This is a genomic window from Azospirillum doebereinerae (assembly GCF_003989665.1).
Classification (GTDB): domain Bacteria; phylum Pseudomonadota; class Alphaproteobacteria; order Azospirillales; family Azospirillaceae; genus Azospirillum; species Azospirillum doebereinerae.
In genome coordinates this window covers 1-57,671 of the sequence record NZ_RZIJ01000015.1, presented here as the reverse complement: position 1 = coordinate 57,671, position 57,671 = coordinate 1, and the positions used below count along the sequence as shown (strand labels likewise).

At 69.4% G+C, this 57,671-nt stretch carries 40 protein-coding genes and 1 tRNA gene; 20 read left to right on the top strand and 21 right to left on the bottom strand.

What is annotated here, in order from left to right:
- Positions 1–489: 489 nt before the first annotated feature.
- From EJ913_RS18405 to EJ913_RS31725, 5 genes are all read left to right on the top strand, one after another.
- The gene (locus tag EJ913_RS18405; protein ID WP_127000526.1) at positions 490–915 is read left to right on the top strand and encodes a hypothetical protein; all 426 of its coding nucleotides are present in this window, start codon (positions 490–492) and stop codon (positions 913–915) included.
- 433 nt (positions 916–1,348) lie between these two features.
- The gene (locus EJ913_RS18400; protein ID WP_127000524.1) at positions 1,349–2,767 is read left to right on the top strand and encodes a Wadjet anti-phage system protein JetA family protein; all 1,419 of its coding nucleotides are present in this window, start codon (positions 1,349–1,351) and stop codon (positions 2,765–2,767) included.
- A 3-nt stretch (positions 2,768–2,770) separates the two neighbouring features.
- Positions 2,771–3,475 (top strand): DUF4194 domain-containing protein, encoded by a 705-nt coding sequence (locus tag EJ913_RS18395; protein WP_127000522.1) that lies wholly within the window; start codon positions 2,771–2,773, stop codon positions 3,473–3,475.
- A 10-nt stretch (positions 3,476–3,485) separates the two neighbouring features.
- Positions 3,486–7,172, top strand: coding sequence for an SbcC/MukB-like Walker B domain-containing protein (locus EJ913_RS18390; protein ID WP_127000520.1), 3,687 nt, complete (start codon positions 3,486–3,488; stop codon positions 7,170–7,172).
- A complete protein-coding gene (locus EJ913_RS31725; protein ID WP_185909838.1) occupies positions 7,169–8,476 on the top strand; it encodes a Wadjet anti-phage system protein JetD domain-containing protein in 1,308 nt (435 codons plus the stop codon). Before EJ913_RS18390 ends, EJ913_RS31725 begins: the two co-directional genes overlap by 4 nt.
- A 41-nt stretch (positions 8,477–8,517) precedes the next feature.
- On the opposite strand, the gene EJ913_RS18380 is transcribed toward EJ913_RS31725, so the two are convergent.
- The 9 genes from EJ913_RS18380 to treS all read right to left on the bottom strand — a co-directional run bounded on the left by EJ913_RS18380 (position 8,518) and on the right by treS (position 23,825).
- Positions 8,518–8,886: a hypothetical protein gene (locus EJ913_RS18380; protein ID WP_127000518.1), complete on the bottom strand. Its 369-nt coding sequence runs from the start codon at positions 8,884–8,886 to the stop codon at positions 8,518–8,520.
- Positions 8,887–8,990: 104 nt separating this feature from the next.
- Positions 8,991–11,339 carry a site-specific integrase gene (locus EJ913_RS18375; protein WP_244939408.1) on the bottom strand — a complete coding sequence of 783 codons (2,349 nt, stop codon included), beginning with the start codon at positions 11,337–11,339 and terminating at the stop codon, positions 8,991–8,993.
- Positions 11,340–11,459: 120 nt separating this feature from the next.
- A tRNA-Gln gene (locus EJ913_RS18370) sits at positions 11,460–11,533 on the bottom strand.
- Positions 11,534–11,709: 176 nt separating this feature from the next.
- Positions 11,710–12,186, bottom strand: coding sequence for a bacterioferritin (bfr, locus tag EJ913_RS18365; RefSeq protein ID WP_127000516.1), 477 nt, complete (start codon positions 12,184–12,186; stop codon positions 11,710–11,712).
- A 104-nt stretch (positions 12,187–12,290) separates the two neighbouring features.
- The gene (gene malQ, locus EJ913_RS18360) at positions 12,291–14,507 is read right to left on the bottom strand and encodes a 4-alpha-glucanotransferase (protein WP_127000515.1); all 2,217 of its coding nucleotides are present in this window, start codon (positions 14,505–14,507) and stop codon (positions 12,291–12,293) included.
- 88 nt (positions 14,508–14,595) lie between these two features.
- On the bottom strand, positions 14,596–15,636 hold the full coding sequence (locus EJ913_RS18355) for a response regulator (RefSeq protein WP_127000514.1): 1,041 nt from the start codon (positions 15,634–15,636) through the stop codon (positions 14,596–14,598).
- A gap of 135 nt (positions 15,637–15,771) precedes the next feature.
- The gene (glgX, locus tag EJ913_RS18350) at positions 15,772–17,910 is read right to left on the bottom strand and encodes a glycogen debranching protein GlgX (protein ID WP_127000512.1); all 2,139 of its coding nucleotides are present in this window, start codon (positions 17,908–17,910) and stop codon (positions 15,772–15,774) included.
- Between the two features lie 103 nt (positions 17,911–18,013).
- Positions 18,014–20,269 carry a 1,4-alpha-glucan branching protein GlgB gene (gene glgB / locus EJ913_RS18345; protein WP_127000510.1) on the bottom strand — a complete coding sequence of 752 codons (2,256 nt, stop codon included), beginning with the start codon at positions 20,267–20,269 and terminating at the stop codon, positions 18,014–18,016.
- A gap of 235 nt (positions 20,270–20,504) precedes the next feature.
- Positions 20,505–23,825 carry a maltose alpha-D-glucosyltransferase gene (treS, locus tag EJ913_RS18340; protein ID WP_127000508.1) on the bottom strand — a complete coding sequence of 1,107 codons (3,321 nt, stop codon included), beginning with the start codon at positions 23,823–23,825 and terminating at the stop codon, positions 20,505–20,507.
- Between the two features lie 306 nt (positions 23,826–24,131).
- On the opposite strand from treS, the gene EJ913_RS18335 reads away from it, so the two are divergent.
- Positions 24,132–25,085 (top strand): glycosyltransferase, encoded by a 954-nt coding sequence (locus tag EJ913_RS18335; RefSeq protein ID WP_127000506.1) that lies wholly within the window; start codon positions 24,132–24,134, stop codon positions 25,083–25,085.
- Here EJ913_RS18335 and pdxR read toward each other — a convergent pair.
- The gene (gene pdxR / locus EJ913_RS18330; RefSeq protein WP_127000504.1) at positions 25,063–26,547 is read right to left on the bottom strand and encodes a MocR-like pyridoxine biosynthesis transcription factor PdxR; all 1,485 of its coding nucleotides are present in this window, start codon (positions 26,545–26,547) and stop codon (positions 25,063–25,065) included. The genes EJ913_RS18335 and pdxR overlap by 23 nt on opposite strands.
- Positions 26,548–26,657: 110 nt before the next feature.
- Between pdxR and EJ913_RS18325 the strand changes: the two genes are divergently transcribed.
- Positions 26,658–27,308: a pyridoxamine 5'-phosphate oxidase family protein gene (locus EJ913_RS18325; RefSeq protein WP_127000502.1), complete on the top strand. Its 651-nt coding sequence runs from the start codon at positions 26,658–26,660 to the stop codon at positions 27,306–27,308.
- 127 nt (positions 27,309–27,435) lie between these two features.
- On the opposite strand, the gene EJ913_RS18320 is transcribed toward EJ913_RS18325, so the two are convergent.
- The 7 genes from EJ913_RS18320 to EJ913_RS33060 all read right to left on the bottom strand — a co-directional run bounded on the left by EJ913_RS18320 (position 27,436) and on the right by EJ913_RS33060 (position 32,528).
- Positions 27,436–28,032, bottom strand: coding sequence for an OmpA family protein (locus tag EJ913_RS18320; protein WP_127000500.1), 597 nt, complete (start codon positions 28,030–28,032; stop codon positions 27,436–27,438).
- Positions 28,033–28,220: 188 nt separating this feature from the next.
- Positions 28,221–28,739, bottom strand: a complete 519-nt coding sequence (locus EJ913_RS18315; RefSeq protein ID WP_127000728.1) for a gamma carbonic anhydrase family protein — start codon at positions 28,737–28,739, stop codon at positions 28,221–28,223.
- 172 nt (positions 28,740–28,911) lie between these two features.
- The gene (argC, locus tag EJ913_RS18310; RefSeq protein ID WP_127000498.1) at positions 28,912–29,988 is read right to left on the bottom strand and encodes an N-acetyl-gamma-glutamyl-phosphate reductase; all 1,077 of its coding nucleotides are present in this window, start codon (positions 29,986–29,988) and stop codon (positions 28,912–28,914) included.
- A 109-nt stretch (positions 29,989–30,097) separates the two neighbouring features.
- On the bottom strand, positions 30,098–30,586 hold the full coding sequence (gene rpsI / locus EJ913_RS18305) for a 30S ribosomal protein S9 (protein ID WP_127000496.1): 489 nt from the start codon (positions 30,584–30,586) through the stop codon (positions 30,098–30,100).
- Between the two features lie 5 nt (positions 30,587–30,591).
- Positions 30,592–31,056 carry a 50S ribosomal protein L13 gene (rplM, locus tag EJ913_RS18300; RefSeq protein ID WP_127000494.1) on the bottom strand — a complete coding sequence of 155 codons (465 nt, stop codon included), beginning with the start codon at positions 31,054–31,056 and terminating at the stop codon, positions 30,592–30,594.
- A gap of 181 nt (positions 31,057–31,237) precedes the next feature.
- Positions 31,238–31,717, bottom strand: coding sequence for a PaaI family thioesterase (locus EJ913_RS18295; protein WP_127000492.1), 480 nt, complete (start codon positions 31,715–31,717; stop codon positions 31,238–31,240).
- A gap of 106 nt (positions 31,718–31,823) precedes the next feature.
- On the bottom strand, positions 31,824–32,528 hold the full coding sequence (locus EJ913_RS33060) for an outer membrane lipoprotein (RefSeq protein ID WP_274389924.1): 705 nt from the start codon (positions 32,526–32,528) through the stop codon (positions 31,824–31,826).
- A gap of 391 nt (positions 32,529–32,919) precedes the next feature.
- Between EJ913_RS33060 and EJ913_RS18285 the strand changes: the two genes are divergently transcribed.
- The 12 genes from EJ913_RS18285 (at position 32,920) to EJ913_RS18230 (ending at position 46,421) form a co-directional block, all read left to right on the top strand.
- Positions 32,920–33,123: a hypothetical protein gene (locus EJ913_RS18285; RefSeq protein ID WP_127000490.1), complete on the top strand. Its 204-nt coding sequence runs from the start codon at positions 32,920–32,922 to the stop codon at positions 33,121–33,123.
- Positions 33,124–33,137: 14 nt separating this feature from the next.
- A complete protein-coding gene (locus tag EJ913_RS18280) occupies positions 33,138–33,365 on the top strand; it encodes a hypothetical protein (RefSeq protein ID WP_127000488.1) in 228 nt (75 codons plus the stop codon).
- 237 nt (positions 33,366–33,602) lie between these two features.
- The gene (locus EJ913_RS18275) at positions 33,603–33,857 is read left to right on the top strand and encodes an STAS domain-containing protein (RefSeq protein WP_127000486.1); all 255 of its coding nucleotides are present in this window, start codon (positions 33,603–33,605) and stop codon (positions 33,855–33,857) included.
- Between the two features lie 50 nt (positions 33,858–33,907).
- Positions 33,908–34,273 (top strand): response regulator, encoded by a 366-nt coding sequence (locus EJ913_RS18270; RefSeq protein ID WP_127000484.1) that lies wholly within the window; start codon positions 33,908–33,910, stop codon positions 34,271–34,273.
- 36 nt (positions 34,274–34,309) lie between these two features.
- Positions 34,310–36,517 carry a chemotaxis protein CheA gene (locus EJ913_RS18265; RefSeq protein WP_127000482.1) on the top strand — a complete coding sequence of 736 codons (2,208 nt, stop codon included), beginning with the start codon at positions 34,310–34,312 and terminating at the stop codon, positions 36,515–36,517.
- 20 nt (positions 36,518–36,537) lie between these two features.
- A complete protein-coding gene (locus EJ913_RS18260; protein ID WP_244939407.1) occupies positions 36,538–37,062 on the top strand; it encodes a chemotaxis protein CheW in 525 nt (174 codons plus the stop codon).
- Between the two features lie 52 nt (positions 37,063–37,114).
- A complete protein-coding gene (locus EJ913_RS18255; protein ID WP_127000480.1) occupies positions 37,115–39,445 on the top strand; it encodes a methyl-accepting chemotaxis protein in 2,331 nt (776 codons plus the stop codon).
- Positions 39,446–39,521: 76 nt separating this feature from the next.
- Complete coding sequence (locus tag EJ913_RS18250) at positions 39,522–40,352, top strand: CheR family methyltransferase (protein WP_211098993.1); 831 nt, start codon at positions 39,522–39,524, stop codon at positions 40,350–40,352.
- Complete coding sequence (locus EJ913_RS18245; protein ID WP_127000476.1) at positions 40,352–41,443, top strand: protein-glutamate methylesterase/protein-glutamine glutaminase; 1,092 nt, start codon at positions 40,352–40,354, stop codon at positions 41,441–41,443. Before EJ913_RS18250 ends, EJ913_RS18245 begins: the two co-directional genes overlap by 1 nt.
- Before the next feature lie 26 nt (positions 41,444–41,469).
- Positions 41,470–42,471, top strand: a complete 1,002-nt coding sequence (locus tag EJ913_RS18240) for a methyl-accepting chemotaxis protein (protein WP_211098992.1) — start codon at positions 41,470–41,472, stop codon at positions 42,469–42,471.
- Positions 42,472–42,827: 356 nt separating this feature from the next.
- Positions 42,828–43,508, top strand: a complete 681-nt coding sequence (locus EJ913_RS18235; RefSeq protein ID WP_127000472.1) for a LuxR C-terminal-related transcriptional regulator — start codon at positions 42,828–42,830, stop codon at positions 43,506–43,508.
- Between the two features lie 123 nt (positions 43,509–43,631).
- A complete protein-coding gene (locus EJ913_RS18230) occupies positions 43,632–46,421 on the top strand; it encodes a hybrid sensor histidine kinase/response regulator (protein ID WP_127000470.1) in 2,790 nt (929 codons plus the stop codon).
- 15 nt (positions 46,422–46,436) lie between these two features.
- Here the strand turns inward: EJ913_RS18230 and EJ913_RS18225 are convergent, their stop codons facing one another.
- Genes EJ913_RS18225 through EJ913_RS31720 form a run of 4 tightly spaced genes read right to left on the bottom strand, consistent with a single transcriptional unit; the run spans position 46,437 to position 57,458 of the window.
- Positions 46,437–46,889, bottom strand: a complete 453-nt coding sequence (locus EJ913_RS18225) for an ATP-binding protein (protein WP_127000468.1) — start codon at positions 46,887–46,889, stop codon at positions 46,437–46,439.
- Positions 46,879–47,214: an STAS domain-containing protein gene (locus tag EJ913_RS18220; RefSeq protein WP_127000466.1), complete on the bottom strand. Its 336-nt coding sequence runs from the start codon at positions 47,212–47,214 to the stop codon at positions 46,879–46,881. Before EJ913_RS18220 ends, EJ913_RS18225 begins: the two co-directional genes overlap by 11 nt.
- 13 nt (positions 47,215–47,227) lie before the next feature.
- Positions 47,228–48,448, bottom strand: coding sequence for a PP2C family protein-serine/threonine phosphatase (locus tag EJ913_RS18215; RefSeq protein WP_127000464.1), 1,221 nt, complete (start codon positions 48,446–48,448; stop codon positions 47,228–47,230).
- Positions 48,441–57,458, bottom strand: a complete 9,018-nt coding sequence (locus EJ913_RS31720; protein WP_211098991.1) for an Ig-like domain-containing protein — start codon at positions 57,456–57,458, stop codon at positions 48,441–48,443. The genes EJ913_RS18215 and EJ913_RS31720 overlap by 8 nt, the downstream gene beginning before the upstream one ends.
- Here EJ913_RS31720 and EJ913_RS32180 point away from each other — a divergent pair.
- Positions 57,448–57,671: hypothetical protein (locus tag EJ913_RS32180; protein ID WP_211098990.1), on the top strand; the 224-nt coding region annotated here is incomplete at its 3' end. The genes EJ913_RS31720 and EJ913_RS32180 overlap by 11 nt on opposite strands.

Sequence of the window (57,671 nt, the reverse complement as noted above, 5' to 3'; positions counted from 1 at the left end):
CGGCCCCGCTCAGGGATGCCCCCGAATGGATGCCGGGATGGCCCCGAACGAATGCCGGAACCCTCCCGAACAGATGCCGGGATCCCTCCGAACGAATGCCGGGAACCCCCCGAACAGACGCCGGAATGGTATTGGCAACCGATTGATCGGGCGTGGCTTTTCGCTCTCGGAATCAATGAATCCGTCGAATTGGAAGAACAAGGGAGGAAAGGCGACGCCCCTCGGCGAGGGGCATCGCGAGGCCCGCTGTGCGTTCTCCGGTCAGAAAATGGAGGGACGGCGAGGGATACCGGAAACGGGTCGCACCCATATCCCCGGCGCACCGATGAGCGGAGGGGAAAGGATGGCGATGATGGCGAGTGCGGCGAACTGGAGCGCGGCGGAGACGCTTTCCGGAAAAGGCGGACAATGCCGGTCCGCCGGCTGTCCAGCCCCGTCCGCCGGCGGACGGGAACCGCCCGCCTCACACCCGACGACCGGAGGACCGCGATGATCCGCGAGCGCAGGGGCAAGCGTGGAGCCGGCTGCCTTCAGGTGATCAGCGTCCGCTACGACCCCGCAATCGGTCGGAACCGGCAGCGGGTCGTTGCTACGCTACCCCTGGACGCCGACGGCCTGCCCTCCCGCGTCGCCGCCGAACTGACGGCGACCGAACGGCGCAACGCCGAGGCCTTCTTCGCCGCCCGCAGCCATGAGTTGCGCGAGAGACGCATTCTCGAGAGCGTCGCCGCCCTGGTGGTGCAGGGCGACAGGATCCGCGCGGCGCTGGCCGATCCTGGCGACTGCCCGGTGGTGATCAAGGCGGCGACGTTGTACGGCCTGGGTGCGATCCTGACCGAGTTGGTCAGTGCCGCTGCGACCGCCGGCCTGCGCGGGCGGATCAGGGTACCGGCGCGCCGTAGCCAGAACGCATGACCGGAAGGACGTTCGTCATCCAGCGGGCGCTGGACAACGGCGCGTCGGGATACCGGCTGGTACCGCCCGGCGTCCCGAAGCGAAAGGGTGCAGGAAAGCGACGGCGTGGCGATCGCTGCCCGGCACCCGTCTCCGATTGCGCCAGTCCGCGTCCCCGACACGCTCGCAGCACGCCACTGCAACCGAAAAGTACGGCCATGGCTGCGCGCCGCAGGTGCACGGCGGGCCGCTTTTCCGACGTGGGTGGGCGGGACAGATGTCCTTTCCGGGAACGGCCCTGCAATCCAACGAGAATGATTCATGCCAAAGGGCCTATTCATTGTGCTTTTAATGGGTCCAGAAGCACGCATACCGCGCAATTTCCCTTTCCCGCCGACGGAACGGTATCTATCGTCCCAGCCGCACCGTGGCGTGGGGAAGCGAGGAGGCGAGCGTGCTGTTTGGAGGGTTGCCGGATGACATCTTCCGGTTGCTTACCGGCAAGTACCGTCACGCGTACGCCGCCCTCCTGGCAAGGCTGCACGACGGTCTGTTCGGCCTCGACACAACGCGGCAGCCGACGCGGGACGACGTGTCGGCGGACATCGAGACGTTCCTCGAGTCATACGTGCCCGGTCTGGCGCCGGAAGAGCGCGACGAGTTCCGTCTGACGCCGCAGCTCGCCTACGCCGAGCTGGTCGAGACCGGATGGCTGCGCGAGCAGCGGGACGGATGGTCGATCCACGTGGACATGGACGTCGATGTCGCCCAGCTTTTGGGCGGGCTGTGCGCCCTGGCGCGGCCGCGGTCGGAAACTTTCGGCGGCACCGTGCTCAGCGTGGTCGGCACCCTCGACAAAGCGACCGAGGACGGCGCAGGCAATGCGCAGGGCGTCGCCGAGGCCGCCCAGCGCGCCCGCGAGTTCGCGCGGTACGCCCGCGGCGTCGTGGGGTCGCTCGCCGAGATCGAGCAGACACTCCTCGAGCAGGCGACCCTGAACGGCCTGGTCCGCACGTTCTTCGACGAGTTCGTCAAGCGCATCGTCATCAGCGACTACCGCAAGCTGACCTCGGTGCGGAACCATCCCTACCGCCACCGCTACCGCATCCTCGAGCTGGTCGACCGGATCGGCTCCGACGCCGAGCTGTGCGCGACCATCGCCGACAACCTCGTGGCCCAGGGAGTCGCGGACTCGGTGCAGGACGCGCAGGCCAAGCTCGACGAGGATCTCCGCGACATTCGGCTGTCGATGGAGGCGATCGAAACCTTCCGTGCGCGCATCGACCGGACCAAAGCCAACATCGAACGGCGTTTTGAGAACACGCTGAGGTACATGGACTCCCTCGAGACCGGCCGCGCCGAACGGTTCGCCACGGGGCTGGCGGCGCTGGCGCGATCCGTGCCGCACCTCGGCAACGACGAGCCGGTCGTCTTCGAGACCGCGCTGTTCGACACGCCCTCGCACATCGGCGGCGAACGCCTCGCGCGTCCCGAGCGACCGCGCCCGCCGGTGCACAAGCGGCGTTACGCGCAGCCGGCGCTCGACCCCCTCCAGCAGGCCTTCGAGCGCGCCAAGCTGACCTTCGACCGCCGGATGCAGCTGACGCGGACGCAGTTCGTGGCCTACGTCCGCCGCAAGATCGAGGAGGCGGAGGCCTGCGGGCAGGACGAGGTGAGCGCCCGCGACATCCCGCCGAAGGACATCGAGGAGTTCCTCGTCTTCTCGGCGCTGCGGGCCCTGCCCATCGCGCGGATTCCGTTGCCCGACGGCTTCGAGATCGAGCACCGCGACGGTCTGGTCGAGAACGACTGGTTGATCGCCCGCGACTTCGTGCTTCGCCGTTCCTTCCCTACTGTCCGCGCCGAGGACTGACCGATGCTGAGCGACCTGCAGACGATTCTCGACCGGGCGACTGGCAAGGAAGCCGAGACGCTGGAGGGCGACCTGCGCGCTGCCGTCCGCGCCCTGTGGGATCGCCAGTTCATCTACGCCGATGACCACGGCGGCGCGAAACCCTACGAACTGGCGCGACGGCACCGGCCCTACCTCGAATCGCTGTTCGACGCCATGGGCTTCAACCTCGTGATCGACGAGCGCGAGCGGCTGGTCGGCATCCTCGACCAGGACGGGGCCGCGCCGCGCACGCTGAAACTGGACGAAACGCTGTTTCTGCTGGCGCTGCGGGTCATCCACGCGGAGCGGATCGCGTCGTTCGACCTCAAGGAACGCGGCCGGTGCGACACCTCGCTCAGCGAGGTCTGGACGCTGATCGAGGAGCGGGCCCAACGCCGACGTCCACCCCTCACCCGTTGCGTCGAGATCGTCCGCCGTTTCCAGCGCCACGGTCTCGTACGCGCGCTGGACGACAACGGACAGGACTCGACGCTCGAGATTCGGCCCGCCATCTGTCTCGCGATGAGCGAGGCGAGCCTGGAGTCCCTGCTCCGCTACGCCCAATCCGTCGCGGAGGGCGCCGGATTGGACGCGGGCCGACCCACCATTCCCTCCGGTCTCACCGACGCCGAGGACGACCGTCCGGACGGCGACGACCGCGCCCCGTTCCGCCACCCCGAACCCTGAGAGGCCCGCGATGCCGGACAGCACGATCACGTCCCCGCTGGCGGCCGGCGCGCGGGACAGCGCCGCGGACACCCGATGGCCATCGTACTTCGAACTGCGCCACATGGGGTTCGTGAACTGGTACGCCTTCTTCAAGGAGGACATCCGGATCGACGGGCGGACCGCCATCCTCGGCCACAACGGCGCCGGCAAGTCGGCGATCCTCGACGCGCTGCAGACGGTCCTCACCGGCAACGACCGGTCCCGCCTGCGGCTCAACGCCTCGGTCCAGAACGACGAGATCGCCCGCATCACGAAGTCCCGGCGCAGCGTGCGCGACTACTGCCTCGGCGCGATCGACGACGTGGAGACCGACAGCGACGCGGAAGGCGCCACGTTCCTGCGCGAGCAGGCGATCACCTACCTCCTCATGGGGTTCCGCCGGACCGACACCGGCCGCGAGGTGACGCTCGGCGTCTGCCTCGAGGCGCATCGGGAGATGGCGCGCGAGACTGTCGCCGCGCTGTTCATCGTCGAAGGGCGCATCCTGACCACCGACGATGTCGCCGACACCGGCACCGCCCCCGACGGCACGCGATGGAGCGAGGCACTGCCGTGGGACGAGGTGCGCGCGCGCATCGCCGCGGACGACGCGCTGACGCTGCACACCCCCACCGGCCCCGAACTCTTCGTCTCCGAGATCTGCCTGATCGCCGGACCCGAATTCGGCCGGATGGATAAGAACAAGTTCCTGAAGAACCTCCGCAATGCGGTCACGTTCAAGTCGGTGACCTCGGCCACCGACTTCGTGCGCAACTTCATCCTCGACAGCCAGCCCGTGTCAGTCGCCGACATGCGCGCCTCGATCGCCCGGTATGCCGAGATCGAGAAGAAGATCGTCGAGCTGAAGGACCGGCTGGCCCAGGTGGAGGCGCTCGGGTCCCGCGTCGGCAACGTCCGCAGCCAGCGGGCCACCCTGGCCCGCCGCCGTCTGGCGTCCCTACAGGGCCACCTCCACCTCGCCGGCGTGAAGCTCGATCAGCTCATCGTCCGGAAGCGCGACATCGAGACCAGCGCCACCGGGAAGGCCGCCGCGCTGGGACGGCTCGAGGAGCGGAAGGCGGCCGGCGCGGACCGCCTCCGGACTCTCGAAGCCTCCCAGGCTGCGGATGCGGTCACTCTGGCGTTGAACAGCGTGGCGGTCGAAATCCGCGAGATCGACGTGCATCTCGGCGAATGGCGGAACCAGGAGTCCGTGGCGGCGGCCGGGCGGCTGGTCGCCCGGTTCGCGGTTGCCGCGCCCTTCGCCGAGGCGGTCACACCCGAGGCCATGGCCAGGGTCGATCCGACGCTGCGGAGTCAGGTCGCCGCTGGCAGCACGGCGCCGGCGGAGGACAAGGTGCGTCTCGCCGCCGCCCTCCTGTCGTCCGCCGCGCCAGCGGCCCTGAGTTCCGCTTTGGCCGCGGTGGACGCGAAGATCGGCGCGGTGCAGGCCCGCATCGCCGAACTCGGCAGACAACTCGAGCTGAACCGCGAGAACGCCGAACGCGTCCGTGCCGGCAAGCGCCTGCTGTCCGACCGGACGCTCGCCCTCATGCGCGCGCTGCGGGCGGACGGCATCGACGCGACCCCGCTTTGCGAGCGCGTGACGGATCTTGACGAGGGGTGGCGCGCCGCCGCCGAGGCCGCCCTCGGCGATCGCCGCGAAGCCCTCCTCGTCGAACCCGGGACCTACGAGCAAGCCCTCAAGACCTATCGCCACCAGCAGAGCCTCGACGGCGCGATGCTCGTCAACACCACCAAGACCGCGGAGACGCGGCCGGCCAAGCCCGGGTCGCTGGCGATGGCCATCGCCACCGAGGATCGCCACGCGCGGGCTTTCCTGGACTACACGTTGGGCGGCATCCTGATGGTCGATACGGAGGCCGAGCTTCGCCGCGAGGACGCCGCCATCACCCGGGACCTGATGTCCGCGGGCGGCCGCACGGTGCGCAAGTTGCGGGCGCCGATCCCGTTCCTGCTCGGCAAGGTCGACACCCAGGGCATGCTGGACTCGGTGGAGGAGAGCCGTCGGAGCGCCGAGGCGAACTTGACCGAACAGCAAACCGCGTTGACGCGCCTGCGCAGCGCCGAGCGCGCCCTGCGGGACGCGGTGGCGGAACTGGAACGCCTCACGGCGCGCGGTCTCGTAGCAAGCCTGGCCGACTTCGATCGGATCGCGCGGGACCGTGCCGACGCCGAAACGCGGCAGCAGCAGCTCGAGGCCGCACAGGACCGATCGCTGATCGAGGCGATCCGCGCCGCCAAGGCGGATCTTTCCGCGACCGAAGAGGCCATTCGCGAGGCCACGGCGGAGAAAGGACGCATCGAGGGCGCCCTGCAGGGTGTGCGCGAGACCATCGGCGCGGTTGAGCGGAGCATCGCGGAGCTGCGGGACAAGGCCGAAGGGGCGCTCGCCTACGCCGATCGCGTGATGGACGGGTCACAGGCGGCCGAGCGAAGGGCCGTGCTGACCGCGGACGGCGACCCCGGGCGTCCCGAGTTCGACCGCGTGCTGATGGAGGAGGAGTTCGCGCTGATCGAGCACCTGGTCGACGACCCGCGGTGGCTGCCGGCCGCCCTCGAGCGCTTGGACGGCTACGTCCTGTTCCGCAGCGACAAGCGCCTCGCCGGCACCGAGGACGCCTTCCTCGAATCCGTCCGGGAGTACCTCCGACGCTCTGACCTGCCGCGCCCGGCGTGCGTGCCGGCGGCCTCCCTGGCCGACGACGCGGCGGGCGACGCGTCCGACGATGACCGGATGGCAACGATCGACGCGGTCGCCGCGTGGGTCTCGGGGGAGGACGCCAACTTGCGCGACAACGAGCTCGTGCGCAAGGAGGCCGAGGCCACCCAGGCGCGGCTGGAGGCGATCCAGACCTTCAAGGAGGATTTCGTCGGCAAGATGCGCGGCGCGTTCGACGCGATGGGCGGGCTGCTCGAGGAACTGAACCGGCAGTTGCGCAAGCGCTCGTTCCATGGTCTGACGTACCGCTTCGCGCGCCAGGAGGCGCCGGGCTACCGGGACATGATCGCGCTCATCGAGCGGTCGTCCGACCCGACCTTCGACATGCCGCTGTTCAACACCGCCCCCAAGGACGCCGACGGTCTCGACGAGGAGAGCGCGCGGGCGCTCAAGCGCCTTCAGGAGATCGCCACCGACCCCGACGCCGACATCGGGGACATCGAGGATCCGCGCCGCTACTTCGAGTTCCGGCTCGAGATGCTGAACAGCAAGGGCGTGGTCAAGACGGACCTGGCGCGGCGCATCGGCACGGCGTCCGGCGGCCAGTTGCAGGTTCCCTTCTACGTCGCGATCGGCGCCGCCCTCGCGGCGACCGCCTATCCGGATCGCAAAGGGCTCGACGGCGGGATTTCCCTGGCCCTGTTCGACGAGGCGTTCAACAAGATGGACGCCGCGGTGATCGACGAGGTGCTCGCCTTCAACCGGAGCATCGGCCTGCAGACGGTGATCGCCGCGCCCGACAAGGAGCGGACGACCTTCGAGCAGTTCATGGAGACGATCGTGACGATCTCCCGCATCGGCACCTCGGTGATGATCGACACGCAGCACGTCAAGGAGCTGGCCCGGGAACGCTTCCGCTCGGAGAACCCACGGCTGATGGGCTTCGCGGCGTTCAAGGAGCACGCGGCCGGCACGTCGGGAGGCGTCGGGTGACGGCGTCCCGCCCACCGGCGGTCCTCGACGGCCCGGCGCGCGACCTGCTGGGGCGCCTGCTGCGACGGGGCGACCGGCGCCGGGACGGCGCGGCCGTGGCGGAGAAGCCGGACTATGCGCGGTTGCCGACCGGCCAGGACGAGGCGCGCTTCCTCAAGGCGCTTGCCGCGGCGGAAGCGGCCGGCGCCATTGAGGTCCGCATGGGCAAGCACGAGCGCGCCCACCTTGTGGACAAGATCCTGCTCGCCGATCTGGAGGCGCTCGCCGCGTTCCTCGGCGTGCGGCGGGCGACGGCGCAGGCCCAAGACCTGGGCGAGCGGATCCGCCGGCTCCTGCCGGCCGACGCCCGCTGGCTCGATGGGCTCGCCGAGCGCGCCTGTGGGCGCTGGGCGCGCGGCGACAGCGCGTTCGGACTGGCGCCGTCGGACGAGGCCGGCATCGACCAGCGCTTCCGGATCCTCGCGGCGCTGGCGCGCGGCGAGGCGGAGGGCGTCGATCCGCGGACCTTCTCCGTACGGGTGTTCCCGACGCATCCGAACGACGCCAGCAAGATCGTCGAACGGCACCGGACCGGGCTGGTGCGGATGCTGCGCTCGGTGGCACAGGTCGATGCCGAGGACGCGGAGGGCGCCCCGTCGTCGGGCCTCGCGCCAACGACGGACGAGGGGCTGTCCGACGACGAGATCCTCGCCCGCTTCGGCCTAACGCGTTTCCCGGCCCCGGTCTTCCTCAGCGGTCCGGTGACCGTACGCTTCGGGAACGCTCCGGAGGACGGCCTGCTGCCCGGCACGGCCCCGCCCTTCGTGGCTGTCCAGCGCGAATGGCTGGACGGGCTGTCCTGGGACGGCGAGGGACCTTTTTCGATTCTGACGGTCGAGAACCTCACGTCCTTCCACCGCCAAGTGCGAGAGGCGCGGCAGGCGGACGTGTGCGTGGTCTACACCGGGGGATTCCCGAGCCTCACCGTGATCCGGGCGTTGCGCCATCTGCTCCGCGCGGCCCCGACTCCACCCCGCCTGTTCCATTGGGGCGACGTCGACGCTGGCGGCGCGCGGATCGCCGGCCATCTGGAGGACAGCCTCGGGGCCGCGGTTGTTCCCCAGCTGATGGACGCGTCGACCGTCCGCCGCTTCGGGCGCGCCGGCCGCACCGCCGACCTGACAGCGCTCAGCCGCCGTCCCGGAGCGGCCGGGATCATCGCCCGGACGATTGTGGAAACCGGCCTCCTACTCGAGCAGGAGGCCGTGGATCCAGTGCCCGTTGGCAACGCTTTCGGGAGCGCCCCCCATCAGCGCGGCGGGTAGCGTCTGGCATCGTCCACGAAGGCAAAGGGTGACCGGACGCGCTATTCGCCCGGCGCCGGATCGCGCTCTGGCACCAACGGAGCGAAAGTCCAGGATGTGTAGCCCCGGCGATCGAGATAGTGTTTTCGGGCGAGGATTTCCGCCAGCTCGTGCCCGCTGATCTCATCCTTCTCCATGCGACGGGACAGGCTACGGAGCGCCTTGGTCAGCTCGAGCGATTTGTCCAGCGCCTGATTCAACCCCTCGAGCATTGCTTCGAGCGACTCTTCGTGTTTCGCCAGCGGCACGGCCGTCCGATAGACAGCCAGCATGGCATCAGCGGCTGCTTCACTCACCTTCTTCAGCGATTCCACATCACGCTTCAGCATGGCGACGAGGATCATGCACTCCGTGTCGATCGTGTTGGTCATGCGTTCCGTTCCTTACCGAGGGCACCACGTTCGTGCGGTGCCGGGAAGGGAAGATCGGTTCGCTCGTTGAGGACGGCCCCCAAAATCTGCGGAATCTTCCTCACTCACGCGCCCGGCGGCAGCACCAGGCACAGCTGGTCATCGACCACGGCCGTGTGGAGGCGGTAGTTGATCGACGCGATCGCCTCGGTCAGCTTCGCCAGCCGCGCGCCCTTGTAGTAGCGATTCCGGGTCTGCCCGTGCTGCGCGTGCCCCATCAGCTCGCTCACCCGGACATCCGGAACCTCGCGGTTGAACAGGTGCGTGTCGAAGGTGTGGCGAAACGAATGAAACGAAAGCCGTTCCCGCTTCATCCCGATGTATTCGAGGTAGCGGCTGAACCATTCCCCAAGGTTTTCGCCAGCGCGGGTCGCCTTTTCCGGCCGGAGGCCGGGGAACAGGTCCCGTTTGCCGGCGCGTTTCTGCGCGTCGACGTAGTCGAGGAAGCCGAGTTCGAGCAGCAGCGGGTGGATCGGAATGATCCGCTTCGAAGAGGGGGTCTTAACGCTCTTGCCGTCATCGGGGACGACGTCGATGCACCAGATGCCGACGGTCGGAACACCATCCTCATCCTTGGGCGAGAACCGCCGCAGGCGAGGCCACGGACCCGACGGATTGTCGAGATCCACATCCCAGTCGGTGAAGTCCTCCTGATCGAAGCAGCGCAGTTGGATGTCGGTGGTCAGCAACTGCGCCACTTCGCCGAGCCGCACCCCCTCGAGGGCAGCCAGCAGCGGAATCCAGAACTTGGCGTCCTTCACAAGATTGGCGCCTGGACGATGCCGGTAGTCGATCCCGGCGCAGCCGGTCCAGCACGGGCTGGCGAACAGCTTGCGGAGGTCCGCGCTCAAGAAGGCTTCCCGATCGGCGTTGGCCGCGCGTCCGATGTCCTTCTGATCGTAGCGGATCTTGAGGCCAAGCAGGTCCCGGTCGATCTCCACCTTCATTGTCGTCCGGAGCCACTTGAGCAGCCCCTTGATCTTGTCGAGATGCTTGTTGACGGTGTTCATCGACAGGCGCGGCACCTCCGCGTCGCGCATCTCGTGGGCCAGATTGTCGCGGTCGAGCTGTCCGTCCTCCGCACGCGCCATCACCGCAGCCTGCTGGGAGGCCGTCACCGCGTCGGCCCTGGCGACGGCCTCGGCGCCGGTCATGTTGCGATAGGCGCCACGGCCGAGCAGGTTCGGAACTCGATGCAGTTCGCCCCTGAACCGAAACAGGTCTTCTTCCGTCACCTCAACGGCTCGGCGGTCGCCGATGAGGCTGGTGAACAACTCCGCGGCAACGCGGTAATTCCGTTCCTCCTCCTTGCACAGAGCTGCGGTCTTGTGGGGGTTCGTATCCCGCTGACGGCGGCGGACCCATTCGGCCATGGCCTGCTGGACCGTCCAGTCCTTTGCCGGGCTGGACTTCTGCGGCTGGAGGCGTGCTTCCGCCGCCGTCGCTTCGGGCGTCCGGTCGACAACGCTGGCAGCGGGGCCGGTCGGGCCCGCTGAAGCCGCGGCAGAGGACGTCGTGACGAGCACGGACGCCGCCGCAGCGACGGCGGGCTGAGCGGCCTGGGAGTGCGGGTGGGCTTCCACCTCCGTCCGGATGGGTACCGGGCTGCCGTTGGGTTCAGCGGGGTCGATTGATGCCACAAGGGCAGCGGCCGAAGAGGACTGCGCCACCGCCTGCGCAGGCATGACGATCGGCACCGGCGCCTGCGGCGCCAGCACGATGACGGTCCGACCTTCGGCTCCGGGAACCGCAGTGCCCGACGGTGCGCCGGCCGGCATGCCGACCGCTATGCTGCTGGCCGGCAAGGGCGGCAGGACGTCCGCGAGGTCGTCGTCGTAGTGATTCTGCTCCCGTTCGGCGTTGATGCGGTGAATGCGGGGAAGCCCGCGCAGCACCAGCCGCGCGAGGTAGCTGTGCTCGGCCGTCTCCGCCGCCGGCACCGGCAGGCCGACGGTGACGGCGCGCTCGAGCACCGCGCGGGCGGCGTCGAGCCGGTTGTGCCGGACGGCGTCCTCGATGGTGGCGACGGCGTCGAGCTCGGCCTGGACCCGCCGGGCGATCTCCTCCGGCACCCGCTCCCCGCCCAGGGCACGCGCCACCTCCGCCCGTTCCAGCTCGCCGAGCAGGATCGGTTGGAGGAGGGCGCGGAGCGCGCTGGTGTCGATGGTGCCTGCCTGCATGACCTCGCCGAGGAGTGCGAGCACGGCATCGACCACGACGCTGAGACGCCGCCCTCGCTGCCGTGCGAGGCCGGGCATATTTGTCCGCAGGGAGAGGCGTATCTCCCGACCGACGATTTTTTTCGAAGAATTTTCCGGGGCGCCGTCATCCCCGAAAACAGCCCCACACGCCGGCAGGATCCGGCGCCACCAGTAGACGGATCCGCGGCGGTAGAGATGGACCCCAAGCGACATCCCCGGCACTCCCCGTGAAGGGCGCCGAACCGTCGATGGCACAGGCTGATGGCACAGTTGGGGGACAAGCCTGCTGGCTTCGCCCTAAGTGCCTGATGTACAAGAGCTTCTTGAAAAGGTTGGTTGGGGGACTAGGATTCGAACCTAGGCTGGCGGAGTCAGAGTCCGCTGTCCTACCGCTAGACGATCCCCCAGACCGTCACCGGGGCGGCGCGTCGCCGTGTCCCGTGGTGTGGACGGGCTTATAGCAGTGCTTGGCAAGCCTGCCTAGCCCTATTTGCACGATCTTTGCGATTTTCTGAAAAAACATCGGCCGGCCTCCGGGAGGAGGCCGGCCGATGGACTGGTCCGACAATGGTGCGAAGTCGGATCAGCTTTCGCCATGCAGGTGCTGCTGCTGGTAGCCGACCAAGCCGATGCGCTGGATCAGATCAAGCTGAGTCTCCAGCCAGTCGATGTGCTCCTCGGTGTCCGCCAGGATCTCCACGAAGATCTCACGGCTCTGGAAGTCCTTGACCGTCTCGCAATCGGTGATACCAGCCTGGAGGATCACGCGGTTGTGAAGCTCGACCCCCAGATCGGAGGTCAGCATCTCCGGCAGATCCTCGCCGATCTTCAGCTTGTGCAGGTCCTGGAGGTTGGGAAGCCCCTCCAGGAAGAGGATGCGCTCGACCAGCTTGTCGGCGTGGTGCATCTCCTCGATGGACTCCTGGTAGACCTTCTTGGCCAAACGCTGGAGACCCCAGTTCTTCAGAATGCGCGCGTGCAGAAAATACTGGTTGATGGCCGTCAATTCGTTTGTCAACACCGTATTCAGGTGCTTGATGATGTTGGGATCGCCCTTCATGTCTCCGTCTCCACTGTTTTCATGTCATCGACGCCAAGTTGCGAATGCGTCGCAAGTGCTTGAAACATCGAAGAGATTGTGTTGTTAACCCGCCCTTGCCGTCATTAAGCAACGCTCGTGCCGGGAAGGCCAGTGAGAGCGTCTCGCAAAGATGCGACAATTTGCCGCACTTCATTGTCTTCCAAAATTTCCTCGACTGGGCGGGACAGGCGGCGGCGCCAGTTGGGGTGCTGGTCGACCGTTCCCGGCAGGTTCGGCTGCTCGGTCTCCCCCAGCGCGTCCTCGATCTGCACCATGACGATGCGCGACGGCGTGCGCCCCATGTAGGCGTGGACGGCGGCGGTCAGTTCCGGCCTGTGGGATTGGTCGCCCTCGTCGCTGGGGTAGCTGGCCGGGCGCAGCCCCTCGCGCGACAGCGCTTGGAGAAGCCGCCAGCGGTCCACGCCGCGGTCCCAGCCATCCTTGTCACGGCTCGCCACGTCGGGGTAGAGGTCGAGGTTGCGGCGCCACTCCAGGTCGCGACCGGTCCAGAATCCCTTGAAGGTGGCGAGGTCGTGGGTGCTGACCGTCGCCATGGCGTCCACCGGATAGGCGCCGGGTGGAGTAAAGGATCCCTCGACACCGCGCTCGAAATACAGAACGCGGTAGCTGAGGATGCCGGCGCGCTCCAAGGCCGGGCGGAAGCCATCGGGCACGGTGCCCAGATCCTCACCGATCACGACGCAGCGGTTGCGCCGGCTTTCCAATGCCACGATGCGCAGCAGGTCGTGGAACGGGTATTCGACATAGGCGCCGTCGCTGCCGTCCTCCGGGATCCAGAACAGGTGCTGCAAGGCCATGACGTGGTCGATGCGCAGGGCGCCAGCGTGGCGCATGTTGGCCCGCAGCAGGGCGACGAAGGGGGCATAGGCAGCCTCGCGCAGCCCCAGCGGCGAGAGGGGCGCCAAGCCCCAGTTCTGACCATTCAGGTTGAACTGGTCGGGCGGCGCGCCGACGTTGGCCCCCTGGACCAGGATGGAGGAATCGGCCCAGGCCGCGCCGCCGCCGGGATGGGCGGCCACGGCGAGGTCGCGGTAGAAGCCCAGCGTCAGCCCGGCCGCGCGGCCCCGCGCGGCGGCCTCGCCCAACTGGCGGTCGGCCTCCCATTGCAGATAGGCGAAGAAGCCGACGCGGTCGGCATGGGCGACGGCGAAGGCTTGGACTTCCGGGCTGTCGGGGGCCTGGAAGGCAGCCGGCCAGCGGCGCCACATCCACAGCGACGGGTCCTGTCGGTAGAAATGCTCGTGCAGGGCCTCGAACAGGGCGTGGCGGTGCAGGCCGTCGCCCATGGCGTCTTGGAACGCCGCGAACGCTTGTCTGCGCGGGTGGTCCGGGTCGAGCGACCGGAAGGTGCCGTAAAGCGCCTCCAGCACCGGTAGCTTCAGGGCCGACACCGCCGGGTAATCGACCAGCTCGGCAGCGCGGGCCCGGGCCAGAGCCTCCTGGAACGGGGCCGAGGCGATGCGGGCCTGGGCGTCGGGGGTGCCGGCCAACTCGGGCACGGCCGGCACGTCGATGTAGAGGACGTTCAGGAAGCTGCGGCTGGACGGCGAATAGGGGCCGATGTGGTTCGGGTCGGCGGGGAACAGCGCGTGCAGCGGATTCAACCCCACCAGACCGGCGCCGAGCGCGGCGGCCGTCTCGGCGAAGCGCCCAAGGTCGCCGAAATCGCCCAGCCCCCAGTCCTGCCCGCTCTTCAGCGCATAGAGCTGCAACCCGATGCCCCAGCTGCGCCCGGCCGGAACCGCCTCCTGCACCGTCAGGCAGCGGTCGGGGGTGACGATCAGGGTCGTTGCGCCCTCCAGCGCCGCGCCGTCGGCGCCATGAGGGCGGACCGCGACCGCCAGCCGGTGGTAGCCGAGCGGCAAATCCATCGGCAAAAACTTCCCAAGCTCCCGCCGCTCGAAGCCCTGCCCGTCGATGAAGGCGCCATCGGACAGCGGCGCACCGGCGACCGTGAGCGTCCCGTCGCGGATCGTGCCGTCCTCCAGCGTCAGGGTCCAGGACAGGATGGCGTTGTCCAGGCTGGCCGGCAGGGTGATGGACAGGTCGGTCCCCTGCCCTTCCCCCAGCACCAGCACGGGCGGCAGCGGGCGACGCCACGCGCGGCCCTCCAGGGCGCGCAGGCTGGCTTCCGCCTCCCCATCGCTGGCGGCGGCGAGGCCCATGGCGCCGACCAGCGCCCGCTTGGTCGCCACGGAGGTCTCGCGCCGGTTGCCCCAGATGTCATGGTAGAAGCGTTCGAGTCCAACCAAGTCGGCCAGCCGGTCGAGAGCACTCATGCGGGGTCCTCACAGTCTGTTCGAAAAGACGGTCCAGCGGAAAAACCGACGCCGGGGATTCGGATCGCGCCACGGCACGGGCGCGGCGTCAGCCGGCCGACGCGGTGGCGGTGTGCAGCGGGGCTTCGGGCGGCACGGGCGTCGCCGCCGCAAGCGCGGCCGCCGCCTTGGCCTGGGCCATCTGCTCCAGCCGGCTGCGGTAGCCGTTGACGGCGGCGGTGACCTCGCGGGTCATCGCCTCCAAAGGGCGGTCTGGGTCGGTGGCCTGCATCAGCGCACGCACCATGGTCTGCAATTGCGCCACGTCGCCGGGCTCGACGGCGCCCCGTTCGGCCTGGGCGTGGATCGATTCGGCGAGCGACTTCACCGCGCGGGCGACCGCCTCGACATGGGCGTGGTCGCCTTCGTCGGACAGACGGCGCAGCAGGTCGTCGAGAAAGCCGCCGATGCGGCCGACATGCTCCGTGGCCAGACGGTCCGGCGTGGGCCGGGACAGACCGGGCATGGCGAACTCCGCCAGGAAGGCCACCTGGACGCTGGCGCGCACCCGCTTCTGCGTGGTGACGAAGCCGATCGCCTCGTTCAGCAGCATGCGCACGCCGGCCTGGTTCCATTGGCCGGTCGCCTTCAGGCGCAGCGTGTTCGGCGCGTCGAGGACCGGCACCTGGGCGCCCTCGCGCGGGGATTTGCGGCGGTCGGGGCCGGTGTAGTCGGCGGTCACGACGAAGCCCTTGCGCCCCTCGATCAGGCTGGCGATGCGGTCCTGCACCTGCTTGGGCGAGACCGGCTTCAGCAGCAGGTCGTCGGCCCCGGTGTTGGTGACGCGGGTCAGCAGGGCCGGGGTCGGCGCCCAGGTCGTCACGATCAGGCAGGCGAAGGGGTTGGGCACCTTCGGCTCGTTGCGCAGCGCGCGGATGAAGCGGAACGCGTCGGTGTCCTCGCCGTCGGCGTCCACCAGGATGACGTCCGGCGTCCCGGCGCTGAGCAGGCCGGAGGCGGCCTTGACCGAATCGAACAGCTCCATCCGGCGGAAGCTCATCCGCACCAGCACGTCGCGGAAGACGCGGGCGGTGTTCAGCTGGCTGTCGATGATCGCGGCGTCGACCTGGGAGAAATCGTAGTCCGGCATCGTCCTATCCGAATCGTCGCGGCGACGGCAAGGTTAACACGGCTTGGTCCCGTCCGTCGCGGTAGCATCGCGAGGCGGGGGCCGGCGGCGCCAGATGGCAAAGCGGCGCAGGGACCGGGCGCCGGCCCCGCACGTTTACTGTCCGGGCTGCTCGACCAGCGTGAAGACCAGCACCGTCCGCCCGTCCACCAGCATCGCGCGTCCGGGAAGCTGCATGCGCTCGTCCCCTGTCCCGTCCTCGACACGGGTGTCGAGGACGCAGCGCCAGCCGCGCCCGCCCGGGACGTCGGGCAGGGTGACCGCCAGCGTGTCGGCGTGGGCGTTCAGCACGATCAGCAGCACCCCATCGGTCAACGGCTGGCCGTCGGCCCCGATGTGGTGGCCGGCGTGGCCGTTCAGCAGCAAGGCGATGCAGCGCGCCTGGGTGTTCCGCCAATGCTCGGCGGTCTTCTCGATTCCTTGGGCGTTGTACCAGACGATGTCCTTCAGGCCGTTGGGCGCGGTTTCCCGGCCGTGCAGGAAGACCGGGCGGCGCAGCACCGGGTGCGCCCGGCGCAGCGCGATCAGGAGGCGCACGTAGGACAGCAGCGCCGGATCCTGGCGCGACCAGTCCAGCCACGTCAGGTCGTTGTCCTGGCAATAGGCGTTGTTGTTGCCCTTCTGGCTGTGGTTCAGCTCGTCGCCGGCCAGCATCATCGGGGTGCCCTGCGACAGCAGCAGCGTCGCCAGCAGGTTTCGCTTCTGCCGGGCGCGCAGCGCGTTGACCGCCGGGTCGGCGATCTCGCCCTCCGCCCCGTGGTTCCAGGAGCAGTTTGAGGAATGGCCGTCGCGGTTGTCCTCGCCGTTGGCCCAATTGTGCTTGTCGTTGTAGGAGACGAGGTCGTGCAGGGTGAAACCGTCATGGGCGGTGATGAAGTTCACGCTGGCCCAGCTCCGCCGCCCGCGCTTCTCGAACAGGTCCGAGGACCCGGCGATGCGCCCGGCCAGTTCCGGCAGCATGCCGTCGTCGCCGCGCCAGTAGCGCCGCACGGTGTCGCGGTAGCGATCGTTCCACTCGGCCCAGCCCGGCGGGAAGTTGCCGACCTGGTAGCCGCCGGGGCCGACGTCCCACGGCTCCGCGATCAGCTTCACGTCGGCCAGCACCGGGTCCTGCCGCACCGCGTCGAGGAAGCCCGAGCCGGGGTCGTAGCCGTAGGGCTCGCGCGCCAGCACGGTGGCGAGGTCGAAGCGGAAGCCGTCGACGTGCATCTCCGTCACCCAGTAGCGCAGGGAATCCATCACCATCTGCACCACGCGCGGGTGGGCGAAGTTCAGGGTGTTCCCGGTGCCGGTGTCGTTGATGTAGTAGCGCGGGCTGTCCGGCATCAGCCGGTAGTAGCTGAGGTTGTCGATGCCCTTGAAGGACAGGGTGGGGCCGAGGTGGTTGCCCTCCGCCGTGTGGTTGTAGACGACGTCGAGGATGACCTCGATGCCCGCGTCGTGCAGGCGGGCCACCATCGTCTTGAACTCCGACAGCACGCCGGTGGTCATGTAGCGCGGTTCCGGCGCGAAGAAGCCGATGGTGTTGTAGCCCCAGTAATTCGTCAGGCCGCGCGTGACCAGATGCTGCTCGTCGGCGATGGCCTGGACCGGCAGCAGCTCCACCGAGGTGATGCCGAGCGCGCGCAGATACTCGATGACCGAATTGACCGACAGGCCGGCGAAGGTGCCGCGCAGATGGGCCGGCACGTCGGGGTGGCGCATGGTGAAGCCGCGGACGTGCGTCTCGTAGACCACCGTGTCGGTCCAGGGGACGGAGCGGCGGCGGTCGTGGCCCCAGGTGAAGGCGCCGTCCACCACCCGGCATTTCGGCATGCCGCGCGCGTTGTCGCGCCGGTCGAAGGACAGATCCTCGCGCGTCGAGCCGACCCGGTAGCCGTAATGGGCGTCCGACCATTTGAAGCCGCCGAACAGCGCGCGGGCGTAGGGGTCGAGCAGCAGCTTGTTCGGGTTGAAGCGGTGCCCCTCCTCCGGCTCGTAGGGGCCGTGGACGCGGTAGCCGTAGAGCTGGCCGGGCCGGGCGTCCGGCAGGTAGCCGTGCCAGACCTCGTCGGTGTGTTCGGGCAGGGTGATCCGCTCGACCTCGCGCTGGCCGGTCTTGTCGAACAGGCACAGCTCCACCCGCTCGGCGTGGGCGGAGAAGAGCGCGAAGTTGACGCCGAACCCGTCCCAGGTCGCCCCCAGCGGGTGCGGTTTGCCGGGCCAGACGGTGGTGCGGGCGGGTATGGGGGGCATCGTCGGGCCGGGATCTCACACAGAAATCAACGGATCCAATAAGAAAGCCTCCCCCCACCTTCGTCAAGGGCGCTTGGCGGAATCGCCTATTATTAGAACCCGCTCATTCCTTGCGTCGCTCCAGGATCAGGGTGCCCAGCGGCGGCACCGTCAGGTTCAGGGAGTGGGTGCGGCCGTGCCAGGGCACCTCCTCCGCCTCCACCGCGCCGCCGTTGCCGACGCCGCTGCCGCCGTATTCCGGGGCGTCGGTGTTCAGCCGTTCCACGTAGCGGCCGGGCAACGGCACGCCGACGCGGTAGCCTTCGCGCGGGATGGGCGTGAAGTTGCACACCGCGATGACGAGGTGGTCCGGATCGTCGGCCTTGCGCAGAAAGGTGAAGATCGAGTTCTCGTTGTCGTTCGACTCGATCCACTCGAAGCCGGACGGGTCGCAGTCGGTCTTGTGCAGCGGCGCCAGCTCGCGGTACAGCCCGTTGAGGTCGCGGATCAGGTCGCGGACGCCACGGTGCAGCGGCTCCTCCAGCAGGTGCCAGTCGAGGCTGCGGGCCTCGCTCCATTCCCGCCGCTGGGCGAACTCGCCGCCCATGAACAGCAGCTTCTTGCCGGGATGGGCGAACATGAAGCCGTAATAGGCGCGCAAATTGGCGAATTTCTGCCAGTCGTCGCCCGGCATCTTGTTGATCAGCGAGCCCTTGCCATGCACCACCTCGTCATGGCTGAGCGGCAGGACGAAGTTCTCCGAGAACTGATAGATCAGCCCGAAGGTCATCTGGTGGTGATGGTAGCGCCGGTGGATCGGGTCGTTCTGCATGTAGGCCAGGGTGTCGTGCATCCAGCCCATGTTCCATTTGTAGCCGAACCCCAGGCCGCCCAGATAGGTCGGCTTCGACACCATCGGCCAGGAGGTCGATTCCTCCGCCACCGTCATGGCGCCGGCGTTCCGCTCGTAGACCAGCTCGTTCATGCGCTTGAGGAAGGCGATGGATTCCAGGTTCTCGCGCCCGCCGAACGTGTTGGGGATCCACTCCCCCTCCTTGCGGCTGTAGTCGAGGTAGAGCATGGACGCGACGGCATCCACGCGCAGCCCGTCCAGCCGGTACTGGTCCAGCCAGAACAGCGCGTTGCCGAGCAGGAAGTTCTGCACCTCCGTCCGGCCGAAATTGTAGATCAGGGTGTTCCAGTCCTGGTGGAAGCCCTGGCGCGGGTCGGCGTGCTCGTAGAGATGGGTGCCGTCGAACAGCCCCAGCCCGTGCTGGTCGGTCGGGAAATGGCCCGGCACCCAGTCCAGCAGCACGCCGATGCCGGCGCGGTGGCAGGAATCCACGAAGGCCTTGAAGTCCTCCGGCGAGCCGTGGCGGCTGGTCGGCGCGTACATGCCGATGGGCTGGTAGCCCCAGGAGCCGTCGAAGGGATGCTCGGTGATCGGGAGCAGTTCGATGTGGGTGAAGCCGAGGGTCTTGACGTAGGGGATCAGGCGTTCGGACAGCTCCTGGTAGGTCAGGAAGCGGTCCTCCTCCTCGGGCACCCGCGCCCAGGAGCCCAGATGCACCTCGTAGATCGACACCGGCGCGTTGCGGTCGGAGGTCGCGGCGCGGCGGCTCTGCCACTCGGCGTCGCGCCACTGGTAGGCGGGCAGGCCGTGGACGACCGAGGCGGTGGCGGGCCGCATCTCCGCCCGGAAGGCGTAGGGGTCGGCCTTCTGCGGCAGCAGGTTGCCGTCCGACCCGCGCACCTCGAACTTGTAGCGTTGGCCGGTGGTGGCGTGGGGCACGAAGATTTCCCAGACGCCCGCCTCGACCCGGCGGCGCATCGGCAGCCGGCGGCCGTCCCAGTTGTTGAATTCGCCGATGACGCTGACGTTGCGGGCGCTGGGCGCCCAGACCGCGAAGGCGACGCCGTCCACCCCGTCGACGGTGCGCGGGTGGGCGCCCAGCCGCTCGAAGGCGCGCAGATGGGTGCCTTCGGCCAGCAGATGGACGTCCAACTCGCCCAGCACGTTGCCGAAGCGGTAGGCGTCCTCGAACTCCTGGGTCGCCAGCGGGTATTCGGCGCGCAGCCGGTAGCGGAAACGCTGGGTGCGGTCGGGCAGCACGGCGTGGAAGAAGCCGTCCTCCAGCATACGCTCCGCCTCGCCCGCCGGCTGGCCGGTGGCGCTGTCGATCACCCACAGGCGCTGGGCGCCGGGCACGAAGGCGCGAAGCTCGACCGGAGCGTCGGGGCCGTTCTGGTGCATTCCCAGAACGGCGAAGGGATCGCCATGGTCGGCCCGCGCGATGGCCTCGGCCGCCGCCCGCAACGCCGGATCACGGGAATCGGTGGCGCGGGTCCTGCGCGTGTCCGTGCTGATATCGCTCGCCATCGGCTGAACTCCTGCCCTTCGTCTTGATCCGTGGTGAACATACAGAGGCCGGCATCGTCACACCATCGCCGGCGCATCGGCCAATCGGCCAGGGGGAGCGTAGGCCGCGTGCCCCCTCCCCGCCCCTCCCCCGCTTCGCGGGAGAGGGGGCCGGGAACTTTGCAAAGGTGCAGCGGCAGTCCCCTCTCCCGCGAAGCGGGGGAGGGTTAGGGAGGGGGCTACGGCGCCCCCACCCTCACTCCGCGTCGAGCAGCCCCAGCACGCCCTTGACCGGGATGCCGATCCAGCCCGGACGATGGGCCGCCTCGTAGGCGATCTCGTAGAACGCCTTCTCCAGCAGGAACAGCGTCAGCAGGCCGCGCGCCGAGCCATGGCCGGTCGGCCAGCCGGGGCTGCCCTCGATGGCGGTGCGGTAGCCGTCGAGGAAGGCGTCCACGCTTTGCCGCTCCCACGCGCGGGCGGCGGCGTGGACCGGCTCGCCGAGGTCGGTGGCGCCGTCCAGCCGGAACAGCGCCGCCCAGGCGGCGTAGTTGAACGACCGCATCATCCCGGCCACGTCGCGCAGCGGGCTGTGCTTGGCCCGGCGCTCCTCCAGCGTCTTCACCGGCTCGCCCTCGAAATCGAGGATGTACCAGTCGTTCTGGGCGCGCACCACCTGACCCAGATGGTAATCGCCGTGGGTGCGGGTCTTGACGCTGTCCACCGTCAGCGTGGCGAGCGAGTCCAAGTGCCGCAACGCCTCCTCGCGGCGGGTCAGCAGCCGTTCGGCGTCCGCGCGCACGCCGGGCGCCAAGCGGTCGAGCGCGCCGGGCAGCGCCGCGAAGGCCGCCTCAGCCTGGGTGCGGGCGTCGTTGGCCCAGCGTTTCAGGTCGTCGACGGTGATCGGCTCCGGATCGAAGGCCGCGTTGCCGGTGGTCTGCGCCAGCGCGCGGTGCAGTTCGGCGGTGCGCTGGCCGAGCGTGGTCATCATGGTCAGATGCATGTTGAACGGCTCGCTGACCTCCGCCGTCTCCTCGGTCGTGGCGCCGACGCCCAGGCGCACGTCCTCCAGCTCGCGCTCCAACGTCTCCACCGTGCTGGCCCAGCCGTCGCCTTGGTTGCGGACGAAGCTCTGCACCACCGCCAGCGCGGTCGGCGTGCCGTCGGCGGCGATGTGCTCCACCGCGCCCAACAGGGCCGGGGTGTTGACGAAGCCGGCGACCTCGGTCAGGTAGCGGCCCATCTCGATCTCGGGATGCTCGCCCTCGACCAGACGGCGCAGCACCTTGACCACGATCTGGCTGTCCACCAGCACCGAGTTGTTGCTCTGCTCGACGCCCAGGCGCCGCACCTCCGGCTCCGCCGACAGCTCGACGGCGGCGAGCTGCTGCGTGGGCGTGAAGCGGATCGTCCCGGTGCCGCCCGTGGCGGGCAGCGCCTTGCCCTGGCGCAGTGCGTCGAGCAGCGACAGGATGAAGCCGTCGGCCTGCACCGCGTCGTAGAGCGCGCCGGTCTTCGGCCCGCGCCGCACCTTGGCCAGCGTGTAGGGCAGCAGCGGCCAGCCGGTGGAGCCGGCGGCCCCTTCCCAGCTCATCGCCAGCGGCAGGAAATAGGTCTGCGGCGCGGTGTCGCCGCCGAGCGCGACCTCGACCCGCACCAGCATGAAACCGTCCGGACCGGCCTTCTCGCCGACCCCCTTCAGTTCGGCGGCCAGGGTGACGTGGGAAGAGGCGATGCGCTGGTCCTTGGCGGCGAACCAGCGCTGCTTGGGCAGGTAGACCTGAAGGATGTCGCGGCCCAGCTCGTCGCCCGCCCGTCCGACGGTCAGGCTCTTCCAGCCGTCGCGCATGACGACGGTCAGCAGGTCGGGCACCGGCTCCGGCAGGGTCTCATGCCACGTCGGCAGCTCGGCCTCGACGGCCAGGGTGAACCAGTAGAAGCCGTAGGCCGGCAGCGTCAGCAGGTAGGGCAGCTCGCCGACCGGCGGGAAGACGGCGCGGCCCAGCAACTCCACCGGAATGCGGCCCTTGAAGGTCTTGAGATCCAGCTCCACCGCCTGGGCCGAGCGCGACAGGTTGGCGACGCACAGCACGATCTCGTTGCCGTTCTCGGTCTCCAGGCAGCGGGTGTAGGCCAGCACCTTGCGGTTGCCGGGGTAGAGCAGGTTGAAGGAGCCGCGCCCGAAGCATTGGCGCTGCTTGCGCACCGCGACCAGCCGCTTCATCCAGTTCAGCAGCGAGGAGGGGTTGCGCGTTTGCGCCTCGACGTTCACCGCCTGATAGCCGTAGATCGGGTCGAGCACGGCGGGCAGGAACAGCCGTGCCGGATCGGCGCGCGAGAAGCCGCCGTTGCGGTCGATCGACCATTGCATGGGCGTGCGCACGCCGTCGCGGTCGCCGAGGTAGATGTTGTCGCCCATGCCGATCTCGTCGCCGTAATAGACGACGGGGGTACCGGGCATCGACATCAGCAGGCTGTTCAGCAGCTCGATCTTGCGGCGGTCGTTCTCCAGCAGCGCAGCCAGCCGGCGGCGGATGCCGAGGTTGATCCGCATCCGGCGGTCGGACGCGTAGAAATTCCAGAGATAATCGCGCTCGGTGTCGGTCACCATCTCCAGCGTCAACTCGTCATGGTTGCGCAGGAATATGGCCCACTGGCATTGGTTGGGGATGTCGGGGGTCTGGCGCATGATGTCGGCGATCGGGTGCCGGTCCTCCATCGCCACCGCCATGTAGATGCGCGGCATCAGCGGGAAGTGGAAGGACATGTGGCACTCGTCGCCGCCCTTCTCCAGGTCGCCGAAATAGGGCAGCACGTCCTCGGGCCACTGGTTGGCCTCGGCCAGCAGCATGCGGTCGTCGTAATGCTTGTCCAGCTCGGCGCGGATCGCCTTGAGGACGTCGTGGGTCTCGTCGAGGTTCTCGTTGTTGGTCCCCTCGCGCTCCTTCAGATAGGGGATGGCGTCGAGCCGCAGCCCGTCCACCCCCATGTCCAGCCAGAAGCGCATGACCTTCAGCACCTCGTCCAGAACCTCCGGGTTGTCGAAGTTCAGGTCGGGCTGGTGCGAGTAGAAACGGTGCCAGTAATAGGCGTTGGCGACCGGATCCCAGGTCCAGTTGGACTTCTCCGTGTCGCAGAAGATGATCCGGGTGCCCTGGTATTTCTGGTCGGTGTCGGACCAGACGTAATAGTCGCGGTGGTTCGACCCGGCGGGCGCCTGGCGGGCGCGCTGGAACCATGGGTGCTGGTCGGAGGTATGGTTGATGACCAGCTCGGTGATCACGCGCAGGCCGCGCTCATGGCATTCGTTCAGAAAGCGCTGAAAATCGTCCAGGTTGCCGTAGGTCGGGTTCACCGAGCTGTAGTCGGCGATGTCGTACCCGTCGTCGCGCAGCGGCGAGGGGTAGAAGGGCAGCAACCAGACCGCCGTGACCCCCAGATCCTGGATGTAGTCGAGCTTCTGGGTCAACCCGGCGAAATCGCCGATGCCGTCGTTGTCGGCGTCGAAGAACGCCTTGACGTGCAGTTGGTAGATGACGGCGTCCTTGTACCAAAGCCGGTCCTGGCGGTCGATCATGGGTCCAGCACTTTCACGTAGCGTGTTGCGGGGACACGTGTTGCGGGAACACCTCACGCAAACAAGCCAGACGGGCGAAGGTTTCCCCGACCGGCCGGAAGAATCCAAACTGGCGGCGGAACGGCCGGGTTCAAGACCTACGTCAAACGCGCCCGGCGCATCACCCGTTCGCGTGGGGCGAAACGGCCCTTCCGCTGGAACAAAGGCCGGACCTTCCGGGACCGGGGCCGCACGCGGCTTGACTTGGCTGGGTACCACCATCAGGCTGCGCCCCTCTTCCAAAGATTGGACGGCGACGCGCGGATCATGGCCCCACTCGGTTCCTTCATCATCGTCACCGGTGGCGATTCGCGGTACTGCCCGCTGATCCTCGAACTGGTCGCCTCACTGCGCGCGCTGAAGCCGGCGGCGGAGTGCCCCATCGGCGTGATCGACGCCGGGCTGACCGACGACCAGCGCGCCGCGATGACGGCCGACGGGCTGTCGGTGGTGACGCCACCCTGGCCGGTGGAGATCCCGGCGCACCGGCTGCGCAACCGCATCCACCTGAAGGCCAACCTCGCCAAGCTGCATCTGCCCAACTACTTCCCCGGCTACGAGACGATCATCTGGATCGACGCCGATGCCTGGGTCCAGGATTGGGCGGCGGTGGAGTTGCTGCGCCGGGGCGCGGCGCTCAACCGCTTCGCCATCGTCGCCCAGTTCGGCCGTTTCTCGGAGACCGAGCTGCGGCTCGACTGGCTGTTCGGGCGCTTTGCGCGGGTGCGCTCCATCCTGTTCAAGAACGCCACGCGCGCCGGGCTGACCACGGCGGAGAGCCGGACGCTGGCGACCCGCCCGACGCTGAACGCCGGGGCCTACGCGCTGAAGGCCGACGCGCCCCATTGGGCGGCGTTCCAGCGCTGGCAGAAAAAGGTGCTGGTCAAGGGCCGGCTGTTCACCTCCGACCAGCTCGCCATGGCCGGGGCGATCTATCTCGACGGGCTGCCGGTCGAGCTGCTGCCGGAATGGTGCAACTACATCGGCCCCTGGCGCTTCGACCCCGCAAGGAACGAGCTGGTCGAATACTACCTGCCGAACCGCCGCCTCGGCATCGTCCACATGGCCGGCGAGGACGCCATGCGCGCCGACCTCTCCGTGCGGCGCCCGGTGCTGGACATGGAGGACCGGGTGCACCAGCTCAGCCTGCGCCAGCCAGCCTGGACGGAGCCGGACCCGGCGCGGGAACCCGATCTCGTCACGGTGGGTGGGCTTCGGTAAGCCGCGCCAACTCGCCCACCGCCCGCTCCAGCGCCTCCACGCCGTGGGCGGCGAAGCCCAACACCACGCCGTTGCCGCCCGCCCCGTCCACGCCATAGCTGGACAGGGGCGGCACCGTCAGCCCGATGGCGGCCGCCCGCGCCGACAGCACGCGGTCCGGCACGGAGTCCGGCAGGCGCAGGAGGACGTGCATCCCGGCCTCCCCCGCCTCCGCCCGCCCCAGCCCGGCGAAGCCGCGCCCCAGCGCGTCGAGGATCGCCGCCCGCTTGCCGGCGTAGAGCGCCCGCATCGCCCGCAGATGCGAGGCGAAATGCCCATCGGTCAGGAAACGGTGCAGCGCCGCCTGCGGCACCACGCTGGTGCCCCCGTCGAAATGGCGCCGCGCCGCCCGCACCGGCTCCACCAGATCGGGCGGCACCACGACGTAGCCAAGCCGCAGCGCCGGGAACATCACCTTGCCGAAGCTGCCGACATAGACCACCCGCCCGGCCCCGTCCAAGCCCTGCAAGGCGGCCAGCGGCGGCCCGGCGTAGCGGAACTCGCTGTCGTAATCGTCCTCGACGATCCAGGCGTCCTGCTGCGCCGCCCAATCCAGCAGTTGCAGCCGCCGCCCCAGGCTCATGGTGACGCCGAGCGGAAACTGGTGCGACGGCGTGACCAGCGCCAACCGGGCGTCGGCGCCCCGCCGCACCCCCTCGGCCACGTCGAGCCCCTCCGCGTCCACCGGCACCGGAACCAGCCGCGCCCCCGCCCCCAGCAGCGCCGCACGGTTCCCCGGCCAGCCGGGGGTCTCCACCCAGGCCGAATCGCCGGGATCGAGCAGCAGCTGCGCCACCAGCGCCAACCCCTGCTGCGCGCCCGACACGATGACCACCTGCTCGGGCTCGCAGCGCACCGCCCGCACGGCCCGCAGATAGCCGGCGATCGCCTCGCGCAGCGGCGGGTGGCCCAGCGGGTCGGGGTCGGCCGCCAGACCGCGCCCACCGACCCGCCAGCTCCGCCCCAGAAGCTGGCCCCACAGCGCGAAGGGAAAGGCGCCCAGATCCGGCGTTCCCAGCGAGAAGGGCCGGACGAGCGGGTCGCGCGGCACCGCCGGCGCATCGGCGAGCACCATCCCGCGCCGCGACAGCCCGACGCCGCGCCGCGCATCGACCCGGCGCGCCATGCCTTCCGGCGGGCGGTCCGGCAGGGCGGTCGCCACGAAGGTGCCGGCCCCGATCCGGCCGGTGACGTAGCCTTCCGCCAGCAGCGTGTCGTAGGCCGTCACCACCGTGTTGCGCGACAGCCCCCATTCGGCCGAGAGCGCGCGGGTCGGCGGCAGCCGTTCCCCCGGCCGCAGCCGACCGTCCACCACCATCTGGCGCAGGGCGCGGTAGAGCTGCCGGTGCAGCGGTTCGGCGCCGGCACGGTCGAGCGCCATCGGCCCCAGGCTGGCGAGAACCGGACGGGCGTGGCGTCCCATGGGCGTAGCCTTTCGAATTGGACCCCATAAAAAGATCGAACCGGACCTTTCAACCGGACCACTTTGGCCGCAAAGCTCCGGCATCGCAACCCAGCTGGATCCGCCAGGCCATGCCCGCCCCCCTCCCGCCTTTCGAGGCGACCGACGACACCTCCGTCTTGGCCCAGACCCCGCGCACCCGCGCCGTGCGGCGGGGCGACCGCGGCAACCACGACGTTGCCACCATCCACGCCATCCTCGACGAGGCCCCGGTCTGCCACGTCGGCTTCATCGACGGCACCGATTCGCCGGTCCCCGTGGTCATTCCGACCGTTCCCTGGCGCGTCGGCGACGAGTTGCTGATCCACGGCTCCTCGGCCAGCCGGATGATCCGCCGCCTGCAATCGGGCGGCGAGGCCTGCATCACCGTGTCGCTGATCGACGCCTGGGTGCTGGCCCGCTCGGGCTTCAACCACTCCGTCAATTACCGGTCGGTGGTCCTGTTCGGCCGTCCGCGCCTGATCGACGACGAGACGGAGAAGCGCGCCGCGCTCGACGCCCTGGTCGAGAAGATCGAACCCGGCCGCGCCGCCAAGGTCCGCCCGGCCAACGCGCAGGAGTTGAAGGCGACCGCCGTGCTGGCCTTCCCCATCGCCGAGGCCTCGGCGAAGATTCGTTCCGGCCCGCCCTGCGACGATCCGGAGGACATGGATCTCCCGGTGTGGGCCGGTGTGGTGCCGCTGTCGCTGGTCGCCGGAACGCCCATCCGCGACGGGGAGTGACGGAACGCCGTCACACCAAGGCAAGAAACAGAAAAAGGCCGCGCCCGGACGAACCGGGCGCGGCCTTTTTCTGTGGAAGACAGGGCCGGCTCCGATACCCCCGGAACCGGCCCTGTTTCCCTCCGTCTTAGGACGACGGGGCGTTCACGCCGCGCGGCAGGATCTGCGCACGACGGTTCGACGGCTCGCGGACGTTCGGGCCGGTCTGGACCAGCAGCTGGCCCTCGCCCTTGCCTTCGGTCGTCACGTTGGCGGCCGGGATGCCCTTGGCAACCAGGGCGCGCTTGACCGCGTCGGCGCGACGGTTCGAGAGCTTCTGGTTGTAGGCCGGCGAGCCCGAGCTGTCGGTGTGGCCGACGACGTGGATGCGGGCGCCACCCGACTTGCTGATCGCGGCGACGGCGTCGCCGATCACGCGGTCAGCGGCCGGGGTGACCACCGACTTGTCCCAGTCGAAGAACACCAGGTATTCGTTCTGAACCTGGCCGGCCGGGGCGACGGCCGGAGCGGCGGCTTCCGGCGGGCAGGGGTAGCTGCCCTGGTGGATCACATAGCCGCCGCTGGCGGTGCGGGCGTCCGAAGGACCCCAGCCGATCACCGGGTTGCACCACTTGACGCCGGTGCCGACCAGGGCGGCGTCCTGGGCGTTGGCGGTGCCAGCCAGACCGATGGCGAGAACAGCGGCCGGCACCAAGGCCAAACCAGCGCGAACAAAAGTCTTCATCTCTTCACTCCCTTGCCAGAACCCTTCCCCATCAGAGTGCCTGCGGGGGATGAACCGTTCAACCGAAGCATCCGCCCACGTGCAAGCGCGGCAGCCACCGACCCAACATGTGGTGTTCGGAGTTGTTCCGAACCCTCAGCCGATCGTCCTGGCCTGCTCGTTCCTTGGGCCTATGCTCCTCTTCCATATCAGCTTTTCCGGTAGGTTTCCGCCAAATCGACATAGCGTCGGGCGGAGACCGGGAAAAAGCCGAGATCACGCTCGGAAAGCTCGCGAACCGGCCTTGCGGGACTTCCGGCCCACAAGAATCCCCGCTTCACCCGTTTGCCGGGAGTCACCAGGGCACCGGCGGCGACCATCGCCCCCGACTCGACATGAACGCCGTCCATGAGACAGGCTTTCATGCCGACGAAGCAGCCGTCCTCAAGCGTGCAGGCGTGCAGCAGCGCCATGTGGCCGACCGTGATGTCGTCGCCGATGTAGGTGCCCTGCCCCTCGGAGGCCACGTGGATCACGGTGCCGTCCTGGATGTTGGTGCGGGCACCGATCCGGATTTCGTTCACGTCTCCGCGCACGGTGCAGCCGTACCAGATGCCGCTGCCCGCCCCAATGACGACATCGCCGATCACCACCGCCGTTTCCGCGATGAAGGCGGTCGGGTCGATGGTGGGAAGCGTGCCGTTGAAGGCGCGAATGAGACCGGTCATCAAGTCGTGTCTGTAGCCGTGCGTGACGGTCGGGATTGAACCACCGTAAGCGTAAGGGTACCACCCGAATTCTCTATAACCCGCAAAGCGGATCGGCATTGCAGCGTCTGTGCAACACTGGGCGCCCGGCGACACAGTTTTCGCCGCCGGGCCTGGTGTTTTTACGGTGACCTTACGGGAAGAGCGGCGCCTGATCGATGCCGGTGGTCTCGCCCAGCCCCATCATGACGTTCATGTTCTGGATCGCCTGCCCCGACGCGCCCTTCACCAGATTGTCGATCACCGACACGATGATGGCGCCGCGCGGGGTGCGGTCGGCGACCACGCCCATCAGCGCGTGGTTGGACGCGCGGACGTGGCGGGTGGCGGGGACCACACCGGCCGGGGTCACGCCCACGAAGGGCTCGTCGGCGTAGCGGGCGGCCAGCGTCGCGCGCAGGTCGTCGGCGGTGACGCCCTCGGCCATGCGGACGTAGATCGTCGCCAGCATGCCACGGTTCATCGGCACCAGATGCGGCGTGAAGGACACCGTCACCGGACGGCCGGCGGCCAGACGCAGCTCCTGCTCGATTTCCGGCATGTGGCGGTGATGGCCGACGCCGTAGGCGTTGAAGCCCTCCGACACCTCGCAGAACAGGTTGGCCTGCTTGGCGTCGCGGCCGGCGCCCGACACGCCGGACTTGGCGTCGATGATGATCCCGCCCGGCTCGATCTGGTTCTCCAGCAGCAGCGGCAGCAGCGGCAGCAGCGACGAGGTCGGGTAGCAGCCCGGATTCGCCACCACCCGCGCCTTGCGCACGCCCTGGCGGTTGAACTCGGTCAACCCGTAGGCGACCTCCTTCTGGAGATCGGTGGCGCGGTGCTCGTGCCCGTACCACGTCGCGTATTCGGCCGGATCGGTCAGGCGGAAATCGGCGGAGAGATCGACCACCTTCAACCCGCTCGGCAGCCCGGCGATCACTTCCTGCGTGGTGCCGTGCGGCAGGGCGCAGAACACGAAGTCCAGCCCGTCCCACTTGACCTGATCGATCTTCACCAGATCGGGCAGGCCAAAACCGCCCAGATGCGGGAACACCTCGGCCAACGGCTTTCCGGCCTGTCGCTCGGCGGTCAGCGCGGCGATCTCGACGTTCGGGTGACGCAGCAGCATACGCACCAGTTCGGCGCCGGTGTAACCGGAGGCGCCCAGGATGCCGACGCGGATCTTCGTGCCGCTGGAGGTGCTGCCAAACGTGCTGATCAGGGCCATGAAACCGGTGTCCTTCGCTGGAAAAGTCATGGAAGAGACAAAAAGAAAGGGGCGCCCCTTTCGGGACGCCCCTCGCTTGTACCGTAGCGACGCGGGTCCGTGTAGGGCCTTAGCGCTTCGAGAACTGGAAGCTGCGGCGGGCCTTGGCGCGGCCGTACTTCTTGCGCTCGACCGTACGGGCGTCGCGGGTCAGGAAGCCGGCGGCCTTCAACGGCGGACGCAGGGTCGGCTCGAAGTAGGTCAGGGCCTTCGAGATGCCGTGACGGACCGCGCCGGCCTGGCCGGACAGACCGCCGCCGGCGACCGTGGCGACCACGTCGAACTGCTCGGCGCGCTCGGTCAGGCCGAACGGCTGGGCGATCATCATGCGCAGCACGGGACGGGCGAAGTAGACGCTCTGGTCGCGGCCGTTCACGGTGACCTTGCCGGAGCCCGGCTTGATCCACACGCGGGCGACGGCGTCCTTGCGCTTGCCGGTGGCATAGGCGCGGCCCTGGGCGTCGATCTTCGGCGCGGCCAGCTCTTCGGTGACGGTCGCGGTGGTGGCGGCGCCCGTCAGATCCTTCAGGCCGGAAAGGGTGGTGGTAACCTGAGCCATTTGGATTACGCGCTCCGCTTATTCTTCGGGTTCATCGAGCCGACGTCCAGGACGACGGGCTGCTGCGCCTCGTGCGGGTGGGTCGCGCCCTTGTAGACCTTGAGGTGGGTCATCTGCTTGCGGCCGAGCGGACCACGGGGAACCATGCGCTCCACGGCCTTCTCGACGACGCGCTCCGGATACTTGCCGTCCAGGATCTGGCCCTTGGAACGGCCCTTGATCCCGCCCGGATAACCGGTGTGCCAGTAGAAGATGTCGGCTTCGCGCTTGTTGCCGGTCAGCTTCACCTTCTCCGCATTGATGACGACGATGTGATCGCCGCAATCCATGTGGGGGGTGTAGGTCGGCTTGTTCTTGCCGCGCAGGATGTTCGCCAGGATGCTGGCAAGCCGCCCGAGAACGAGGCCGTCGGCGTCGACGACGTACCACTTCTTCTCGATGTCGGTCGGCTTCAGATTGAAGGTCTTCATCGCCACACTCGTTGAGTCAAACACAGATCGGCGGGCCGCCGAATCCGGGGCGCCGAAGCGGACGGTTTATTACGTTTTGGGCGACGCCCTGTCAACGGAAAAGTTTCTCTTTGATTTCAATGGCTTGTTTTCGCGGTATCATCATACCGCTTACTCAAGGCCATTGAAACCAAAGGATTTTTTATTCCGCCTCGGGAGGCTGGTATCCAGATACCGCGAGCTTGACCGGGTCGTGCGGCGGAATCGAATAGGTCCCGGTGGCGTGCGCCACGGGCTCCGGGTCGCCCTCGGAGAAGACCAGCACCTCGCCGTAGGCCAGCCGCTTGCCCATCTTCAGGATGCGGGCCTCGGCGGCGATGGCGACGGGGGGCGGGCGGCGCAGGAAGTTGATGGTCATGCTGGTGGTGACCGCCAGTTCGACCCGGCCGATCAGGCTCAACACCGCGCCGTACAGCGCCACGTCGGCCAGCCCGAACATCGCCGGCCCCGTCACCGTGCCGCCGGGCCGCACGAAATCGTCCTTGTAGGGCAGGCGCAGGCGGATCGTCCCGGCGCCCAGGCTGTCGATGACGACGCCGAAGCCGCCGACCAGCGGCACCCCCTCGCGGATCAGGACGTCCAGCTCTTCCTTGGTGATGGCGGGGGCGGTCGGCTCGGTCATGGATCCTCGGGCGGCGCACTGTTCGGTTGGCGTTCCGAACAGTGCGCGAAACCACCGGTCCAGGCAAGCCCGGCGGAGCGGCGTCGGTGGGACGCCGGCCCTCCCCTTACTCCGCGATCCTCACGGCATCGCCCGACGGCGGCAGGGGCGCGACGGGAGCGGGCACAGCCTCCGCCGCCGGAGCCAGACGGACAGGTCCTGGAGTTGCCGGAGCGGCCTCCGGGGCGGTGCCGGACGGCTGGGCGGGCGCGGAGGAGGGCGCGGGCGGAGCCTCCAGCGGCTCGGCCTTGATCTCCGCCTTCGGCTTTTCCGGAGCCGGGACGGCTGCCGGGGCCGGCGTTTCGGCGGGGGCCGAATAATCGGGAACGATGCGGGCCTGGCTGCCGGTGATGACCAGCACCTTCTGCCCGATGGGCAGCGGCTGGGGCTCGCGCTGGGTCAAGGACAGCAACTCGCCGTTCGGCTTGCGGACGATGTATTCCCAGCCGGTGGCGTCGCCGGTGATGTGCTCCATCGTCGTGCCGATGATCGTCCCGATGGCGGTGCCGCCGACGGTGCCGAGCGCCGAGTTGAAGCCGCCCGAGCCGACCTGCGCGCCCAGGATGCCGCCGGCCGCCCCGCCCGTCACGGCGCCGACCGTGCCGTTGGCGCTGATGGCGACCTGCCGATAGCCGGCGATCACCCCCGGCTCGGCCTTGTTGGCCTGCTGCACGGCGTTGCTGGCGTAGGTGTTCGGAGAATAGTCCGAGGTGCAGCCCGAAAGACCGCCGGCCACGGCGGCGAGCAGGCAGAACATGCCAAATCGCGACAAGACAAAACTTCCGCTGAAAAGCTCGTTGGACCGTTGATAAGCGATCCGGGGCCACGCGTCACCCCGCTTTTTTCCGGGGGCAGACCGCCGCGCCGTCGCCGGAACCCTGAAAACAGGACCGGATCGGTCCTTTCCGATGGGATAGGTCGGGATAGGTATGAGTACCCGTTTTCCCATCCAGACTAACCCTCGCAACTGCGGTCAACCCAAATCGAAATGGGTATATTGAGTACCGACAGTCGATGAGAGCGGCGGTGGGCGAACCCTCCCCCTTCTTTCCCGCTGAACCCAAACCGGAACGGACGCTTCCCTTCCTCCATGCGCGACACGGTCGGGCCTGGAACCGCTGCGGCTTGGCCCCGATACGTCCGCCCATGGAACGAGGCACGCGATGTTCACCATCACCATCGGACCCGCCCGCCCCCGCATGACCGGCGAAAACCGGAAGAAGCCGCCGCCCTCCTCCGCCGCCATGCTGAACCTCGCCCGCATCGCCGCCCGGCATGCCCCGACGATGGTCCTGGATGGCTACGGCGGCGCCATGATCCTGGGCGCCACCAACGCCACCGCCGGCGGCAGCGTCGACCTCTTTTAAAAAGGTATCGTGTCATGACCGAAGAGCATCGCAACGAATTGCTGGACATGGTGCAGCGGCTGCGCGAGATCGCCGAGTTCCAGCCCAACGGCCGCCGGCTGGCCATGTACGCCATCGCCACGCACATCGAATACGGCCCGGCCCGCGCCGCCGTTGCCGTCGCCGCCACGGCGACCGGTGCCGCCGAGCTGCTGGCCCAGCCGGGCAAGCCCACACTGGAAAACAGCTTCCAGGAACATTGACCGGAACGCGTGCCGGCCCAGGGATACTATCCCCCCGTATCCCTTTTCCCAACCGGACTATCCGCCGACAAGCGTGCGATTTTCCTAAAATTCTTTCATTTTTGAATGGTCGGCGGGATGGATCGGACCACCGCCCGATTGCGAAACACCCCGGTTGCAGAACACCACCGACACGGCGCGGCCATCGCGATTTCGACCGGCCCCCACCTGGAAACCGACCCTGGAAGGATACGCCCGATGCTCGCAGTGTCGCAATTCTTCGGCTCGACGGACAAGCTGGTCGACGGTCTGGCCCAGGCCGTCCGCGAGGCCGGCCCCGGCAACCGGCTGTCCATCAGCCTGGACGGGATCGACTTCCTGAGCATGCCGGAGCTGGCCGCGATCCTCAGCGCGGTCTGCACCGCCGAGCGCCGGGGCATCGCCGCCGCCGTGTCGGATCTGTCGCCGTCCCTGGCCGCGCTGCTCGACATGGCCGGCGTCTCGCTGCCCTGAGCCTTCCCTTTCCCTCCCCGTCCCCTTCCTCTCCTACAAGGATGCGTCCCATGGCCCGAAACGTTCTTGCGGTCGATGATTCGAAGGTGATGCGCGACATGGTCCGCCTGGCCCTGAACGGCGCCGGCTTCACCGTCCGCGAGGCCGGCGACGGGGTGGAGGCGCTCCAGCGCATCAACGGCGACCCGGTGGATCTGATCATCACCGACGTCAACATGCCCAACATGGACGGGCTGACCTTCGTCCGGCACGTGCGCTCCAAGCCGGGCTTCCAGCGCACCCCCATCCTGATCCTGACCACCGAGGCCACCGACAGCAAGAAGGCCGAGGGCAAGGCCGCCGGCGCCACCGGCTGGCTGGTGAAGCCCTTCACGCCGGACAAGCTGCTGGACGTCGTCCGCCGCGTCTGCCCCTGACCGTCCTCCGCCTTCGCCGCACGGGAGCCGCAGCCGATGTCGTTTACCCCGGACATCATGGATGAGCTTCGGGTCACCTTCTTCGACGAATGCAGCGAGTATCTGCTGCGCAACGAGGAACTGCTCGGCACCCTGCGCGACGGCGCCCGCAACGGAACCCACGAACGCGAGACGCTCGACGCCGTCTTCCGCGTCGCCCACTCAATCAAGGCCGGCGCCGCCGCCTTCGGCCTGACCGCTCTGGCCGACCTGACCCACCGCATGGAGGCGGCGCTCGACCGGCTGCGCACCGGGCGGCTGGCGCTGACCCCGCCGATGCTGGCGCTGCTGCTCGAATCCGGCGACGCGCTGGCCGAACAGGTCGAGGCCGCGCGCGAGGGCACCGGCGCCGACGGCGAGCGCGCCCGCCAGATCGCCGAGCGTCTGGCCGAAGCCGTGGACGCGGCGGGAACCGCCACCACCGCCGTGACCGTGCAGGCGCCCGCGCCCCTGCCGGCCGATCCCGACGCGCTGCGCCGTTGGGCCATCCAGTTCCGCCCGACCGCCTATTCCGGCGGCAACGAGCCGCTGCTGATCATCCGGGCGCTGGGCCGGCTGGGCCGGCTGGTGTCGCAGCTCGACCTCACCCGTCTGCCGGACATCGAGAACTTCGACCCGACCGAGCCGGTGCTGGCGTGGCGGATCGAGCTGGAAACCGACCACCCCGAATCCGACATCCGCGAGGTCTTCGAATTCGTCGAGGACGAGGCCGACATCCGCATCGACCTGATGAAGGACGACGGGTCGGCCATGGCCGCGATTCCGGGACCGGCGCCGGCCACGCCCATCCCGCCGCCGCCCGCCACGCCCCGGATCGCGGCCCCCGTCGCCGCCCCCGCCAGCGCACCGGCCGCCGCTGCCGCCACCATGTCCACCGCCACGCCCGCCTCCGCCTCTGTCCCCGCCCCGACCCCGCCGCAGGCCGCCGCCGTCAGCGAGGACGCCACGGCGTCCGGCGCGCGCGGGGGCACGGCGCCGGGCGGCAAGGGGACCATCCGCGTCGACCTCGACCGGGTGGACCGGCTGGTCGACATGGTCGGCGAGCTGGTCATCACCGAGGCGACGCTGACCCAGCTGTGCCGCGAGCTGGATTCGCGCACGCAGCGCCGCATGATCGCCGCCCTGAAGGGCTTGAGCGCGCACAGCCGCAAGCTCCAGGACGCGGTGATGGCGATCCGCATGCAGCCGGTGAAGTCGATCTTCGCCCGCATGCCCCGGATGGTCCGCGATCTGGCCGGTCGTCTCGGCAAGACCGTCGAACTCAGCATGGCCGGCGAAGCGACCGAGGTCGACAAGACGATCATCGAGGAGCTGGCCGACCCGCTGACCCACATGATCCGCAACGCGCTCGACCACGGCATCGAACGGCCGGAGGACCGGCGCGCCGCCGGCAAGCCCGAATGCGGCACCGTCTTCCTGTCGGCCGAGAACAAGGGCGGGCGCATCGTCATCCGGGTCGAGGACGACGGGCGCGGCATCGACCGCCCGCGCGTTCTGGCCAAGGCGCGCGCCCTGGGGCTGGTCGCCGCCGACGCCGCCCCGTCCGACGACGAGATCGACGCCCTGCTCTTCGCCCCCGGCTTCTCCACCAGCGAATCGGTCACCGACGTGTCTGGACGCGGCGTCGGCATGGACGTGGTCCAGCGCAACATCCAGTCGCTCGGCGGCCGCGTCACCGTGCAGTCCGAGCCGGGGCGCGGCACCCGCTGGACCATGACCCTGCCGCTGACGCTGGCGGTGCTCGACGGCATGCTGGTGCGCGTCGGGACCGAACTCTACGTCATCCCGCTCGCCAACATCCTGGAAAGCACCCGCCCCAAGGCGAGCGACGTCCACGAGGTGGTCGGCAGCGGCACGGTGGTGTTCCTGCGCGGCGACTGGCTGCCGCTGGTCCGCATGGCCGAGGTCTTCCAGCTTCCCGGCGCCGAGCACGACCCCTCGCGCGGCATCGTCGTCCGCGTCGAGACCGACACGGCGGGCGTCATCGGGCTGGTGGTGGACGAGCTGCTCGGCCAGCAGCAGGTCGTCGTCAAGCCGATCGAACAGAACTTCACCCATGTGCGCGGCGTCGCCGCCACCACCATCCTGGGGAACGGGCGGGTCTGCCTGATCCTCGACCTCGACGACTGCGTGGCGATGGCGCGCGACCGGCGCCACGCCCTCCCCGACGCCGCCTCCGCCCCGCCCCCCCGCGCCGCCGCCTGACCCCCGACCGGATCGCCGCCATGATGAAACGCCCCGCCCCCGCTTTGGCCCAGCGTTCCCCCGCCCCGCCCGACGGAAACGCGGAGGACGAGCACCAGCCCGTCCAGTTCGTCGCGTTCAAGGTGAACGGCGACGATTTCGCCGTCGACATCATGGCGGTGCGCGAGATCAAGGCCTGGGCCGACGTGTCGTCGCTGCCCAACATGCCAAGCTACGTGCGCGGCGTTCTGAACCTGCGCGGCAACATCGTGCCGATCTTCGACCTGCGCTGCCGCTTCGGCCGAGGCGTCACCGAGGCCTCCAGGCTGCACGTCGTCATCATCCTGATCGCGCGCGGACGCACCATCGGCATTCTGGTGGACGCCGTCTCCGACATCCTGAAGGCCCGCGCCTCCGACCTGCGCGCCCTGCCCGAAAACGAGAGCGAGGGCGCCGGCTTCATCACCGGACTCCTGGCGCTCGACCGCCGGATGATCGCCATCCTCGATCCCGACCGGCTGCTCGACCAGTCGCTGGTCGCCATCGCCGCCCAAGCCGCCGCCTAACGCCGCCGTCCGACCGGCCCCCGACGGGCCTTTGACCAAGGGACCAAGCCCCATGCCCACCGCCACCGTCCACACCGCCCCGTCGGGTCCGTCCACCTCGGCGATCCTCGGCATCCTGCTCAGCGTCGCCGGCCTCGGCGGCGCGGTGGTCGCCTGCCTGACGATCCACCGTCCGGCCTGGGCGGAGTTCGCCCCGCTGGTCGCCTGCGTCCTGCTGGCCGGCATCGGCACCGCCTTGCTGCTGGCCGCCCAACGCAAGGCCCGCCTCCACGCCGTGGCGATCGCGACGGAATCCGCCCGCTACACCCGCTGGGTCCGCGCGATGCGCGACGTCGCCAACGGGGAGCCGACGGACATCGCCGACTTCACGGCGGAGCAGACCGCCGCGATCCGCGAGATGGAGGCCCGCACGCTGGAGGCCACCCGCCTGCGCGCCGCGCTGCAGACCTGTCAGACCAACGTCATGGTCGCCGACAACGAGCTCGACATCATCTACATGAACGAGACGATGCTGGAGATGCTGCGGGCCGCCGAATCCGACCTGCGCCGCGACCTGCCGGACTTCCGCACCGACAACCTGCTGGGCCGCAACATCGACGCCTTCCACCGCAACCCCGCGCACCAGCGCGGCATGCTCAAGCGGCTGACCGGCGCCCACCGCGCCCAGGTCGAGGTCGGCGGCCGCATCTTCGGCCTGACCGCCAGCCCGATCCTGAACGCGCGCGGCGAGCGGCTGGGCACCGTGGTGGAGTGGGACGACCGGACCGAGCGCCTGGCCCGCGAACGCGAGCAGGCCCGCATCGCCACCGAGAACGTCCGCGTCCGCGCCGCGCTCGACAACTGCCAGACCAACGTGATGGTCGCCGACGAGAACCTCGACATCGTCTACATGAACCGCACGATGGTCGAGATGCTGCGCGTCGCCGAGGAGGAGATGGCCAAGCAGCTTCCCGGCTTCCGCGTCGACACCCTGCTGGGCGCCAGCATCGACCGCTTCCACCGCAACCCGCAGCACCAGCGCAGCATGCTGGCCACGCTGACCAAGCGGCACGAGGCGGCGCTGTCGATCGGCGGGCGCAGCTTCGTGCTGATCGTCAGCCCGGTGTGGAACGACCGCAAGGAGCGGGTCGGCACCGTGGTGGAATGGTCCGACCTGACCGCCCAGAAGGCGATCCAGGAGGAGATCGGCTCGATGGTCCGCGCCGCGTCAAACGGCGACTTCTCGGTCCGGCTCGACCCGGCCGGCAAGGGCGACTTCCAGCGCATGCTGGTGGAATCGCTGAACGGGCTGTGCCAGCAGGTGGAATCGGCGCTGGAGGACATCGGCCAGCTGTTCAGCGCGCTCGCCGAGGGCGACCTGACCCAGCGCGTCCGCGACGATTACGCCGGCCTGCTGAAGGTCCTGTCGAACGACGCCAACACCACCACCGAACGCCTGTCCGACACCACGCGCCGGATCATCGCGTCGAGTTCGGAGGTCGCCGCCGCCGCCGACGAGATCGCCAACGGCGCCGTCGATCTGGCCGAGCGCACCGAGCAGCAGGCCTCCAACCTGGAGGAGACGGCGGCGGCCATGGAAGAGATCGCCTCCACCGTCAAGGCCAACGCCGAGAACGCCCAGCAGGCCAACAACCTGGCGCTCGGCGCCCGCGACGTGGCGCTGCGCGGCGGCGAGGTGGTGAAGAACGCGGTCGGCGCCATGGGGCAGATCGCCAGCTCCTCGCAGCGGATTTCCGACATCATCGGCGTCATCGACGAGATCGCCTTCCAGACCAACCTGCTGGCGCTGAACGCGGCGGTGGAGGCCGCAAGGGCCGGCGACGCCGGCAAGGGCTTCGCCGTCGTGGCCCAGGAGGTCCGCACCCTGGCGCAGCAATCCTCGGACGCCGCCAAGGACATCAAGTCGCTGATCCTGGAGAGCGGCGGCCACGTTCGCCAAGGCGTCGATCTGGTCAACAGCGCCGGCGGGCAGCTCGACGAGATCATCACCTCGATCAAGCGCGTCGCCGACATCGTCTCGGAGATCGCCGAGGCCAGCCGCGAGCAGACCGTCGGCATCGACGAGATCAACCGCGCCATCTCCAACATGGACCAGATGACCCAGCAGAACTCCGCCCTGGTGGAGGAGAGCGCCGGTTCATCCCGCACCTTGCAGGAAAGCGCGACCGGGCTGCTGACGCTGGTCAGCTTCTTCCAGATCAGCGACCCGCCGGTGCCGGTGCTCAAGGCCGTGCCCAGCGCCCCGAAGGCCCCGGCCCGCGTCGAGGCCCCGCGCAAGATGGCGGACCGTGGGGCCGAGCGCCCGCTGGCGCTGACCGTCGCCGGCAGCGGCAAGACGCCCGCCCGCGCCGTCAAGCGGGGCACCGACTGGTCGCAGTTCTGACGCCGCCACTCTTCCCTCGAACGCCACGGGTTGGGACGCCAGAGCGATGCCGCGGACGCTGAACGGAGCCGGAGCCTTGAAGAGCATCCATCTCGACGAGGGAGATTTCCGCTTCGTCGCCGAGCTGGCCCGGCAGCGGACCGGCATCCAGTTGAACGACAGCAAGCGGGGACTGGTGCAGTCCCGTCTGGTCAAGCGGCTGCGCGCGCTCAACCTGTCGACCATCGGCGAGTACATCGGCCTGCTGCGCTCGCCGCGCGGCGAGACGGAGATGGTCAGCCTGCTGAACGCGCTGACCACCAACGTCACCGCCTTCTACCGCGAGCGGCACCACTTCGCCCATCTGACCGAGGCGGTGGTCGAGCCGTGGCGGGCGCAGGGCGGCGGACGGCTGCGGCTGTGGTCCGCCGCCTGCTCCACCGGGGAGGAGCCCTACACGCTGGCCCTGACCCTGCTGAAGGCGGCGCCGGACGCGGGCCGGCTCGGCGCGCGCATCCTGGCGACCGACCTCGACACCGGGGCGCTCGACCGCGCCGAGGCGGGGGTGTACCGGGGCGAGGCGGTCCGCGACGCGGTGCCACCCGACCTGCGGCGCCATTTCCGGCCCCATGACGACAGCCGGGTGACGGTCGGGCCGGAACCGCGCGCCCTGGTCTCCTTCGGCCATCTAAACCTGCTGGAGCGCTGGCCGGTCAACGGGCCGTTCGACGCGATCTTCTGCCGCAACGTGATGATCTACTTCGACCGCGAGACCAAGACGACGCTGTGCCGCCGGCTGGCGGCGCTGCTGCGGCCGGGTGGCTTCCTCTATCTGGGGCATTCGGAGTCGCTGCTCGACCGGCGGATTCCGCTGCGCCCCATCGGCGGCACGATCTACGAGCGCGTTCCCAGCGAAGGAGAGGTCTGATGACGGCCGAAGCCCCCGGAACGCCGGTCCGCGTGGTGGTGGTGGACGATTCCGCCCTGGTGCGCCGGCTGCTGACCGCCATCCTCGACGGCGATCCGCGCACCACCGTGGTGGCGACCGCCAGCGACCCGATCCAGGCCCGTGCGGCGATCAAGGAGACCGACCCGGACGTGGTGACGCTCGACATCGAGATGCCGCACATGGACGGGCTGTCCTTCCTGGAAAAGATCATGACCCTGCGCCCGACGCCGGTGGTGATGATCTCCTCGCTGACCCAGGAGGGCGCTGACACGACCCTGCAGGCGCTGGAGATGGGAGCGGTGGATTTCGTGGCCAAGCCCACCGCCGACCTGCGCAACGCGCTGGGCGAGCTGGGGCGGGAGATCGTCGACAAGGTGGTGGCCGCCGCCGGGGCCAAGCGCCGTCTGGCCGCGCGCCGCATAGGCGGCCCCTGCGCGGCCGCCCCCGCCGTTCACCACTCCGCGCTGGCCCTGCTGGGCGTCGCGGGACACACCGGATCGGTGGTCGCCATGGGTGCGTCGACCGGCGGAGTCGAGGCGCTGCGGGAGGTCATCGCGACGCTGCCGGCCAACGCGCCGGGCACGCTGGTGACGGTCCACATGCCCAGCGCCTACACCGGGCGCTTCGCGCAGCGGCTGGACGCGCTCAGCGCCATGAGCGTCAAGGAGGCCGAGCACGGCGACCGCGTGCTCCCCGGCCATGTCTACATTGCCCCCGGCGGCCGGCATCTGGAGCTGGTGCGTGACGGCGGCGCCTACCGCTGCCGCCTGCACGAGGGCGAGAAGGTGCAGGGCCACCGCCCCTCGGTCGATGTGCTGTTCCAGTCCGTCGCGGCGGCGGCGGGACGGCGCGGCATCGGGGTGATCCTGACCGGGATGGGGCGCGACGGGGCCGACGGCCTGAAGCGGATGCGCGACGAGGGCGCCCGCACCATCGGCCAGGACGAGCGCAGCTGCGTCGTTTACGGCATGCCACGCATCGCCAAGGAGCTGGGCGGGGTCGAACGCGAGGTGCCGCTGTCCCGCGTTGCCGAGACGGTGATGGGGCTGCTTCCCCAGCCCGTCCCATGACAGGAACTTGCAGGGGGATGGACGCCATGGACGGCTTTTTCGGAAACGGGGCGCGGGCGATGGACAGTGAGATCGCCGACCGGCGCATCGCCACGGTGGACCGCGCGCTGGGCGGGCTGTCGGGCGAGATGGAGCGCACCTCGGCCATCATCGAGGACGGCGTCGCGACGCTGAGCGCCGATTTCGAGGAGCTGTCGGCGCTGGCCGTCCGCCAGTCGGCCATGCTGGAGCGGATCATCGGCCAGACCCGCCGCATGGCCGTGGGCGCCGACAGCGTCGCGTTCACCGCCATCGCCGACGAGCTGGCCGGCACCTGCCGCGCCGCCATCCAGCGCGCCGACCGCCTGACCGGCGGCGCCCGCGCCATGCTCGACGTGTTCGACGCCTGCGCCGCCACCGTCGCCCAGGTGGAGCGTCTGACCGCCCAGATCGACCAGTTGAACAGGCAGACGGTCATGCTGTCGCTGAACGCCAAGATCGAGGCGTCGCGGGCCGGCGAGCACGGGCACGGCTTCGGCGTGGTGGCCGACGAGGTCCGCGACCTGTCGCGCTCGATCAATTCGGTGTCCACCACGATCCGGCAGGCGGTCGGCGACATGGGCCAGGGCCTGCGCGGCGGCATGGACACCGTGCGCGACGTGCTGGCCGACAAGGGCGAGGCGGCGCTCGATCCCGAGCGCATCGCGGCGATCGGCGGTGCGCTGAGCGACCACACGGCGGCGCTGGCCCAGTCGGTCGAGCAGTCGGCCGCCGTCTCCGCCGACATCGGCCGGACGGTGCCCCGGATCATGTGCAACTTGCAATTCCAGGACCGCGCCAAGCAGCGGACCGAGAACACCGTGGTCGCCCTGTCGCATCTGGCCAACGCCTTGCGCGCCGTCCATCGGGGCGACAGCGCCGTCGATCGGCCCTGGGCGGAGGAGCTTCTGTCGAAAATCACGCTGGCCGAGATGGAGGACGCGTTGAGCATGGCGCTGCTCGGCTATGCGCGCAACACAAGCCAAGGCGATTCGTTCGAACTCTTCTAGGGAACGCGCAGAAATTGTCCGGGCCCGCCGCTTGGTTTTTGGGAGATCAAGGATAATCCCAAAGCGCCGCCTCCCGTCCGGGAGTGGCTGTCTGGATCGAAATCCTCCTCCTTTTCATCTCCCCGGAAAACATGCTTAATTATCGCAGGGCATACGGAGCTTATAGTTCCCTGCACTTAACAACATCCCGCAGAAGACAACGCGGGGAGGATGTTTCCCGAAAGTCACCCGCGCCAGGATAGAAATCATTGAGGGCGACTGTTCGGGAACCGATTACCTCTTATTAAGATTATCGGCAATAGGTTGATCCGGCAGAACAGGTTGGTTGGGAGGCCCTGTTCGAAGGGAGGCATGTTTTGAAGATCCTGGTCGCCGACGATCATCCGCTCTTTCGCGAAGCTCTGGAGCTGTCGGTCCGCTACCAATGGCCCAGCGCCGACATCGTCTTTGTCGGATCGCTGGAAGACAACGCCTTCGACGGGACGGGCGTCGACGACCGCGCCTTCGATCTGATCGTTCTGGACTGGCACATGCCCGGCGTCGGCGACAGCGACCCGATCTCGCGGTTGCGGGCGCTCGACGTTCGCGGCCCGATCGCGGTCGTGACGGGATCGGAACAACCCTCCATCGCGCTGGAGGCGCTGCGCTGCGGCGCCGCCGCCTTCCTGCCCAAGACGACGCCGCGCCGCGTGCTGGCCCCCTCGCTGAAGGTGGTCGCCGACGGCGGCACCGTCGTGCCGGCCGGCATCGCCCTGGCCCTGGCCGGCGAGGACCGGCTGCCCGCCGGGCTGGACGAGGAGGTCGGCGGCGACGAGGACGTGGTCGAACACGCGTCCCTGACCGACCGGGAGCGCGAGGTCTTCTCGCTGCTGTCCACCGGCGCCACCAACAAGGAAATCGCCCGGCGGCTCGAACTGGCGGAAGTGACCGTCAAGTTCCACACCCGCCGCATCTTCAAGAAACTGGGCGCCCGCAACCGCGCCGACGCGGTGCGGCGGGCGCAGGAAACCGGCCTGTTCGGCGGCAACGCCACGTGACGGCCGCCGCCTCCCCTTCTCCCGGACATGACTGAAATCGCCGCGGATCCCATGCCCTATTCGAGAGAAGCGACCGCAGGGGCTCCCGACAACCTCTCGAAGCGGCTGATCCGGGCGGCGGCCGTGACGGCCACGCTTCTGATGGTCGTCGTGCTCCTCGTGGCCCAGTGGACCAGCGCTGGCATGCTCGACCGCCTGTCGAGCGGGCAGGCGGACACGCTGGCGCGCGAGGTGCGGGAACGCATCGCCTCCCTCCGTTCCCAGACCCTGCAGGGCGCCGATCTTCTCGGGCTGGCGGTGGCGGCGCACAACGAGAATCCAGGCATCCACTCGGTGGCGCTGGAGGATCTGGGCCGCCGTGTCTTCGCCCGCCTGCCGGAAATCCCGAAACTGTGGATCGTCCCGCACCCGGTCGACCCCAGCGCGTGGTCCTCGCTCAGCGAAGTGAGCGTCGATGCCATGGTGTTCACCCGGCAGGACGGGCGGATCGACCGCACCGGCACGCTGAACGACACCGACCGCGCCCTGATCCTCAAGTCGGCGGAAACCGGCCGGCCCCAGGCCCAGCCGCCCAAGCCGAGCCACACCCTGGCCCCCGGCGCCAGCGCCTCCACCCATGTCGAGCCGCTGATGGTCGACCAGGAGATCATCGGGCTGGTCGGCTACGACATCGACGCCTATGACTGGGTCCGCATCGGCCTGTCGGTCGAACACACGGTGCCCGACACCCGGCTTTCGATCCTGACCCCGGACGGCGTCCACCTCTTCAGCGACGACGCCACGCAGATCGGGCACGAGACGACCACCGATCCCAGCCAACCCGGCTACGTCTCGGCCGAGGATTTGCGGGTCCTGCGCGCCGGAAGCGGCTTCTCCCACCTTCACACCCTGCCGTCGGGCGCCGAATTCCACCGGATCGGCATGGCGCTGCCCGCGCGGCCCGGCGACTACCGGCAGTTCCTCGTGTTGGACGTCCCAACCTCCGGCTCGGCGGCCATCCTCAGTTCCGGCATGCTGCTGTTCGGTGCCCTCAGCCTCGGCGCCCTCGCCCTCTTCCTGATCGCCCTGCGCGCCTTGGTCCACCGGATGGCCGGCGCGCCGCTGGAGCATCTGCACACAGCCATCCGCCTGCTCGACAGCGGCGACCACCACATCCCGCCTCCGGCGCATCTCGTCGAGCGCCGCGACCAGATCGGCGACATCGCCCGCGCGCTGGACGAACTGCGCCGCTCGGCCGGCGAACGGCGCGAGTTGCGCGAGATGGTCATCCGCAACGCGCGCGACGTCGAACGCATGATCGCCGCCATCGACGTGGCGTTGGACATGATCCTGGTGCTGGATGCCGACCAGCAGATCATCTACGCCAACCAAGCCGCCTGCAACATGGTGGGGGCACGGGATCCGGACGACATCCTCGGCCGCCACCTGCATTCGCTGGAGAGCATCGAGACGACGATCCGCCGGGTCGAACTCCAGATCACCGATTCATTGGAACGCGACGGCTTCTGGGAGGGGGTGATCGAGAACTACTGCACCTCCTTCGGCGAATGCATCGCGGCGATGGAGACCCGCTTCACCCAGCGCCCCAACGGCGACACCGTCATCATCGCCCGCGACGTGTCGGCCCGCCTGACCGCCGCCAGCGAGAAGGCCGACCTCGAACGGCGCCTGTCCCAGATGGACAAGATGGACGCGGTCGGCCGGCTGGCCGGCGGCATCGCCCACGACTTCAACAACCTGCTGGGCGCCATCGCCGGCTACGCCGACTTCCTGTTCTGCGACCTGCCGGTCGACAGCGCGCAGCGCGACTACGCCAGCCGGATCAAGCGGGTGTGCGACCGCGCCAAGGACATGGTGCACCAGATCCTCGCCTTCTCGCGGGCGGGCGACGTGACGCTGACGCCGACCTTGCCCAAGATCATCATGGGCGACGTCAGCATGCTGCTGCGCTCGGCGATCCCGTCCAGCGCGACGCTGGAGCTTGCGGTCCCCGACGACCTGCCCCGGATGATGGCCAACGGTACCCAACTGGTTCAGGTGTTGGTCAACCTCGCCATCAACGCGCGCGACGCCCTGCCCGCCGAAACCGGCCGCATCACCGTCTCCGCCCGGCTGTGGAACGGCGACAGCGACCCGGCCGAGGAATGCACCGCCGCCGGCTGGTCCGTTCACAAGGCCCTGCCCCCGCGCGTCGGCCACAAGCACGTGATGTTCGAGGTCAGCGACAGCGGCAACGGCATGACTCCCGACGTCGTCGCCAAGGTCTTCGACCCCTTCTTCACCACCAAGGATCTGGGCAAGGGCACCGGGCTCGGGCTGGCCGTGGTGTTCGGCATCGTTCAGGGGCACGACGGCGGCCTGATCGTGTGCAGCCTGCCCAACGCCGGCACCATCCTGCGCGTCTTCATCCCCGTCTGCCCGGACGGCGAAACCGCCGAGGACAGCGGCGACACCGCCGACATCGCGCGGCCCCGGACCCGGCGGCGCTGCCGCGTGCTGGTGGTCGACGACGAAGGCGACATGGGCGACATGGTGTCGGTCGGGCTGGAGCGGATCGGCCACGAGGTCGCGGTCTGCGAGGATCCCCAGGACGCCATCGACGCCTTCGAGGAGGAGCCGGACGCCTTCGACGTCGTCATCACCGACCAGACGATGCCGGGGATCACCGGCGTGGCGCTGATCGCGCGGCTGAAGGCGCGGCGCCCGGACCTGCCCTGCATCCTCTACACCGGCTACAGCCGCATGGTGGACCAGAACTCGGCCCTGGCGGCCGGCGCGGACGCGTTCTTCCTGAAACCGGTGAAGGTGTCCGCCCTGGCCGAGGCCATCGATCGGCTCTACGGCGAGCGGTCGTCATCGGCGCAGCCCGGCGCCGTTCCCCTGCTGGAGCACAGCGCGGACGAACCGCGCTGATCCGGACGCGCCGGATCAGGCCTCCGGCTCGAACCGCAGAAACAGGCGGTTGAGGCCGTTCCCGGATTCAAAACGGATCGACGCGAAGCATTGCCGCATCAGCCACAGGCCGCGCCCGCTCTCGGCCATCCCGTCGGGCACCGGGCCGGCGCCGGAGGCCGCCGCGTTCCGGTTCAGGTCGACGGCGGGCGGAAAGCCGTCATCCTCCAGCACCAGCGTCACCACGCCGCCGGAGACCGTGCATGAAAGGGAAAGGGTGTGGTCCTCGCGATCCCGGCAGGCGTGCTTGACGACGTTGTTTGCCGCCTCGACCAGCCCGATCTGGACCTTGATCAAATCCATGTCGCCCAGCACGGGGGCAAGCGCCCCGCAGGCGGCGTCCGCCAGCAGGCGGACGTTCTCCAGGCTGCTGGAGACCGCCGTCTGGAAAAGGGGCTGTCCGGCCTCCGGCTCGCGATCACTCGGCAAGGCTGGCGACCGCTTCGTCGACGGTGCCCCGCACCTTGAACACCTGGTCCATCCGGGTCAGGGCGAACATGGTCTGGACAGCCGGCTGCAACCCGCAGATGACCGGCCGGCAATGGTGACCGACCCGCTTGACGATCGACACCAGGGCGCCGAGCCCGCTGGAGTCGAGGAAGGTCACGGCCGAGAAATCGATCACCACCCGGCTGGGCTCCTCGGTCAGTTGCTGGAGAACCTCCTCGCGGAAGCGCACGGCGAGCGCGGCGTCGAGGCGCGGCACGTTCACGCTTAACACCAGCGTGTCTCCAATGGTCTGCGGCGTGATCATCGGTTCGGAATCCTTACGAAATCGGTGTCGGGTTCGTGATCTCACAGGCGACGATCGAAATGTCGTCGTCGAAGCTGTCGCGCTGGTGCCAGCCGCGCAGCTCGGCTTGAAGGGTCGCCACCATCCGGTCGAGCGGGGCGACGCGCGTCAACTCCAACACCTGGAGCAGCCGTTCCTCACCATACAGCGCCCCGTCGGCCGAGGTGCACTCGGTCACCCCGTCGGAGTAGAGGAAGACCCGGTCGCCGGGCTCCAGCGCGATCTCGATGGTCTCGTAATCGACGTGCTCGAACAGACCGACCGGGAAACCGCCGGTGCCGACCGTGTGGGGCCGTCCGCGCACCGGCAGGATCACCGGGTGCGGGTGCCCGGCCTGGCACAGGCGCATGGTCCGCCCATCGCGGCTCAGCACCCCGCAGATCATGGTGAAGTAGTCCGCGACGCTGTCGTCGGATTGGAACTGGCGGTTCAGGTCGGCGACGATGGCGTCCGGCGCCCTGGGCGTGACGCCGTCCTCCTTGCTGACGAAGGTCTCGGCGTTCAACAGCCGGCACAGCATCACCGACATCAGCGCGGCACGCGCGCCATGCCCGGCGACGTCGAGCACGTAGAACCCGACCGAGCCGTCCGGCAGGGTCTGGTAATTGTAGATGTCGCCGGAAATCGAGGTGGAGGGCGTCAGCGCCGCCGAGAAGCGGGCGGCCCCCAGCGCCAGCGAGGGCTTGGGCAGCAGGCTGCGCTGGGTGCGGGCCGCCGCCTCCATGTCCTCGTGCAGGCGGCGGTAGGCGGTGCGGAGCTTCTGGTTGGCCTGGGCCAGCAGCGAGTTGTTGCGCTGCATGCGCTGCTGGAGCGTCAGGATCCGTTCGGCGACCCGCAGGCGGGCCGACAGGGTCGGCATGTCCACCGGCTTGTTCAGGAAGTCGTCGGCGCCGGCCGCCATCGCCTCCAGGAAGTTCTCCTGGCCCTGCCGCGCCGTCAACAGCATCACATGGATGTGGTTGGGGCGCGGCAGGTCGCGGATTCGCTGGCAAAGCTCCACCCCGGTGATGCCGGGCATCATCCAATCGCTGATCACCAGGGAGATGCTGGGGTCCGAGCGCAGCGCCGCCAACGCCTCGTACCCATCGGCCACCGGCACCACTTCGTAACCAAGACGAACCAAGCTGGTAACCAGCATCTCCCGCATGCACGGGCTGTCATCGACACACAAGACGCGCAGTCTGTTGCTAGGCATGCAGGTAGTTTGTCGCGTTGTGGAGATGATCGTCCACGGGCGAGGACGTGGCCCCGCCGTCGGTGTGGCCGGCCAAGGCGTCGCCGAGCGAACCCAGATCGAGGCCCAACCCGGCCCCGGCCAAGCCACCCAACGCTCCGTCCACAAGCCCGAGCACGCCGCCCAGAACCGTGCCGGTCGCCGAACCGTCCAACCCGACGTCGAGTGTGATCGCCTGATGGCCCAGGGCGATAGCGTGCCCGTTGCCGTCGAGCAGGTCAATAGCGATGGACCGGCTGCCGCCGTCGTTCGACGGGTCGAGGTGGATGGACCGCAGCACCGACTCGTAGACCGACGCCGAAGCGTTGCCGCTGAGCGTCAGCGTGTGGTGCTGCGCGTCGTAGCCGCCACCCGTCACCTGGATGCCGGTGCCGGCGATCAGGAGATGCCCCGACGCGTCGGTCTCGGTGTGCAGGCCGCCCAGGGTCAGACAATCGCCGCTGTGGAGACCGCTGTCCAGGGTGATGGTCGCCCCGGCGACGATCTGGGTGCCGAGCACCGACAGCCCCAGCGACGGCGCGATGGCGAAGCCGGCGTGCAGCAACGAGCTGTCGCCCAGATCCGGAAGCACCGTGACGTGGAGCGACCCGCTGGTCTCCACCGCGGCGAGCCCGGCGGCGTGGGCCGACGCCGTGACCGTCAGGGTGAAGTCGGCGGTGCTGTCGAGCGGCGGCGTCAGCCGCAGCCCGGCCAGCTGGGCCGCCTGGATCGTCCAGCTTCCGTCCTGGTTGTGCGTCCCGGCCGACAGGCCCGCCCCCACCGGCAGCCCGGCGACGGTGACGCTGAGGTCGGCCAGGATGTTCAGGCCGTGCAGCCCGACCCCGAGGTCGAGCAGGACCGACGTGTTCTCCACCAGCGTCACGTCGGGCAGGGCCAGATGCGGCGCCGCGATCTCCGGCTGGACATGGACCGTCATCGTGGCCGTGCTGTCGGCCAGCGACTGGTTGCAGGGACCGATCCCGCCGTCCAGCGCGTGGGCGGTGACCGTGAGGTTGACGTCGCCCGAGAAGCCCGCCGCCGTGTGCAGCTTCAGCCCGGCGAGCTGGGCGCCGGTCAGGGTCCAGGTGCCGTCGCCGTTGTTCAGCCCGGCCGACAGGACGGCTCCGGCCGGCAGCCCGGCGACCACCACCGACAGCACCTCCGACGCGTCGGTGTCGACCAGCGACGCGCCGATGTTCAGCGCGATGTCATGGCCCTGCTGGCCGGTGCAGTTGGCGACCGTCAGGGTGGGCGCGTCGGCCACCGGCTTCACCGTCACCGACAGCGAGCCGCTGGCCGAGGCCGCGGCGGCGGCGCCGTCCTTGGCCGTGGCCGTGACGGTCAGCGCCAGGGTGCCGGCGTAGTTGGCCGGCGGCGTGATCGTCAGCCCGATCAGATCGGCGGTGGTCAGCGAATACGACCCGTTGCCCAGCGGCGTCCCGTGGTTCAGCGTGGCGCCGGCCGGCAGGCCCGACACCACCAGCCCGGTGATGGTCTCCGACCCGTCGATGTCGCCGGCGGCGACGCCGATGGTCAACGGGATGGCGCTGTCCTCCGACCCGACCGCCGTGGGAAGCGCCAGGACCGGCGTGTCGGTCACCGGGGCGATGGTGATGGTCAGCGGCTTCAGCGTGACGCCGGCCCCGCCCAGCAGCTCGGTCGCGACCGCCCCGATGGAGAGCGTGATCGTCCCGCTGTAGTCGGGCGGCGGCAGCAGCTTCAGGCCGACCAGCTCGGCGGCCGTCAGTGTCCAGGCGCCGCTGGTCGGGTTGACGTGCCCGGCGCTGAGCCGCACCCCGGCCGGCAGGCCGGCGACGGTGAAGGACAGCGCCTCCGACCCGTCGAGATCGACGAGGCCGCCGGCGATGTTCAGGCCGACCGCCTGGTCCTCGGTGCCGTTGATCGTCGCGCCGACCGTCAGGGTCGGCAGGTCGACCACCGGGGCGACGTGGATGTTGATGTCCTTGTTGAGCGTGATCAGGCCCCCGACCAGCTTGACCGTCGCCGAGATCTGGAAGTCGCCCGAGTAGTTGGCCGGCATGTTCAGCTTCAGCCCGCCGAGCAGGCTGGCGCTGATGTTGCCCGCGCTGATGTTGAGCAGCCCGCCCGACGACAGCGTGGCCCCCGCCGGGATGCCGCTGATCGACAGGCTGGCGATGCTGCCCAGGTTGAGCGCCAACAGCGTCCCGCCGAGGTCGAGGGCGACGTCCTCCACCCCGTTGAGCGGCACCAGGCCGGCAAGAGCCGACAGCAGGGCCGCGCTTGGGGCGGCCACGGTGACCCCCAGGACCTTCGAGGTCGAGGCGACGGCGCCGCCCGCCTCCTGCGACACGGCGGTGACCGTGATCGGCAGGCTGCCGGAGAAGCCGTAGGGCGGCGTCACCGTCAGCCCGGCCAACTGCGACGGCAGCACCGTCCAGGTGCCGTCGCCGTTGTTGATGCCCGCCGACAGATGCGCGCCGGTGGCCAAGTTCAGAATGTAGTGGAGATGCTCGGTGCCGGACGTGTCGGTCAGCGCCCCGGTGATGCTCAGAGGAATGGCGGAGGCGTAGGCCCCGGCGGCGGCCGACACCGACAGGGTCGGCGCGTCGGCGGCTCCGACGACGTGCACCCCCAGCGTCGCCGACACCGAGGTGCCGAGCTGGCTGCCGCCAAGGTTGACGGTGGCGCCCAGCGTGTAGTCCCCCGACACGTCGAGCGGCGGGATTAGCTTCAGCCCGAGCAGCTGGGCCGGCGTCAGCAGGTAGGACCCGTCCGACAGCTTCACCCCGGCGCTCAGCGTCGCGTTGCCGACACCGGTGACGACCACCGAGTCGAGCGTCGCCGATCCAAGCAGGCCGGTCAGGCTGCCCAGCAGGTTCAGCGTCACCGGGGTGTCCTCGACCCCCGCCACCACGCCGAGGTTCAGGTTGACGCCGGCCGAGGCGCTCGCCGCGCCAGACGACGTGACCGTCACCATCAGATGGCTCGCCGCGCTCAGCGCGCTGTCACCGTCGGATTCGGTGGCGACGGCGCGGACCGTCAGGTCCATGACCCCGGTGTAGTGGCAGGGCGGCGTGATCGTCAGCCCCGCCAGATCGCCGGCGGCCAGCGTCCACACCGTGAAGCCGCCGGCCGAGCTGGTCAGCAGGCCGTGCGACAGCCGCGCACCCGCCGGAACGCCCGCGATCCGCACCGACAGGCTCTCCGACAGGTCGGTGTCCTGGAGGGCGGCCGCGATGTTCAGGCCGATGGGGGTGTCCACGACGCCGCTCGCCGCCGACACGGAGAGCGTGGGGGTGTCGGCCACGCCCGCGACCGACACCGGCAGGCTGAGCACCGTCGCCGCCGCCCCGCCCCCGCTCTCGGTCGCCCGCGCGGTGACGGTCAGGCCGATGGTGCCGCTGAAGTCGTGCGGCGGCGTGATCGTCAGGCCCGACAGCTGGGCGCCGGTCAGCGTCCAGCTTCCGTTGCCGTTGTTCACCCCGGCCGACAGCACGGCGCCGGCCGGCATACCGGAGACGATGACGCTCAGGCTCTCCGAGCCGTCGATGTCCTTGAGATGCGCCGCGATGTTCAGGCCGATCGCCAGATCCTCCCGGCCATAGGCCGGCAGCACGGCCAGACTCGGCGCGTCGGCCACCGGGGCCACGGTGACGCTCAGCGCTTCGCTGTGACTGGCCTGGGTGCCGTTCACCGAGGACGTCGCCGTCACCGTCAGACCGATGCTGCCGCTGAAGTCGTGCGGCGGCGTGATCGTCAAGCCCGAGAGCTGCGCCCCCGTCAGCGTCCAGGTGCCGTTGCCGTTGTTCACCCCAGCCGACAACACCGCCCCGGACGGAACACCCGACACCGTCACCGACAACGCTTCGCCGGCCGCCGGAACCGTCAGGGCCGCGCCGATGCTCAGGGCAATCGGCTGGTCCTCCAGTCCGCTGGCCGGCAGCACAGTCAGGCTCGGCGCATCGGCCACCGCCGCCACGGTGACGCTCAGCGCCTCGCTGTGGCTGGCTTGAGTGCCGTTCACCGAGGACGTCGCCGTCACCGTCAAGCCGATGCTGCCGCTGAAATCATGCGGCGGCGTCAGCTTCAGGCCCGACAGTTGTGCGCCTGTCAGCGTCCAGGTGCCATTGCCGTTGTTCACACCCGCCGACAACACCGCCCCGGACGGAACGCCACCGATCACCACGCTCAGGGTCTCCCCCGCCGATGGCGCCGCCAGGGCCGCGCCGATGCTCAGGGCGATCCCTTGGTCCTCCAACCCGCTGGCCGCCACCACAGTCAGGCTCGGCGCATCGGCCACCGCCGCCACGCTGACCGTCAATGCCTCGCTGTGGCTGGCCTGGGTGCCGTTCACCGAGGACGTCGCCGTCACCGTCAGCCCGATGCTGCCGCTGAAGTCGTGCGGCGGCGTGATCGTCAGGCCCGAGAGCTGCGCCGCCGTCAGCGTCCACGTGCCGTTGCCGCTGTTCACACCCGCCGACAACACCGCCCCCGCCGGCACCCCGGCGATCACCACGCTGAGTACTTCGCCCGCCGCTGGGGACACCAGCGCGCTGCTGATGCTCAAGGCGATGGCTTGGTCCTCGCTGCCGCTGGCCGACGCCACGCTGAGGCTCGGCGCGTCGGCCACCGGAACGACCGTCACCGCCAGCGCCTCGCTGTGGCTGGCCTGGGTGCCGTTCACCAAGGATGTGGCCGTCACCGTCAAAGCGATGCTGCCGCTGAAATCATGCGGCGGCGTGATCGTCAGCCCCGAGAGCTGCGCCCCCGTCAGCGTCCAGGTGCCGTTGCCGTTGTTCGTCCCCGCCGACAGCACCGCCCCGGACGGAACGCCACCGATCACCACGCTCAAGGTCTCCCCCGCCGCCGGAGCCGCCAAGGCGGCGCCAATGCTCAAGGCGATCGCTTGATCCTCCAACCCGCTGGCCGGCAGCATCGTCAGGTTCGGCGAATCGGCGACCGCCGCCACGGTGACCATCAGTGCTTCGCTGTGGCTGGCCTGGGTGCCGTTCACTGAGGACGTCGCCGTCACCGTCAAAGCGATGCTGCCGCTGAAATCATGCGGCGGCGTGATCGTCAGCCCCGAGAGCTGCGCCCCCGTCAGCGTCCAGGTGCCGTTGCCGTTGTTCGTCCCCGCCGACAGCACCGCCCCGGACGGAACGCCACCGATCACCACGCTCAAGGTCTCCCCCGCCGCCGGTGCCGCCAGGGCCGCGCCGATGCTCAAGGCGATCGCTTGATCTTCCAACCCGCTGGCCGGCAGCACCGTCAGGTTCGGCGCATCGGCGACCGCCGCCACGGTGACCGTCACCGCCAGCGCTTCGCTGTGGCTGGCCTGGGTACCGTTCACCGAGGATGTGGCCGTCACCGTCAAAGCGATGCTGCCGCTGAAATCATGCGGCGGCGTCAGCTTCAGGCCCGAGAGCTGCGCCGCCGTCAACGTCCAGGTGCCGTTCCCATTGTTCACACCCGCCGACAACACCGCCCCGGACGGAACGCCCGACACCGTCACCGACAACGCTTCGCCGGCCGCTGGGGACACCAGCGCGCTGCTGATGCTCAAGGCGATGGCTTGGTCCTCGCTGCCGCTGGCCGATGCCACGCTGAGCGTCGGCGCGTCGGCTACCGGAGCGACCGTCACCGCCAGCGTCTCGCTGTGGCTGGCTTGAGTGCCGTTCACCGAGGACGTCGCCGTCACCGTCAAGCCGATGCTGCCGCTGAAATCATGCGGCGGCGTCAGCTTCAGGCCCGACAGTTGTGCGCCTGTCAGCGTCCAGGTGCCATTGCCGTTGTTCACACCCGCCGACAACACCGCCCCGGACGGAACGCCACCGATCACCACGCTCAGGGTCTCCCCCGCCGCTGGCGCCGCTAGGGCCGCGCCGATGCTCAAGGCGATCGCCTGGTCCTCCAACCCGCTGGCCGGCAGCACGGTCAGGCCCGGCGCGTCGGCCACCGGAGCGACCGTCACCGTCAGCGTCTCGCTGTGGCTGGCCTGGGTGCCGTTCACCGAGGATGTCGCCGTCACCGTCAGGCTCAGGGAACCGCTGAAGTCGGACGGCGGCGTCAGCGTCAATCCGCCGAGCTGCGCGCCCGTCAGCGTCCAAGTCCCGTCCCCGTTGTTCGTCCCCGCCGACAGCACCGCACCGGACGGAACGCCCGACACCGTGACCGACAGCACCTCCCCCGGCACCGGCGTCGCCAAGGCCGCGCTGATGCTCAGGGCGACCGGTTGGTCCTCCACGCCGCTGGACGCGGCCACGCTGAGCGTCGGTGCGTCGGCCACCGGAGTGACCGTCACCGTCAGGGCTTCGCTGTGACTGGCCTGGAGGCCGCCGTCCAACGCGATGGCGGTGACGGTCAGCGCCAGGGTGCCGGAGAAGCCGGCCGGTGGCGTCAGCGTCAGCCCGGCGAGCTGCTCGCTGCTCAGCGTCCAGCTGCCGTTGCCGTTGTTCAGGCCGGCCGACAATCTGGCCCCCGCCGGCAGGCCGGCGACCGTGACCGAGAGAACCTCCGAGCCGTCCGCATCGACCAGCGCCGCGCCGATGTTAAGGGCGATGTCATGACCCGACGGACCGCTGCCGTCGGCGACCGTCAGCAGCGGCGCGTCGGCCACCGGCTGCCCCGTCACCGACAGCGACCCGCTGGCCGACGCCGCGACGGCGGTGCCGTCCTTGGCGGTTGCGGTCACCGTCAGCGACAGCGTGCCCGCATAATTGGCTGGCGGCGTCAGCGTCAGCCCGACCAGATCGGCCGTGGTGAGGGCATAGACCCCGTTCCCCAACGCGGTGCCATGGTTGAGGCTCGCCCCGGCGGGAAGGCCGGAAACCTGCAGGCCGGTGATGGTCTCCGACCCGTCGATGTCGCCGGCGGCGACGCCGATGGTCAGCGGGATGGCGCTGTCCTCCGATCCGGTGGCGGCGGGCAGGGCCAGCACCGGCGTGTCGGTGACCGGCGCGATGGTGATGGTCACCGGCTTCAGCGTCACGGCGGACCCGCCCAGCTGTTCGGCCGCGACCGCGCCGATGGTCAGCGCGATCGACCCGCTGAAGTCCGGCGGTGGCAGGATCGACAGGCCGACCAGTTCGGCGGCCGTCAGCGTCCAGGTGCCACTCATCGGATCGACGTGACCGGCGCTGAGCCGGGCTCCCTCCGGCAGGCCGGCGACGGTGAAGGACAGCGTCTCCGACCCGTCGAGATCGACGAGGCTGCCGGAGATGCCGAGCGGGATCGGCTGGTCCTCGGTGCCGCTGATCGTCCCCCCAACGGTGAGCGTCGGCTGGTCGGCGACCGGATCGATGTGGCCGGTCAACGGATACTCGAGAGTCACCAGGCCGCCGAGCAGCTTGATCCCCGCCTTCAGCTGGAAGTCGCCGGAGTAGTGGGCCGGCATGTGCAGCGTCAGGTTGTTCAGCAGGCCAACGCTGATGTCGGCGGCGTCGAGGTTCAGCAAACCGCCGGACGACAGCGTGGCGCCGGCCGGAAGTTCGGTGATGCCGATGCTGGCGATGGTCCCGAGGTTGAGCGACAGCAGCGTCGCTCCGAGGTCGATTGCGATGTCCTCCGTCCCATGGAGCGACACCGGAGTGGGCAGGATCGGCGCCGCGACGGCGACGGTCAGGGACTGCTGGGTGTAGGCGGCGTCGCCGTTGACCTCCTGCGACACGGCGGTGACGGTGATCGGCAGGTTGCCGGAGAAGCCGTAGGGCGGCGTCACCGTCAGCCCGGCAAGCTGCGACGGCAGCACCGTCCAGGTACCGTCGCCGTTGTTGATGCCCGCCGACAGATGCGCGCCGGCGGCGACGCCGATCATGTAGTGGAGATGCTCGGTCCCGCTGGTGTCGGTGAGGGCTCCGGCGATGTTGAGCGGGATCGCCGACGCATAGGCTCCCGCTGATCCCGACACCGACAGGGTCGGGGCATCGGCCACGCCGACGACGTGGACGTCCAGGCTGGCCGAGACGCTCGTCCCGAGCTGGCCGCCGCCGAGGTTGACGGTGGCGCCCAGCGTGTAGTCCCCCGACGCGTCGAGCGGCGGGATCAGCGTCAGCCCGGCCAACTGGGCCGGCGTCAGCAGGTAGGAGCCGTCCGGCAGCCGCACCCCGGCGCTGAGCGTCGCGTTGCCGACCCCGGTGACGATCACCGAGTCGAGCGTGGCCGAGCCCAACAGCCCGCTCAGGCTGCCCAGCAGGTTCAGCGCGACCGGGGTGTCCTCGACCCCGGCCACCACGCCGAGGTTCAGGGTGACGCCGGACGAACCGCCCGACCCGCTCGACGACCCGACCGTGACCGCGAGATGGCTGGCGGCACTCATCGCGCTGTCGCCGTCGGACTCGGTGGAGATCGCCTGGACCGTCAGGTCCATCACGCCGGTGTAATGGGAAGGCGGCGTGATCGTGAGGCCCGTCAGGTCGGCGGCGGACAGCGTCCACTCCGTGAAGCCCCCGGCCGAAGCGGTGAGCAGGCCATGCGACAGCTGCGCCCCCGCCGGAACGCCGGAGATGCGGACCGACAGCGTTTCCGACAGGTCGGTGTCCTGGAGGGCGGCCGCGATGGTCAGGCCGATGGCGGTGTCGGCAACGCCGCTCGCCGCCGACACCGCCAGCGTGGGGGTGTCGGCCACGCCCGCGACCGACACCGGCAGGCTGAGCACCGTCGTCGCCGACCCGCCCGTGGCCTCGGTCGCCTGGGCGGTGACGCTCAGGCCGATGGTGCCGCTGAAGTCGTGCGGCGGCGTCAGCGTCAGGCCCGACAGTTGGGCTCCGGTCAACGTCCAGCTTCCGTTGCCGTTGTTCACCCCGGCCGACAGCACCGCTCCGGCCGGAACACCGGAAATGATCAGGCTCAGACTCTCCGACCCGTCGATGTCGGCAAGATGCGCGGCGATGCTCAGACCGATCGCGTGATCCTCCAGGCCATAGGCCGCCGCCACAGTCAGGCTGGGCGCGTCGGCCACCGCGGCCACGTTGACCGTCAGCGCCTCGCTGTGGCTGGCCTGCGTGCCGTTCACCGAGGCCGTCGCCGTCACGGTCAAGCCGAGGCTGCCGCTGAACTCGGCCGGCGGCGTCAGCGTCAAGCCCGAAAGCTGCGCGCCCGTCAGCGTCCAGGTCCCGTCACCGTTGTCGCTGCCCGCCGACAGCACCGCCCCCGCCGGCACCCCGGCGATCACCACGCTGAGCACCTCGCCCGCCGCCGGGGACACCAGCGCACTGCTGATCGTCAA

What these genes read in the sequence shown, in the direction of transcription:
- glgB (WP_127000510.1), bottom strand. Translation starts at nt 20,269, where the DNA reads ATGGCGAGCGATATCAGCACGGACACGCGCAGGACCCGCGCCACCGAT.
- malQ (WP_127000515.1), bottom strand. Translation starts at nt 14,507, where the DNA reads ATGAGTGCTCTCGACCGGCTGGCCGACTTGGTTGGACTCGAACGCTTC.
- rplM (WP_127000494.1), bottom strand. Translation starts at nt 31,056, where the DNA reads ATGAAGACCTTCAATCTGAAGCCGACCGACATCGAGAAGAAGTGGTAC.
- pdxR (WP_127000504.1), bottom strand. Translation starts at nt 26,547, where the DNA reads ATGGGACGCCACGCCCGTCCGGTTCTCGCCAGCCTGGGGCCGATGGCG.
- EJ913_RS18325 (WP_127000502.1), top strand. Translation starts at nt 26,658, where the DNA reads ATGCCCGCCCCCCTCCCGCCTTTCGAGGCGACCGACGACACCTCCGTC.
- rpsI (WP_127000496.1), bottom strand. Translation starts at nt 30,586, where the DNA reads ATGGCTCAGGTTACCACCACCCTTTCCGGCCTGAAGGATCTGACGGGC.
- EJ913_RS18375 (WP_244939408.1), bottom strand. Translation starts at nt 11,339, where the DNA reads ATGTCGCTTGGGGTCCATCTCTACCGCCGCGGATCCGTCTACTGGTGG.
- argC (WP_127000498.1), bottom strand. Translation starts at nt 29,988, where the DNA reads ATGGCCCTGATCAGCACGTTTGGCAGCACCTCCAGCGGCACGAAGATC.
- EJ913_RS18285 (WP_127000490.1), top strand. Translation starts at nt 32,920, where the DNA reads ATGTTCACCATCACCATCGGACCCGCCCGCCCCCGCATGACCGGCGAA.
- EJ913_RS18270 (WP_127000484.1), top strand. Translation starts at nt 33,908, where the DNA reads ATGGCCCGAAACGTTCTTGCGGTCGATGATTCGAAGGTGATGCGCGAC.
- EJ913_RS18245 (WP_127000476.1), top strand. Translation starts at nt 40,352, where the DNA reads ATGACGGCCGAAGCCCCCGGAACGCCGGTCCGCGTGGTGGTGGTGGAC.
- EJ913_RS18255 (WP_127000480.1), top strand. Translation starts at nt 37,115, where the DNA reads ATGCCCACCGCCACCGTCCACACCGCCCCGTCGGGTCCGTCCACCTCG.
- EJ913_RS18335 (WP_127000506.1), top strand. Translation starts at nt 24,132, where the DNA reads ATGGCCCCACTCGGTTCCTTCATCATCGTCACCGGTGGCGATTCGCGG.
- EJ913_RS18220 (WP_127000466.1), bottom strand. Translation starts at nt 47,214, where the DNA reads ATGATCACGCCGCAGACCATTGGAGACACGCTGGTGTTAAGCGTGAAC.
- EJ913_RS18265 (WP_127000482.1), top strand. Translation starts at nt 34,310, where the DNA reads ATGTCGTTTACCCCGGACATCATGGATGAGCTTCGGGTCACCTTCTTC.
- EJ913_RS18275 (WP_127000486.1), top strand. Translation starts at nt 33,603, where the DNA reads ATGCTCGCAGTGTCGCAATTCTTCGGCTCGACGGACAAGCTGGTCGAC.
- EJ913_RS18380 (WP_127000518.1), bottom strand. Translation starts at nt 8,886, where the DNA reads ATGACCAACACGATCGACACGGAGTGCATGATCCTCGTCGCCATGCTG.
- EJ913_RS18240 (WP_211098992.1), top strand. Translation starts at nt 41,470, where the DNA reads ATGGACGGCTTTTTCGGAAACGGGGCGCGGGCGATGGACAGTGAGATC.
- EJ913_RS18280 (WP_127000488.1), top strand. Translation starts at nt 33,138, where the DNA reads ATGACCGAAGAGCATCGCAACGAATTGCTGGACATGGTGCAGCGGCTG.
- EJ913_RS18355 (WP_127000514.1), bottom strand. Translation starts at nt 15,636, where the DNA reads ATGCCGGACTACGATTTCTCCCAGGTCGACGCCGCGATCATCGACAGC.
- EJ913_RS18295 (WP_127000492.1), bottom strand. Translation starts at nt 31,717, where the DNA reads ATGACCGAGCCGACCGCCCCCGCCATCACCAAGGAAGAGCTGGACGTC.
- EJ913_RS18260 (WP_244939407.1), top strand. Translation starts at nt 36,538, where the DNA reads ATGATGAAACGCCCCGCCCCCGCTTTGGCCCAGCGTTCCCCCGCCCCG.
- EJ913_RS18315 (WP_127000728.1), bottom strand. Translation starts at nt 28,739, where the DNA reads ATGACCGGTCTCATTCGCGCCTTCAACGGCACGCTTCCCACCATCGAC.
- treS (WP_127000508.1), bottom strand. Translation starts at nt 23,825, where the DNA reads ATGATCGACCGCCAGGACCGGCTTTGGTACAAGGACGCCGTCATCTAC.
- glgX (WP_127000512.1), bottom strand. Translation starts at nt 17,910, where the DNA reads ATGCCCCCCATACCCGCCCGCACCACCGTCTGGCCCGGCAAACCGCAC.
- EJ913_RS18405 (WP_127000526.1), top strand. Translation starts at nt 490, where the DNA reads ATGATCCGCGAGCGCAGGGGCAAGCGTGGAGCCGGCTGCCTTCAGGTG.
- EJ913_RS18390 (WP_127000520.1), top strand. Translation starts at nt 3,486, where the DNA reads ATGCCGGACAGCACGATCACGTCCCCGCTGGCGGCCGGCGCGCGGGAC.
- EJ913_RS18395 (WP_127000522.1), top strand. Translation starts at nt 2,771, where the DNA reads ATGCTGAGCGACCTGCAGACGATTCTCGACCGGGCGACTGGCAAGGAA.
- EJ913_RS18320 (WP_127000500.1), bottom strand. Translation starts at nt 28,032, where the DNA reads ATGAAGACTTTTGTTCGCGCTGGTTTGGCCTTGGTGCCGGCCGCTGTT.
- bfr (WP_127000516.1), bottom strand. Translation starts at nt 12,186, where the DNA reads ATGAAGGGCGATCCCAACATCATCAAGCACCTGAATACGGTGTTGACA.
- EJ913_RS18215 (WP_127000464.1), bottom strand. Translation starts at nt 48,448, where the DNA reads ATGCCTAGCAACAGACTGCGCGTCTTGTGTGTCGATGACAGCCCGTGC.